46 protein-coding genes and 1 tRNA gene are annotated in these 45,923 nt (G+C 66.7%); 33 read left to right on the top strand and 14 right to left on the bottom strand.

Features of this window, described 5'->3' with window-relative positions; all coding sequences use genetic code 11:
- Positions 1 to 42 precede the first annotated feature (42 nt).
- The 3 genes from ARGLB_RS20190 to ARGLB_RS20180 all read right to left on the bottom strand — a co-directional run bounded on the left by ARGLB_RS20190 (position 43) and on the right by ARGLB_RS20180 (position 2,009).
- On the bottom strand, positions 43 to 450 hold the full coding sequence (locus tag ARGLB_RS20190) for a hypothetical protein (RefSeq protein WP_003805942.1): 408 nt from the start codon (positions 448 to 450) through the stop codon (positions 43 to 45).
- 120 nt (positions 451 to 570) lie between these two features.
- Positions 571 to 750: a hypothetical protein gene (locus tag ARGLB_RS20185; RefSeq protein ID WP_003805941.1), complete on the bottom strand. Its 180-nt coding sequence runs from the start codon at positions 748 to 750 to the stop codon at positions 571 to 573.
- Positions 751 to 788: 38 nt separating this feature from the next.
- The gene (locus ARGLB_RS20180) at positions 789 to 2,009 is read right to left on the bottom strand and encodes a multidrug effflux MFS transporter (RefSeq protein WP_003805939.1); all 1,221 of its coding nucleotides are present in this window, start codon (positions 2,007 to 2,009) and stop codon (positions 789 to 791) included.
- A 180-nt stretch (positions 2,010 to 2,189) separates the two neighbouring features.
- Between ARGLB_RS20180 and ARGLB_RS20175 the strand changes: the two genes are divergently transcribed.
- The 6 genes from ARGLB_RS20175 (at position 2,190) to ARGLB_RS20150 (ending at position 7,513) form a co-directional block, all read left to right on the top strand.
- Positions 2,190 to 3,071 (top strand): phage holin family protein, encoded by an 882-nt coding sequence (locus tag ARGLB_RS20175; RefSeq protein ID WP_003805937.1) that lies wholly within the window; start codon positions 2,190 to 2,192, stop codon positions 3,069 to 3,071.
- A gap of 55 nt (positions 3,072 to 3,126) precedes the next feature.
- Positions 3,127 to 3,750, top strand: coding sequence for a CDP-alcohol phosphatidyltransferase family protein (locus ARGLB_RS20170; protein WP_003805936.1), 624 nt, complete (start codon positions 3,127 to 3,129; stop codon positions 3,748 to 3,750).
- Complete coding sequence (locus ARGLB_RS20165; RefSeq protein WP_003805935.1) at positions 3,750 to 4,658, top strand: DMT family transporter; 909 nt, start codon at positions 3,750 to 3,752, stop codon at positions 4,656 to 4,658. Before ARGLB_RS20170 ends, ARGLB_RS20165 begins: the two co-directional genes overlap by 1 nt.
- 107 nt (positions 4,659 to 4,765) lie before the next feature.
- Complete coding sequence (locus tag ARGLB_RS20160; RefSeq protein ID WP_003805934.1) at positions 4,766 to 5,962, top strand: glycosyltransferase; 1,197 nt, start codon at positions 4,766 to 4,768, stop codon at positions 5,960 to 5,962.
- A 146-nt stretch (positions 5,963 to 6,108) separates the two neighbouring features.
- Positions 6,109 to 6,182, top strand: a tRNA-Ile gene (locus ARGLB_RS20155).
- Between the two features lie 140 nt (positions 6,183 to 6,322).
- The gene (locus tag ARGLB_RS20150) at positions 6,323 to 7,513 is read left to right on the top strand and encodes an acyl-CoA dehydrogenase family protein (protein WP_003805933.1); all 1,191 of its coding nucleotides are present in this window, start codon (positions 6,323 to 6,325) and stop codon (positions 7,511 to 7,513) included.
- A gap of 34 nt (positions 7,514 to 7,547) precedes the next feature.
- Here ARGLB_RS20150 and ARGLB_RS20145 read toward each other — a convergent pair whose 3' ends face one another.
- Positions 7,548 to 8,111 (bottom strand): M23 family metallopeptidase, encoded by a 564-nt coding sequence (locus tag ARGLB_RS20145; RefSeq protein WP_043419982.1) that lies wholly within the window; start codon positions 8,109 to 8,111, stop codon positions 7,548 to 7,550.
- Between the two features lie 422 nt (positions 8,112 to 8,533).
- Here ARGLB_RS20145 and rpsB point away from each other — a divergent pair, with 422 nt between their 5' ends.
- From rpsB to ARGLB_RS20115, 6 genes are all read left to right on the top strand, one after another.
- On the top strand, positions 8,534 to 9,385 hold the full coding sequence (rpsB, locus tag ARGLB_RS20140; RefSeq protein ID WP_003805931.1) for a 30S ribosomal protein S2: 852 nt from the start codon (positions 8,534 to 8,536) through the stop codon (positions 9,383 to 9,385).
- 126 nt (positions 9,386 to 9,511) lie between these two features.
- Positions 9,512 to 10,348 carry a translation elongation factor Ts gene (gene tsf / locus ARGLB_RS20135; protein WP_003805929.1) on the top strand — a complete coding sequence of 279 codons (837 nt, stop codon included), beginning with the start codon at positions 9,512 to 9,514 and terminating at the stop codon, positions 10,346 to 10,348.
- 124 nt (positions 10,349 to 10,472) lie between these two features.
- Complete coding sequence (pyrH, locus tag ARGLB_RS20130; RefSeq protein ID WP_003805928.1) at positions 10,473 to 11,210, top strand: UMP kinase; 738 nt, start codon at positions 10,473 to 10,475, stop codon at positions 11,208 to 11,210.
- Between the two features lie 97 nt (positions 11,211 to 11,307).
- Entirely contained in the window at positions 11,308 to 11,865 is a 558-nt protein-coding gene (gene frr / locus ARGLB_RS20125; RefSeq protein WP_003805927.1) for a ribosome recycling factor, read from the top strand.
- Positions 11,865 to 12,788 (top strand): phosphatidate cytidylyltransferase, encoded by a 924-nt coding sequence (locus ARGLB_RS20120; RefSeq protein ID WP_003805926.1) that lies wholly within the window; start codon positions 11,865 to 11,867, stop codon positions 12,786 to 12,788. Before frr ends, ARGLB_RS20120 begins: the two co-directional genes overlap by 1 nt.
- 118 nt (positions 12,789 to 12,906) lie before the next feature.
- Complete coding sequence (locus ARGLB_RS20115; RefSeq protein ID WP_003805925.1) at positions 12,907 to 13,494, top strand: DivIVA domain-containing protein; 588 nt, start codon at positions 12,907 to 12,909, stop codon at positions 13,492 to 13,494.
- Positions 13,495 to 13,561: 67 nt separating this feature from the next.
- On the opposite strand, the gene ARGLB_RS20110 is transcribed toward ARGLB_RS20115, so the two are convergent.
- From ARGLB_RS20110 to ARGLB_RS20095, 4 genes are all read right to left on the bottom strand, one after another.
- Positions 13,562 to 15,028 carry a sodium/solute symporter gene (locus ARGLB_RS20110; RefSeq protein WP_003805924.1) on the bottom strand — a complete coding sequence of 489 codons (1,467 nt, stop codon included), beginning with the start codon at positions 15,026 to 15,028 and terminating at the stop codon, positions 13,562 to 13,564.
- The gene (locus tag ARGLB_RS20105) at positions 15,025 to 15,387 is read right to left on the bottom strand and encodes a DUF485 domain-containing protein (protein ID WP_003805923.1); all 363 of its coding nucleotides are present in this window, start codon (positions 15,385 to 15,387) and stop codon (positions 15,025 to 15,027) included. Before ARGLB_RS20105 ends, ARGLB_RS20110 begins: the two co-directional genes overlap by 4 nt.
- Positions 15,384 to 16,103, bottom strand: a complete 720-nt coding sequence (locus tag ARGLB_RS20100; RefSeq protein WP_003805922.1) for a LytR/AlgR family response regulator transcription factor — start codon at positions 16,101 to 16,103, stop codon at positions 15,384 to 15,386. Before ARGLB_RS20100 ends, ARGLB_RS20105 begins: the two co-directional genes overlap by 4 nt.
- Positions 16,104 to 16,164: 61 nt before the next feature.
- Positions 16,165 to 17,361 carry a sensor histidine kinase gene (locus ARGLB_RS20095; RefSeq protein WP_043419987.1) on the bottom strand — a complete coding sequence of 399 codons (1,197 nt, stop codon included), beginning with the start codon at positions 17,359 to 17,361 and terminating at the stop codon, positions 16,165 to 16,167.
- A 164-nt stretch (positions 17,362 to 17,525) separates the two neighbouring features.
- Here ARGLB_RS20095 and ARGLB_RS20090 point away from each other — a divergent pair, with 164 nt between their 5' ends.
- Together ARGLB_RS20090 and ARGLB_RS20085 are read left to right on the top strand one after the other, a co-directional pair.
- Positions 17,526 to 17,909, top strand: coding sequence for a DUF485 domain-containing protein (locus tag ARGLB_RS20090; RefSeq protein WP_003805920.1), 384 nt, complete (start codon positions 17,526 to 17,528; stop codon positions 17,907 to 17,909).
- The gene (locus ARGLB_RS20085) at positions 17,906 to 19,522 is read left to right on the top strand and encodes a monocarboxylic acid transporter (protein WP_003805919.1); all 1,617 of its coding nucleotides are present in this window, start codon (positions 17,906 to 17,908) and stop codon (positions 19,520 to 19,522) included. The genes ARGLB_RS20090 and ARGLB_RS20085 overlap by 4 nt, the downstream gene beginning before the upstream one ends.
- Positions 19,523 to 19,702: 180 nt before the next feature.
- Here the strand turns inward: ARGLB_RS20085 and ARGLB_RS20080 are convergent, their stop codons facing one another.
- The 4 genes from ARGLB_RS20080 to ARGLB_RS20065 form a co-directional block, all read right to left on the bottom strand.
- Entirely contained in the window at positions 19,703 to 20,356 is a 654-nt protein-coding gene (locus tag ARGLB_RS20080; protein WP_245531575.1) for a hypothetical protein, read from the bottom strand.
- The gene (locus ARGLB_RS20075) at positions 20,357 to 20,761 is read right to left on the bottom strand and encodes a DUF4383 domain-containing protein (protein ID WP_003805916.1); all 405 of its coding nucleotides are present in this window, start codon (positions 20,759 to 20,761) and stop codon (positions 20,357 to 20,359) included.
- Positions 20,762 to 20,887: 126 nt separating this feature from the next.
- A complete protein-coding gene (locus tag ARGLB_RS20070; RefSeq protein ID WP_139023426.1) occupies positions 20,888 to 21,328 on the bottom strand; it encodes a hypothetical protein in 441 nt (146 codons plus the stop codon).
- 309 nt (positions 21,329 to 21,637) lie between these two features.
- Entirely contained in the window at positions 21,638 to 22,111 is a 474-nt protein-coding gene (locus ARGLB_RS20065) for an Lrp/AsnC family transcriptional regulator (RefSeq protein WP_003805914.1), read from the bottom strand.
- Positions 22,112 to 22,307: 196 nt separating this feature from the next.
- Here ARGLB_RS20065 and pdhA point away from each other — a divergent pair, with 196 nt between their 5' ends.
- From pdhA to ARGLB_RS20050, 3 genes are read left to right on the top strand one after another with little or no spacing between them, the layout of a single operon-like run.
- Entirely contained in the window at positions 22,308 to 23,483 is a 1,176-nt protein-coding gene (gene pdhA, locus ARGLB_RS20060; protein ID WP_003805913.1) for a pyruvate dehydrogenase (acetyl-transferring) E1 component subunit alpha, read from the top strand.
- A complete protein-coding gene (locus ARGLB_RS20055) occupies positions 23,483 to 24,493 on the top strand; it encodes an alpha-ketoacid dehydrogenase subunit beta (RefSeq protein WP_003805911.1) in 1,011 nt (336 codons plus the stop codon). Before pdhA ends, ARGLB_RS20055 begins: the two co-directional genes overlap by 1 nt.
- Complete coding sequence (locus tag ARGLB_RS20050) at positions 24,490 to 25,833, top strand: dihydrolipoamide acetyltransferase family protein (RefSeq protein WP_043419979.1); 1,344 nt, start codon at positions 24,490 to 24,492, stop codon at positions 25,831 to 25,833. Before ARGLB_RS20055 ends, ARGLB_RS20050 begins: the two co-directional genes overlap by 4 nt.
- Before the next feature lie 163 nt (positions 25,834 to 25,996).
- Here ARGLB_RS20050 and ARGLB_RS20045 read toward each other — a convergent pair whose 3' ends face one another.
- Complete coding sequence (locus tag ARGLB_RS20045; RefSeq protein ID WP_003805908.1) at positions 25,997 to 26,671, bottom strand: SACE_7040 family transcriptional regulator; 675 nt, start codon at positions 26,669 to 26,671, stop codon at positions 25,997 to 25,999.
- Positions 26,672 to 26,815: 144 nt separating this feature from the next.
- Between ARGLB_RS20045 and ARGLB_RS20040 the strand changes: the two genes are divergently transcribed.
- Genes ARGLB_RS20040 through ARGLB_RS20010 form a run of 7 tightly spaced genes read left to right on the top strand, consistent with a single transcriptional unit; the run spans position 26,816 to position 34,874 of the window.
- Positions 26,816 to 28,423 (top strand): carboxyl transferase domain-containing protein, encoded by a 1,608-nt coding sequence (locus ARGLB_RS20040; protein ID WP_003805907.1) that lies wholly within the window; start codon positions 26,816 to 26,818, stop codon positions 28,421 to 28,423.
- Between the two features lie 7 nt (positions 28,424 to 28,430).
- On the top strand, positions 28,431 to 30,662 hold the full coding sequence (locus ARGLB_RS20035) for an acetyl/propionyl/methylcrotonyl-CoA carboxylase subunit alpha (RefSeq protein ID WP_003805906.1): 2,232 nt from the start codon (positions 28,431 to 28,433) through the stop codon (positions 30,660 to 30,662).
- Between the two features lie 2 nt (positions 30,663 to 30,664).
- Positions 30,665 to 31,840 carry an acyl-CoA dehydrogenase family protein gene (locus tag ARGLB_RS20030; RefSeq protein ID WP_003805905.1) on the top strand — a complete coding sequence of 392 codons (1,176 nt, stop codon included), beginning with the start codon at positions 30,665 to 30,667 and terminating at the stop codon, positions 31,838 to 31,840.
- 54 nt (positions 31,841 to 31,894) lie between these two features.
- Positions 31,895 to 32,737: a CoA transferase subunit A gene (locus ARGLB_RS20025; protein WP_003805904.1), complete on the top strand. Its 843-nt coding sequence runs from the start codon at positions 31,895 to 31,897 to the stop codon at positions 32,735 to 32,737.
- A gap of 2 nt (positions 32,738 to 32,739) precedes the next feature.
- Positions 32,740 to 33,480, top strand: a complete 741-nt coding sequence (locus ARGLB_RS20020; RefSeq protein WP_003805903.1) for a CoA transferase subunit B — start codon at positions 32,740 to 32,742, stop codon at positions 33,478 to 33,480.
- Complete coding sequence (locus ARGLB_RS20015; RefSeq protein WP_003805902.1) at positions 33,477 to 34,028, top strand: MaoC family dehydratase; 552 nt, start codon at positions 33,477 to 33,479, stop codon at positions 34,026 to 34,028. The genes ARGLB_RS20020 and ARGLB_RS20015 overlap by 4 nt, the downstream gene beginning before the upstream one ends.
- 15 nt (positions 34,029 to 34,043) lie before the next feature.
- Complete coding sequence (locus tag ARGLB_RS20010; RefSeq protein WP_003805901.1) at positions 34,044 to 34,874, top strand: HpcH/HpaI aldolase/citrate lyase family protein; 831 nt, start codon at positions 34,044 to 34,046, stop codon at positions 34,872 to 34,874.
- A 52-nt stretch (positions 34,875 to 34,926) separates the two neighbouring features.
- On the opposite strand, the gene ARGLB_RS20005 is transcribed toward ARGLB_RS20010, so the two are convergent.
- On the bottom strand, positions 34,927 to 36,372 hold the full coding sequence (locus ARGLB_RS20005; protein WP_043419985.1) for a lipase maturation factor family protein: 1,446 nt from the start codon (positions 36,370 to 36,372) through the stop codon (positions 34,927 to 34,929).
- A gap of 258 nt (positions 36,373 to 36,630) precedes the next feature.
- Here ARGLB_RS20005 and dxr point away from each other — a divergent pair, with 258 nt between their 5' ends.
- The 9 genes from dxr (at position 36,631) to ARGLB_RS19960 (ending at position 45,809) form a co-directional block, all read left to right on the top strand.
- Positions 36,631 to 37,845 carry a 1-deoxy-D-xylulose-5-phosphate reductoisomerase gene (gene dxr / locus ARGLB_RS20000; RefSeq protein ID WP_003805899.1) on the top strand — a complete coding sequence of 405 codons (1,215 nt, stop codon included), beginning with the start codon at positions 36,631 to 36,633 and terminating at the stop codon, positions 37,843 to 37,845.
- 19 nt (positions 37,846 to 37,864) lie between these two features.
- Positions 37,865 to 39,196 carry a M50 family metallopeptidase gene (locus ARGLB_RS19995; RefSeq protein WP_003805898.1) on the top strand — a complete coding sequence of 444 codons (1,332 nt, stop codon included), beginning with the start codon at positions 37,865 to 37,867 and terminating at the stop codon, positions 39,194 to 39,196.
- Positions 39,197 to 39,283: 87 nt separating this feature from the next.
- Positions 39,284 to 39,982, top strand: a complete 699-nt coding sequence (locus tag ARGLB_RS19990) for a hypothetical protein (RefSeq protein ID WP_003805897.1) — start codon at positions 39,284 to 39,286, stop codon at positions 39,980 to 39,982.
- Positions 39,979 to 40,521 (top strand): hypothetical protein, encoded by a 543-nt coding sequence (locus ARGLB_RS19985; protein ID WP_003805894.1) that lies wholly within the window; start codon positions 39,979 to 39,981, stop codon positions 40,519 to 40,521. Before ARGLB_RS19990 ends, ARGLB_RS19985 begins: the two co-directional genes overlap by 4 nt.
- A gap of 25 nt (positions 40,522 to 40,546) precedes the next feature.
- On the top strand, positions 40,547 to 40,840 hold the full coding sequence (locus ARGLB_RS19980; RefSeq protein ID WP_003805893.1) for a YciI family protein: 294 nt from the start codon (positions 40,547 to 40,549) through the stop codon (positions 40,838 to 40,840).
- Positions 40,841 to 40,879: 39 nt separating this feature from the next.
- Positions 40,880 to 42,046 (top strand): flavodoxin-dependent (E)-4-hydroxy-3-methylbut-2-enyl-diphosphate synthase, encoded by a 1,167-nt coding sequence (ispG, locus tag ARGLB_RS19975; protein ID WP_003805892.1) that lies wholly within the window; start codon positions 40,880 to 40,882, stop codon positions 42,044 to 42,046.
- Entirely contained in the window at positions 42,009 to 42,896 is an 888-nt protein-coding gene (locus tag ARGLB_RS19970; protein ID WP_083839712.1) for a GNAT family N-acetyltransferase, read from the top strand. The genes ispG and ARGLB_RS19970 overlap by 38 nt, the downstream gene beginning before the upstream one ends.
- 291 nt (positions 42,897 to 43,187) lie before the next feature.
- Positions 43,188 to 44,999 (top strand): proline--tRNA ligase, encoded by a 1,812-nt coding sequence (locus ARGLB_RS19965; RefSeq protein ID WP_003805890.1) that lies wholly within the window; start codon positions 43,188 to 43,190, stop codon positions 44,997 to 44,999.
- Positions 45,000 to 45,014: 15 nt separating this feature from the next.
- The gene (locus ARGLB_RS19960) at positions 45,015 to 45,809 is read left to right on the top strand and encodes a sulfite exporter TauE/SafE family protein (RefSeq protein WP_003805889.1); all 795 of its coding nucleotides are present in this window, start codon (positions 45,015 to 45,017) and stop codon (positions 45,807 to 45,809) included.
- The last annotated feature ends 114 nt before the right edge of the window (positions 45,810 to 45,923 follow it).

Below are 45,923 nucleotides of genomic sequence, written 5' to 3'. Positions count from 1 at the left end.
GCGGTTGGCCCCCAGAGCCGGCCGCGGGACTTTTTTGTGCCGTCAGACGAAATCCATCTCCACCTGGAGGAAACGCTCGGCCTCGGCTACGGCGGCTTCAAACGCCTCCCTCTCCGTGGGGGACTTCCGCGGTTCCCGGGGGTGCCACTCGTGGGGCGAGGAGTGCACGCGCGTGAAGCCGCCGTCGGGCGGGGCGTAGAAGATGCCGAACCGCTGGACGGGCCATTCGGGGGACGTTTCGGGGGCCACCAGCAGGGCAGCGTTGAAAGCCGGGTTGAACCACTGGGCTATGGGCCGGCGCCGGTCCTCAGTGAAAAGTCCCGCCGCATAGAGCGCTGCCGACTGCGCACTGGTCTGGGTGCACAGCCGGTCCCACCACAACGGCAGAATGCCGGAGTCGCACCGCTGCCACGTGGCCGGAAGTGGAGGATGGTCCTGCCAGTGGGGCACGTAACAACTTTATCGCTCAGGTACTCAGGCGAACAGATGGCCCGGCACCGGCCGCCTCCGGTCCGGAATCACGTCTGGAAGCACGTCCGGAGGCACGGCCTGGCCCAGGGGAAGCGGCGGTCAGGGCCTGTTCCAGGGTCCCGGATTGACGCGGTACAGCAGTGCAGAACCGACGACGGTGCCCACCAGGATGCCCAGTGCCGCGTTGCCCATCATCCGGCCGGCGAAGAAACCGGCCACGGCGCCCAGGATGGCTCCGAGGAACAGCCCTCGGCCGTTGCGGTGGGGTTTGCGGGTCATGGTGCCAGCCTACCCGCGGCGGGGAACCGGCCGGGCCGTCAGTGGATGGATGGCACGGTCCGGGGCCGGACCACAAGCCACAGCGCCGCCGCGGCGAGGAAGATGCAGCACGCCTGCACCGCGCCCATGGGAGTGGCGGAATTGCCTCCCAGCCAACCCACGACGGGGGAGATGATGCCCGCCATCAGGAAGGTGGACGCCCCGAGCAGCGACGCCGCCGTGCCAGCCTGCGCCCCGTGGCTGGCCAGCGCCAGGACCTGCACACAGGGGAAGGTGAACCCGGTGCCCAGGATGTAGAACCACAGCGGGACCATGACGCCCCAGAGCCCGAACCCCAGCTGGTCGAACACGACGATCAGCACGGCCATCAGGAACATCCAGGCGGTGGAGCAGGCCAGGATCCACTGCGGCGGGACCCGCTTGATCAGCCGGGAACTTGTCTGGACCCCCGCGACGATACCCAGCGAGTTGATGCCGAAGAGCAGGCCGTACTGCTGGGGTGAGAATCCGAAGACGTCCTGGAACAGGAACGGGGAAGCCGAGAGGTAGGTAAACAGGCCACCGAAGTTCATTCCGCCCAGCATCAGCAGGCCCACGAAGATGCGGTCGGAGAAGAGCACACCGTACCGTTGCCGAGCCGTCAGGCCGGACTGGCCCCGTTTCTCCCGCGGCAGGGTCTCCCGGACCAGTACGACGGCGGCAAGGATTACCGCCGCGCCGTAGCAGGCCAGGAACACGAAGATGCCCGGCCACGGCATGACCAGGAGAAGCTGGGACCCAATGACGGGCGCCAGGATGGGCGCGAGCCCGTTGACCAGCGCCATTCGGGAAAACATCCGGACCATGGCGTACCCACTGAACAGATCCCTGACCATGGCCATCGCCACCACGCCGCCGCCGGCCGCGCCGATGCCCATGAGGACCCGGAACACGCCAAGGGTCGCGATGTCGGTGGAGAGCGCGGCGCCCAGCGAGGCGGCGATGTGCAGCGCGGTGGCCAGGATCAGCGGGAGCCGCCGCCCGAACTTGTCGCTGAAAGGACCCACCACCAGTTGCCCCAGGGCAAAGCCGACAGTGGTGCCGGTCAGGGTGAGCTGGACGGCAGCTTCTGAGACGTTGAGGCTCGCTTCCAGGGCGGGGAAGGCCGGCAGGTAGAGGTCCACCGTGAACGGCCCGAGGGCGGTCAAGGCGCCGAGTAGGAGGATGTAGAGGAATTTCTGCCGGCGGCTGAGCGCATCGCCCGGGTTGGTGGTGGTCACAGAGAACCATCCTAGGGCTGACAGATCAGACTTTTACAGCGTTGGAGGGCTCGCCGGGGCTAATTCCAGAAGTTCCGGCTGACCCTGAATGGTAGTTTTGTCAGCGGGGGCGCGCGGGCTCACCGGAAACCCCCGAAGCAGCGAAGAAACATCGACGACGGAACCAGTTAGGCGGAACCTATGAGCGGGCGTCACAGCGGGCGGACCAACCAAGGACTGCGTATCACTGCGCTGCCAAAAACGTTGAGGCTCGCCATCAAACTGGCGCCGCGCCAGCTCAACGATGAGATCGCGCTGGCCAAGATTGAGGCAAAGCGCAAAGGCAAGCAGCTTGGCGTCGCCGGCGCCTTCTTCGGGGTGGCCGCCGTCTTCCTGGCGCTGCTGGTTACGGGACTCATCGTTGCGGCCATCATGGGGCTGGCCACCATCATGCCGGCCTGGCTGGCGGCCCTGCTCGTCAGCGCGGTCTTCCTGCTCATTGCCCTGATTGGCGGGCTCATCGGCCTCCGGAAGTTCAAGCAGGCCATGCCGCTGATTCCCGAGGACACTGTCCGTGGCCTCAAACACGACCTGGGCATCGCGAAGGAGGGCTCGGACTTCGACGCCGCCGTGCTTGATCCCAACTCGCCCCAGGCCAAGGCCGCCGCGGAAGCAAAGGCCGCCGAGAAGGCCAAGGAGAAGGCCGACAAGGAAGCCAAGAAGGCTGCCGAGGCAGTGGACGTTCCCGTGCCCACCGAGTCTGAACTCCGCCGCCGGCTGAAGCAGCGCCGTGAACACCTGACCGGTGTGCGGGATGAGCTTGGTGAGGAACTGGACGTCAAGACCCAGGCCCAGGCTCTCCTCGGTGTCGCGAGGCACCGCGCGGCGGAAGGCAACGAGAAGCTCCAGGAGACCCGCCAACGCGCGGCTGAACGCTTCGCCGCCATGTCGGCGTCGGCCCGCTCCGGGGCCTCGGAGGCTTCGCTGCCCGGCCAGCTGGAGGCGCGGTGGAAGCCGCTCCTTGCCCTCGCAGCCTCCGCTGCCGTCCTGCTCACCCTGCTGCGGAAACTCTTCAAGAGCTGAGCTTTGCCCTGAACGAAGACTGTACGAGGCCGCCGGCCGTGGAGAGGAAGGCCTGATGAAATTCATCGGCGCTGGTTCCCGTCCCGGCCAGCCGCATGTCGATCGCGATCTGGTCTATACCGTCCCCAATCTCCTCACGGTGCTGCGCTTCATGGGCGTGCCGATCTTCATCTGGCTGGTGCTGGCCCAGAAAGAATACGGACTTGCCGTGCTGGTGCTGGCCATCATGGGCAGCACCGACTGGGTGGACGGCTACATCGCCCGGCGGTTCAACCAGACCTCCAAACTGGGGCGCGTCCTGGATCCCATCGCCGACCGGCTGGCCCTGATAGCCGTCGCGGTCACCCTGGTGATCGCCGGCGTCGTCCAGTGGTGGTATCTGGCGGCGCTCGTGGTTCCCGACGCCGTCCTGCTGGGCATGTCGCTGTTCTACTTCCGCGGACACCCGGACCTGCCCGTAAGTCTCGTAGGCAAGGCCCGCACCGGCCTGCTGCTGCTGGGAACTCCGCTCCTGGTGCTGTCCAAGCTGTCCACTCCATTCGCCGGAGCATGGTTCGTCGCGGCCTGGGTGGTCCTGGGGCTGGGGCTCGTCGGCCACTGGATTGCTGCCTACAACTATTTCTGGGCGATCAAACGCAAAGGAAAAATGCTGACGGCCGACGACGGCGGGAACGGCTGATGGTCTGGGTTGCGGTTTTGCTCGCGGTCATGGGCGCCTTTTGCCTCGCCTTTGGTGCCCAGCGCCAGGGCAGCGCCGTTAAGCGGGACACCGGCGGCCTGGCGCTGAGCTCCAACGGTTTCCTGCGCCTCCTGCGAAACCCGCGGTGGGTCTTTGGCCTCCTCCTGCTTTGCATGGGGATGGCCCTGAACTCCGTAGCACTGGTCACGGCACCCCTCACCGTGGTGCAGCCCATCGGCGCCATCGCCCTGGTGATCACCACCGTGGTCAACAGCAAGGACCAGGGGCTGAGCATCAACCGCGCCACTGTGGTGGCCATCACCGCGTGCGTGACGGGATCGGCGCTGTTCGTCCTGCTTGCAGTGTTTGTCACGCAGGAAAGCCACCACGTCACGCCTGAAGACGAGCTCACTATTGTGCTGCTGCTTGCTCTTGCGGTGGGCATCTTCGGCAGCCTCGCCGCCATGTTCAAGCACCGCATGAGTGCGTTCATATACATCCTGGGCGCCGGCATCCTGTTCGGTTTCGTGGCCGTGCTGACGCGGATCATCGGCAAACACCTGCTTGATCCAAACGGCCTGTTCCTGCTGAACGTGCCGTGGTATTCGGTGGTGGCCATCGCAGCGGCCGGGGGACTGGGGTCCTGGTTCGTCCAGAGTGCGTACTCCACCGGTCCGCCGGACCTGGTGATCGCCGGCCTCACCGTGGTGGACCCCATTGTGGGCATCGCGATCGGCATCACGATCCTTGGCGAGCTGCGCCCCGATGTCCACGCCGTCCTGGCGATTGCCATGGGTACGGCGGCAACCCTTGCTATCGTGGGGGTAATCGCCCTTTCACGACACCATCCCGAGGTCACCAAACGGAAGAAGGACGTTCGGAAGGCCACGGGCAGGGCGTCCCACTAGCCGAGTTTTACTGCGGACCAGGCAAGAATGTGCCGGTGCACGACGTGCCGGCACCGGCCAGTGTGGTCAGCCGCAGCCGACCACCATGACCACCAGGAGCTTTCTACGTGACCATGCCCGACGCCCAGCGCCCACTGACCATCCTCATCGCGGCGGACACCTATCCGCCCCACGTTAACGGAGCCGCCCAGTTCGGCTACCGGCTGGCCAAGGGCATGACGGCGCGCGGACACGACGTCCACGTGCTGGCGTGCCGTCAGGACAAGGGCAAGAGCTTCACGGAGTTCCGCGCCGAAGCCACTGTCCACCGCCTCCGCTCGCACAGCGTGTTCACGCACGAATACTTCAGGGTCTGTTTCCCGTGGGAGATCAAGAAGGAAATCAGCCTGCTGTTCGACAAGGTCCAGCCGGACGTGGTGCACATCCAAAGCCACTACATGATCGGCGAACACGTCCTGTACGAGGCGGTGAAGCGCGGCGTCCGCGTCGTGGCCACCAACCATTTCATGCCGGAGAACCTCAACCCCTTCCTGCCGTTCCCGCAGTGGTTCAAGGACATCATCGGGAAGATCTCCTGGAAGGACATGGGGAAGGTGATGGGACAGGCGGACGTCGTCACCACGCCCACGCCGCTGGCCGCCAAAGCGATGCACCAGCACGCCTTCCTGCGGAAGGTGCTGCCCCTGTCCAACGGCATCGACTCGGCAGCATACGAGCCCAAGCCGGACGAGGTCATTGAACCGCACGAACACCCCACCGTGCTGTTTGCCGGGCGGTTGGCTGAGGAGAAGCACGTTGACGTGCTGATCAAGGCGGTGGCCGACACCCCTGCCGACCTGAACGTCCATCTGGAAATCGTCGGCGGTGGCGAGGTGCGCCCGTCGCTGGAGGCCCTGGTGGAACGGCTCGGACTGCAGAACCGGGTGAAGTTCCTGGGCCTGGCCAGCGATGACGAACTACGGGAGGCCTACATCAGGGCCGACCTGTTCTGCATGCCCGGTACCGCGGAGCTGCAGTCGCTGGTCACGCTGGAGGCCATGTCCGCATCGACGCCCGTCCTCCTGGCGGACGCCATGGCCCTTCCGCACCTGGTGCGCGACGGGGAAAACGGCTACCTGTTCAGGCCGAACGACAGTGCAGACCTCGCGGAGAAAATCACCCGGATTTTCCGCCTGCCGGCCGAGGAACGCAAAGCCATGGGCAACGCCAGCCGGTGCATGGTGGAACCGCACAGCATCCAGGGGACCCTGCAGACATTTGAGGACCTGTACTACGGGGCGAACTACGAGGACAAGGTCGTCTAAGGTCCTGCCCGTCAGCGGGCCAGCGGCGTGTGAAGTGGTCTGAAGCGCTTCGCCGGTTTGCTAGAGTAAGTCTGCCCAGCCGACGACGGGCACCTTCCGGGCCGGCGCTGGCCGGGCGCACCTTGCGGTAAACAGCGCAGGTGCATGGGGCTATAGCTCAGCTGGTTAGAGCGCGGGACTCATAATCCTAAGGTCCTCGGTTCAAGTCCGAGTAGCCCTACCTCCAGAGCCCTGATCTGCGTCTCCGCGGATCAGGGCTCTTTTCATTTTCCGCCGGCCTGGGATATGTTACTGACCAGTAACTATCCCGCCGGCGTCGTGATGTTCCACCACGGACGCTGGCCTGTGCGAAGGAGCGCCATGTCCGCTGCTGCAACTGACATCAACAGCCTGCCCTACGCCGACGGCGACTTCTTCTCGTTCGAACAGCTGCTCAGTTCCAAGGAGCAGGACAGGCTGGCCGAGGTCCGTTCCTTCCTGGCCCGGGAAGTAAAGCCGATCGCGGTGGACTGTTGGAACCGCGGCGAATTTCCCCTGGACCTGGTTCCCAAGCTGGCCGAGCTGGACCTGGTCAGCCCGGTGCGACGGCAGGGCCATTCCAATCTGTTCGCCGGCATCGTGCACGCGGAAGTTACCCGCGCGGACACGTCCATCGCCACCTTCATGGGTGTGCACGACGGCCTTTTCACCGGTTCCATCGAGGCCCTGGCCTCCCGGGAGCAGCAGGATGCCTGGCTACCGGACATCTACTCGCTGCGCAAGATCGGCGCCTTCGGGCTGACGGAACCCCTGGGCGGTTCGGACGTAGCCGGCGGCACGCGCACCACAGCCAGGCGGGACGGCGACCGCTGGATCCTTAACGGCGCCAAGCGCTGGATCGGCAATGCAACCTTTTCCGACTGGGTGGTGGTCTACGCGCGCGATGTGGCCGACAACCAGGTCAAGGCTTTCCTCGTGGATACTGGACTGCCGGGATTCAGCGCAACGAAGATCGAGAACAAGATTTCGCTGCGGACAGTGCAGAACGCCGACATCACCCTCGAAAATGTGGCGGTGCCGGACTTCTTCAAGCTGGCCAACGCCAACAGCTTCCGCGACACCAACAAGGTCCTGAAGGTCACCCGCCTCGCCGTTGCCTGGCAGGCGGTGGGCCAGCAGCTGGCCGCCTTCGACGTGGCCCGGCGTTACGCCGTGGAGCGGCACCAGTTCGGGCGCCCGCTGGCCTCGTTCCAGCTGGTGCAGAGCCAGCTGGTCCAGATCCTGGGGAACGCGGTCAGCTCCATGGGCATGATGGTGCGGCTCTCCCAGCTCGAGGATGCCGGCCAGGCCAAGGATGAGCAGTCAGCCCTCGCCAAGGCGTTCACCACAGCGCGGATGCGGGAGAGCGTGGCCATCGGCCGCAGCCTCCTTGGCGGAAACGGCATTGTGACGGACTTTGAGATGGCAAAGATCTTCGCCGACGCCGAAGCGATCTACTCCTACGAGGGCACCCACGAAGTAAACACGCTGGTGGCCGGCCGGGCCATTACCGGCGTCTCAGCGATCGTCTAACAGGCGCTATCGCCTGGCAGGCGAGATCCCTGCGTCAGTTCAGCGGCAGCAGCACCGAGGGGCGCAGGTCCAGGATGAAGGACAGCGGATTGAGGTACTCCTCCCCGCGGCGGACGCCCCAGTGCACGCACGGCCGGGGACCGCAATGGCCGGCCAGCAGGGTGCCCACCATGGCACCCTTGGCCACGGAAGCGCCCTTCCTGAGTGTGCTCCGCACCGGTTCGAAGCTGCTGCGGAGGCCATTGCCATGATCGATGGTGATGACGGGCCGGTCCACCACCACACCCACAAAACTGACGGTTCCGGACTCCGGGGCGGTGACCGGGCCGCCGTCGGACGCTGATCCGAGGTCCACGCCCCGGTGCCCGCTCAGCCATGGTTTGGCCGGGGGATCGAACGGACGCAGGACCGGCGGCCGCGGCGCAAGTGGCCAGCGCCAGCCCGCCGGCGCCGGCGTGGTGGCCCGGGACGAAACCCCTGCGGGGGAAAAGACCGGGACGCCGGGGTCTGTTCCCGCAGCCGGCGGTGCGGGCGCGGCGGAAGGTGCGGCAGCCGCCGTCGTGAGCAGGAGCACCGCCGCCATCACGTGAGCTTTCATGCCGCCAGCATGGTCGCCCGATCCGCCTGCCGGAACGGGGCCTTCGGCCTATGTGGAAAACGCCGCCTGGTGCGGCCGAACCGGTGCATTTGCCGCGGTCCGCTGTAGTACACTTGGTGGAGCAGTTTGCTGTGCCCTCAACGCATTCCATTTCGTGGCTAGCGTCAGCACGCCCCATTCAGGAGTGCGGGGGAGCAGTAGCTGACTACGCGTATCCAGCCCTCCACAACCGGTAAGCAGTTGCTTGCTGCTGCGGAGGATTGTGCCTCTTGCGGTCAGGTCCGGCAACGGTCCTGATGAGATGTGCAATGGATGCCAGGAGCCTGTGCCCGCCCGGGCAGGGCTAAATAACCGTCAACTATTGGCAGGGTAAGAGCGGCCGCGGCCGCTCTCATGAATGACCTGCCGGAAGGAGCGTCGGCATGCCCGTCGTAACCATGCGCCAGCTGCTTGACAGCGGCGTCCACTTTGGACACCAGACCCGCCGTTGGAACCCGAAGATGAAGCGCTTCATCTTCACCGAGCGCAACGGCATCTACATCATTGACCTCCAGCAGTCGCTGTCCTACATCGACCGTGCCTACGAGTTCGTCAAGGCCACCGTTGCCCACGGCGGCACCGTGCTCTTCGTCGGCACCAAGAAGCAGGCCCAGGAAGCCATTGCCGAGCAGGCCACCCGCGTTGGCCAGCCGTACGTCAACCAGCGTTGGCTCGGCGGCATGCTCACCAACTTCCAGACTGTTGCCAAGCGTATCCAGCGCATGAAGGAACTCGAAGAGATCGACTTCGACGACGTCGCCGGTTCCGCTTACACCAAGAAGGAACTGCTGCTCCTGCGCCGCGAGCTGACCAAGCTCGAGTCCAACCTCGGTGGTATCCGCAACCTGACCAAGGCACCGTCCGTGCTCTGGGTTGTTGACACCAAGAAGGAGCACCTGGCTGTTGACGAGGCCAAGAAGCTCAACATCCCGGTTGTGGCCATCCTGGACACCAACTGCGATCCGGACGAGGTCGACTTCCCGATCCCGGGCAACGACGACGCCATCCGCTCCGTGAACCTCCTGACCCGCGTTGTTGCTGACGCCGTTGCCGAGGGTTTGATCGCCCGCAACCAGCGCGCAACCGGCACCACCGAGACTCCGGAAGAGCCGCTGGCTGAATGGGAGCGCGAGCTCCTCGAAGGCAGCAAGGCCGAGGAAGCTCCGGCTGCCGAGGCTGCTCCCGCCGCTGAGGAAGCCCCGGCTGAGGCCGAGGGCACCGACTCCGCGAAGTAACAACTTCATCGGGATTTCCGGGCGCTGTCCGCAGCGTCCGGGCAACTGACAGGATGGCCGCTCACCCAGTGAGCTGCCGTCCTGTCGGTCCGTACACACAAAAATTTTCTAGACAGAGGGGTTCACATGGCGAACTACACTGCCGCTGATATCAAGGCTCTGCGCGAGCGCACCGGCGCCGGCATGATGGATGTCAAGAAGGCTCTCGACGAAGCCAACGGCGACGCCGAGAAGGCGATCGAGATCATCCGCATCAAGGGCCTGAAGGGCGCCACCAAGCGCGAAGGCCGCTCCACCGCTGAAGGCCTGGTTGCTGCCAAGGTCCAGGGCGGCGTCGGCGTAATGATCGAGGTCAACTGCGAGACCGACTTCGTCGCCAAGGCTGACAAGTTCATCCAGCTGGCTGACAAGGTCCTGGCCATCGCCGTCGAGTCCGGCGCTGCCGACCTCGAGACCCTGCTCGCCACCGATGTCGACGGCAAGCCGCTGTCCGAGGTTGTCGTCGAAGAAGGCGCAATTCTCGGCGAAAAGGTTGTTGTCCGCCGCATCGCCCGCATCGAGGGTGCCACGGTCGACGCTTACCTGCACAAGACCTCCAAGGACCTCCCGGCCCAGGTCGGCGTCCTGTTCGCTGTTGACGGCGAAGGCGAAGCAGCTGCAACCGCAGCCCACGACGTCGCCGTGCACATCGCGGCAATGGCCCCGAACTACCTCTCCCGCGAGGACGTTCCGGCGGACCTGGTCGAGTCCGAGCGCCGCATCGCCGAGGAAACCGCAAAGGCCGAGGGCAAGCCCGAAGCTGCGATGACCAAGATCGTCGAAGGCCGCGTTACCGGCTTCTACAAGGGTGAGGTCCTGGTTGACCAGGCTTTCGCCAAGGACGCCAAGAAGTCTGTGGCGCAGGTCCTCGAAGAGGCCGGCGTCAAGGGAACCGCGTTCACGCGTTTCCGCGTCGGCTCCTAGTCTGACACGCAAGGGGGTGGCCACTTCGGTGGCCGCCCCTTTTGCATGCACCGGCCACATAAGAATGTGAGCGCTGGCCGGATGCGCGATAACCTAGCTCAGAGTTCACCAAACGGAAGGCACCATGGAAGCCGTCAATACTCCCGTCCAGTCAGAGAAGAGCAGGCGCCGGGTTCTCCTGAAGCTGTCCGGTGAAGTCTTCGGCGGCGGCAAGCTGGGCGTCGACCCGGAGACCGTCCGCGCCGTAGCCAAGGAGATCGCCGCAGCCGTACCCGACGTCGAGGTGGCCATCGTGGTTGGCGGTGGCAACTTCTTCCGGGGTGCCGAACTGTCCCAGAGCGGCATGGACCGTTCGCGTGCCGACTACATGGGCATGCTGGGAACCGTCATGAACTGCCTCGCTCTGCAGGACTTCCTGGAGCAGGCCGGCGTTGAGACCCGGGTCCAGACCGCCATCACCATGGGACAGGTGGCCGAGGCCTACATTCCCCGCCGCGCCATCCGCCACATGGAAAAGAACCGTGTGGTCATCTTCGGCGCCGGCGCAGGCCTGCCGTACTTCTCCACGGATACCGTGGCTGCCCAGCGCGCACTCGAGGTGCACGCCGACGTGGTGCTGATGGCCAAGAGCGGCGTGGACGGTGTGTACACCGCCGACCCGAAGAAGGACCCGGCGGCGGAGAAGCTGGAAAACCTCAGCTACGACGACGCCCTGCGCCGCGACATCCGCGTCATGGACCAGACCGCAATGACCATGTGCAAGGACAACAAGCTCTCCATGGTGGTGTTCGGCATGGAAGGCGAAGGCAATGTCACGCGCGCCATCCGCGGCGAAAAGCTGGGAACGCTGGTCACACCCTAGTTACAGCTAGGATATTTCTAGGACGGTTCCGCCCATGGGGCGGGACCAGGATTATGAAATGCCCGGTTGGCCGGGAACCAATTTCTGAGGAGAGATCGTGATCGAAGAAACCTTGCTCGAAGCCGGGGACAAGATGGACAAGGCTGTTGAGGTAGCCAAGGAAGACTTCGCCTCGATCCGCACCGGCCGTGCCACCCCCGGCCTGTACAACAAGGTCATGGTGGAGTACTACGGAACCCCTACACCGCTGCAGCAGTTGGCGTCCTTCGCGGTTCCCGACGCCCGCACCATCCTCATCACGCCCTACGACAAGACCGCCCTGCGCGACATCGAGCGTGCGCTGAGCGATTCCGAGGTCGGCGCCAACCCGTCCAACGACGGCAACGTCATCCGCATCACCATCCCGGAGCTGACGAAGGAACGCCGCAAGGAATACGTCAAGATCGTCAAGTCCAAGGGTGAGGACGCCAAGGTGTCCATCCGCAACATCCGGCGCAAGGCCAAGGAAACCCTTGACCGGCTCGTCAAGGACGGCGAAGCCGGCGAAGACGAGGGCGCCCGCGGCGAAAAGGAACTCGACGTGATCACGAAGCAGCACGTCGACGGCATCGACGAGCTCCTCAAGCGCAAGGAAGCTGAGCTGCTCGAGGTCTGATGGGCCAGGCACAGCAGGCCCCCGGTGCGCGGGCCCGAACCCGGACCCGCCAGCCAAGACCCAACCCCACCCCCGGGGCGGGGCGCAACCTGCCGGCGGCTATCGCCGTGGGCCTGGCCATGCTCCTTGCGGTGCTCGGCGGGCTGCTCTTCCTGCCGCTCGGCTTTGTTGCCGTCGTCACCACCTTCGCGGCCTTCGGCGTGTGGGAGATTTTCCGTGCGCTCGAAGCGAACGGCACACGCCTGCCCATCGTGCCGGTCATGGTGGGCACGCTGGCGATGCCCGTCTCGGCCTACTTCGGCGGTCTGGAAAGCCTGCTGTTCGCGATGCTTGCCAGCAGCGTGGCGGCGCTGCTCTGGCGGTCGGTGGAAAGTGCAACGGGTTCGGCCCGCAGCATTTTCGCCGGGGTGTTCACCCTCGCCTGGGTGCCCTTCCTGATCAGCTTCGCCGCGCTGCCGCTGCACGTCGAAGGCGGCGCCTCCCCGGTGGGACCGTGGCCCGGCGGAACTGTGCCGGAGGGCGCCTGGCAGATTGTCATCCTGCTGCTCCTGGTGGTTTCCAACGACACGTTCGGTTACCTCGTGGGCGCCCGGTTGGGTAAGCACCCCATGGCGCCAAAGATCAGCCCGAAGAAGTCCTGGGAGGGATTCGCCGGATCCATCGCGGGAGCCATGCTCGTCGGTATCCTGGCCAGCATCTTCCTGCTGGACAAGCCCTGGTGGGTGGGGGTTGTGCTGGCAATCGGCATGGTCGCTTCCGCCACTGCCGGCGACCTCGCCGAATCGATGGTCAAACGCGAACTCGGCGTCAAGGACATGAGCAGCATCCTGCCAGGACACGGCGGGGTGATGGACCGGCTGGACTCGATCGTGTTCGCCTCGCCGGTGGCCTTTATGCTGTTCGTCCTGTTCTCCGGGGCCTGAGTGGTTCCCGGCCAGAGTTTACCGGCCCGGGTTTTCCGGCAGGGGCTCTGGCATCCGGCCCTCCGCAACGCCCTAGAATAATGCGGTTACGACCCGCCGAAGAAGTATCGAAGGAAACATGGTGAGAGTGGACAGCAAGCGTCAGATTCCCGCGTCGTTCGAACGCGTCGCGCGGACCGACTACGGCTACAACGCCAAGCAGGTGGACCAGTTCCTCCAGCAGGCCCGCGTATCACTGGAGACGCCCGAGGCTGCCGCCCGCCTCATCAAGAGCGCTGATGTCCGGTCCGTGTCCTTCGACCCCGTGAAGGGCGGGTACTCGGCCATCGCCGTGGACGCCGCGCTGGACCGGCTTGAAGACGCCTTCGCCCGCCGGGAACGGGACGACCTCATCGCCGAACGGGGCGAGGATGCCTGGCTTCGCCAGATCGGACAGCTTTCCGGGACGCTCCGCGGCCGCCTTCACCGGCCCGACGGCGAGAGGTTCCGCCGCCCGGCCAAGAAAAAGGCGCGCAGCTACAACACCAAAGACGTGGACACCCTGTGCCGGGACCTGATCGGTTACCTGGAGCAGGACAAGCCCCTCAGCGTCGATAACGTGCGCCGGGCCGTCTTCCGGCCCGCCGTTGGCACGGACGGCTACGAGGAGACCCAGGTGGACGCCTTCCTCGACCGGGTGGTCGAGCTGATGGCCGCCATCGATTGACGGCCTGACTGACTGGCGGCCCGGCAGCTCACTGACGGCACGGCAGCCCGGCGACCCCCCCGGCCGCTCAGCGTTCCGTGGCCAGCGGCCGCTCGGGTGTGTGCAGCCTGGTCATCACCCGCGTGATGGTCCGCGGCACCCGGGAACTGGTGGCACGCGATGTCAGGACCATTACGGTGAAGGCAGCCGGCACCGTCCAGGCCGCGGGCTGCGCCAGCCACGGCGGCGTTCCCGCCACACCGAGCACCGTCCCCGCCACCATGGCGCCGCCACAGAGGAGGCCGCCGGTCACCATGCCGGCGATGGCGCCGGCGTCGGTCAGGCCCCGCCACCAGATGCCGAGCAGCAGGACCGGGCAGATGGTTGACGCCGTGAAGGCGAAGACCAGGCCCACGCTGCCGGCGAGTGCCAGCGAGTCCGTCATGAGCGCCAGGCCCAGCGGAACGGTAATCGAGACCAGCGCCGCCACCCTGAAGCCGCGCACACTGCCACCCAGGACGTCCTGGCTGATCACGCCGGCCAGTGACACGACGAGCCCCGACGTTGTGGACAGGAACGCCGCGAAGGCCCCCGCCACGACGAGGGCAGACAACAATTCGCCCGCCGGGCCCCCGACGAGGCGGCCCGGAAGCAGCAGCACCAGGGCATCCGCCTGCCCCGTCCTGGCCAGATCCGGGGCGAACAGCCTGCCGGCCAGGCCGTACGCCGTGGGAAAGAGATAGAACACGGACAACAGGCCCAGTACGATCAGCGTGGTCCGCCGCGCCGAGTGCCCGTCAGGGTTGGTGTAGAAACGGACCAAAACGTGCGGCAGGCCCAGCGTGCCGAACAGCAGGGCAACAAGGAGCGAGATGCTCTGGTAGGGGCTGGCCGGACCCGCTCCGCCCGGATTCGTGGCCGCAGCCTCCAGCGCCGGGGAGCCGTCGTCTGCCAGCACCAGCAGGATGAAAATCAGGGGCACGGCCAGCGCCGTGAGCTTCAGCCAATACTGGAAGGCCTGGACGAAGGTGATCGAACGCATGCCGCCGGCCACCACGGTGAGGCACACCACCACCACGACGGCGGTTGAACCGGTCCAGGCCGGAAGGCCGGTAGTGGTCCGGATCGTCAGGGCAGCGCCATGCAGTTGCGGGACGATGTAGAGCCAGCCCACAATGACCACAGCCACGCTGGTGACACGGCGCACGGCCCGCGACTCGAGCCTGGCCTCGGTGAAATCGGGGATTGTGTAGGCCCCGGAACGCCGCAGCGGCGCGGCCACGAACAACAGCAGCATCAGGTAGCCGGCGGTGTAGCCCACCGGATACCACAGGGCATCCGTGCCGGACAGCAGGATCAAGCCAGCCACGCCCAGGAAGCTGGCGGCGGACAGGTACTCGCCGCCGATTGCCGACGCGTTCCACCACGGCGGCACGGTCCGGGAGGCGACATAGAAGTCGCCGGTGGTGCGGGAGATCCGCAGGCCGAAGAAGCCGATCACCGCCGTCGCCACGGAAACGGCCGCCACCGCCGCGATGCCCACTGCCGGGTTCACCGGAGCATCACTTTGTCCCCGGCGAGGTCGCGGTAGCGGGCTTCGTTCCGTGCGGCGCTGCGGATGTACAGCCAGGCGCTGATTCCGGTCACAGGGTAGATCCCGGCGCCCAGGAGGATCCAGTCGAACGGAATGCCGGCAAACCGGGTCTGCGCCAGTCCAGGTATCGCGCCAAGCAGCAGCGGAAAGGCACCGAGGATCAGCAGGAACCCGCCGGCCACCACCAGGGCAAGCCTGAGCTGGGAGCGGATCAGCGAGCGGACGAACACCTGGCCGACGGCCGACTCCTCGGCGGAGTCCCGCGGTTCAGCCGTCGGCCGCGCCGCTGAACGGGGTGCCGTGACCCTGACGCGCGTCATGCCTGCGGCCGGATCCTGGTGGCCTCAAGCTTCTCGCGGACGGCCGGCAGGTGCCGGCGGCTGATCGGCAGTTCAGCGTCCTCGACTGACACGCTGGGGCGTCCGGCGGCGAGCTTGAGGTGGGAGACGTGGGCGAGTGACACCAGGTAGGAGCGGTGGGTGCGGATGAAGCCGGCGTCCGCCCACTGCTGTTCCAGGTCGGCCAGGGGAACCCGGATCAGGTAGCTGGCATCGGCGGTGTGGAGCCGGGCGTAGTCACCCTGCGCCTGGACGTACGTGACGTCGTCGCGCCGGATCATCCTGGTGGTGCCGCCCTGGTCCACCGTGATCATCTCGGGCGCGGCACCGCCGTCGCGGATCAGTTCACTGATCCGGCCCACGGAGCGGGCCAGCCGCTCGGCCCGAACGGGCTTCAGCAGGTAGTCCACGGCCGCGAGCTCGAACGCCTCCAGGGCACAGTCCTCATCCGCTGTCACGAAGACGACGGCGGGCGGCCGGCTGCTGCGGGATATGGCCCGTGCGATGTCCAGGCCGGATACCGCCGGCATGTGGATGTCGAGGAAGACGGCGTCCACCGCCTCGGCTTCGAGGACACGAAGCGCCTCGGCACCGGATGAGGCGCGGAGGATCGTGCCGATCCTCTCGTCACTGCCCAGGAGGAAGGCGAGCTCCTCAATCGCGGGCAGCTCGTCGTCGGCGACGAGAACGTTAATCATGCTCCTAGGGTATCTTTCGGCTCCGCAGCTTCGGGCCCGGGAACGTCCGGTGCCGGCAATTTCATGCGTCGTGGTCCGGCTGGGACTTGGGGACGCGCATGGTGATGAGTGTGCCTTCTCCGGGAGCCGTCTCGATCACCAGGCCGTGCTCGTCGCCGTACACCTGCCGGAGCCGGGCATCGACGTTCCGCAGGCCCACGTGCTCACCGTCCAGGTGGCCGGCCAGCATGGACTGCAGCTGAACCGGGTCCATTCCCACGCCGTCGTCCTCGATCGTGACCTCGGCGAACGCGCCTGAATCGTTGGCGGAGATGGTGATGTGGCCCGGCCCCTCCTTCGCCTCCAGGCCGTGCCGGACCGCATTCTCCACGAGCGGCTGCAGGCTCAGGAAGGGGATCACCGTGCTCAGCACCTCCGGCGCAATCCGCAGGCTGACCTGCACCCGCTCGCCGAACCTGGCCCGCTCTAGCAGCAGGTACCTGTCGATGCAGCGCAGCTCCTCGGCCAGCGTGGTGAAGTCCCCGTGCCGCCGGAACGAGTAGCGGGTGAAGTCCGCAAACTCCACCACCAGTTCCCGCGCCCGGGCCGGATCGGTGTTGATGAAGGAGGCAATCGCGTTCAGCGAGTTGTAGATGAAGTGCGGGCTGATCTGGGCGCGGAGGGCCCGCACCTCCGCCTCCATCAGGAGCGTCCGGGAGGCATCCAGCTCGGCCAGCTCCACCTGCGCGGCCACCCAGTCGGCCACTTCGGTGGTGGCCCGCACCAGTCCTGCCCCCGCCTGCGGGGCGAAGGCGGCAATCGCTCCTACCACGCGAGAGCCGGCCCGGACGGGAGCCACGACGGCGGCCGCGACTGATCCGGACTTGGGGGACCGTAGCTGGAGGTCGGCGGCGTTGAAAACCTGTGTCCTGCCGTTGGAGAGCACATCCGCGGCGAGCTCCATGAGCCCGGGACGCAGTTCCTCCGCGGTACCGTCCCAGGCCAGCACGCCGGAAACATCCAGGATGGCCAGCGCGTCACAGCCAAGCAGGGTGCGCAGCTGGCGGCTGGCCTTGGCGGCGCCCGCGGGGTTCAGGCCGGTCCGCAGGTGCCGTCCCGCTTTCGATGCGGCGTGGAGGGTGTTGTAGGTGGCCCGCTCGGCATCGGTGCCCAGCTCGCGGAAGGAGCGCAGCACCTTGAGCCCGACGGCGACGACGACGGCCACCGCGAGCGCGATGACGGCCACGGCGGCTGCGGAATAGAGAGGGGAATCCGGCATGCTGCCCAGCGTAGCGCGTGCCGTTTGGCGCAGCATCGCCGCCGTTGGCCGACCGGCTGCGCGCAACCACTGGCTTATCATTCCGGCCGCGACGCACAGTGATGGCAGTCACATTGGCTGGTGGGGTGCGGCCGTGTGGAAACCAGTCTCGATGAGGAGGAATGATGGGTAACGATGCCCGAACCCAGGACGCGGCGGCGTCCGTGGACTTCGAGGAAGTCCAGGCCACGCAGCAGTTCAAGGACCTGCGCAAGCGCCACCGCAGCTTTGTGTTCCCGATGGCCATCGGGTTTCTGCTCTGGTACTTCGCGTACGTCATCCTTGCCGCCTACGCCGTGGACTTCATGTCCACCAAGGTGTGGGGCAACATCAACGTGGGCATCATCATGGGGCTGCTGCAGTTCGTGACCACGTTCGCCATCACCGGCTGGTACGTCAGCTACTCGAACCGGCGCCTGGACCCGATCGCCGCGGAGATCCGGCACGGCATAGAAGGCCACGATTACGACAAATCCGGCAACAGCGCATTGGGCGGCGGTGCAAAGTGATCACCATTCCCGCAGCGGTTGACGTCGCCGCACTCAAAGACACCACTCTGCTCAACATGGGCATCTTTGCCCTGTTCGTCGCCGTCACCATGGTCATCGTGCTCCGGGCCAGCCGGAACAACAAGACGGCCGCCGACTACTACGCCGCCGGCCGTTCCTTCACCGGCTCGCAGAACGGCACCGCCATCGCGGGCGACTACCTGTCCGCGGCCTCCTTCCTGGGCATCACCGGCGCCATCGCCGTCAACGGCTACGACGGTTTCATGTACTCCATCGGCTTCCTGGTCGCCTGGCTGGTGGCGCTCCTGCTGGTGGCGGAACTGCTCCGGAACACCGGCAAGTTCACCATGGCCGACGTCCTTTCGTTCCGTCTTCGGCAGCGTCCGGTGCGCATCGCAGCCGCCATCTCCACGCTGGCCGTCTGCTTCTTCTACCTTCTGGCCCAGATGGCCGGCGCCGGAAGCCTGATCTCGCTCCTGCTCGGCATCAGCGACTGGGGCGGGCAGGCACTGGTGATTATCGTCGTCGGGGCGCTGATGATCATGTACGTCCTGATCGGCGGCATGAAGGGCACAACCTGGGTTCAGATCATCAAGGCCATCCTGCTCATCGCCGGTGCCGCCGTCATGACGCTCTGGGTTTTGGCCATCTACGGGTTCAACCTGTCCAGCCTTCTGGGCGGGGCGGTTGACGCGGCCAACAACCCGGCTGTGCTCAACCCCGGCCTGCAGTACGGAAAGACCGAAACTTCCAAGCTGGACTTCATGTCCCTGGGCCTTGCCCTGGTGCTGGGCACGGCCGCACTGCCGCACGTGCTGATGCGCTTTTACACGGTGCCCACCGCCAAGGAAGCCCGCAAATCGGTTGTGTGGTCCATCTGGCTGATCGGGCTGTTCTACATCTTCACGCTAGTCCTCGGCTACGGCGCCGCCGCCCTGGTGGGGGCGGACACCATCAAGGGTGCCCCGGGCGGCGTCAACTCCGCGGCGCCGCTGCTGGCCTTCCACCTGGGCGGCCCGCTGCTCCTGGGCTTCATCTCGGCGGTGGCTTTCGCCACGATCCTTGCCGTGGTGGCCGGCCTCACGATCACTGCCGCCGCCTCGTTCGCCCATGACATCTATGCCAACGTCATCGCGAAGGGAAGGGCCGACGCCGACACGGAAGTTAAGGTGGCACGCCGCACTGTTGTTGTGATTGGCATCCTCGCCATCCTGGGCGGGATCCTGGCCAACGGCCAGAACGTGGCGTTCCTGGTGGCCCTGGCGTTCGCCGTGGCGGCCTCCGCCAACCTGCCCACCATCATCTACTCCCTGTTCTGGCGCCGGTTCACCACGCAGGGCGCCACATGGAGCATGTACGGCGGGCTCGCGTCGGCCGTCATCCTGATCGCGCTCTCCCCGGTGGTGTCGGGTACTGCGACCTCCATGATCAAGGGCGCCAACTTCGCGGTCTTCCCGCTCAGCAACCCTGGCATCGTGTCCATCCCGCTGGCCTTCCTGCTGGGCTGGCTCGGCACGGTGCTGGACAAGAGGCAGGAGGACCGGGGCAAGCAGGCCGAAATGGAGGTCCGGTCACTGACCGGTGTCGGCGCCGAGAAGGCGGTGGAGCACTGACCGCTTCCGGTTCGCGCAACCTCCGTCCCCGGGTAAGAAACGTCCCCTTAGTGACCCCGGCTTAGCAAGCCCGACGAATGCAGCCAGGAGCCCCCGCACACCGTGCGGGGGCTCCTGGCGTGTTTGCCGCCGCCGGACTGGCGGCCGAGGGACCGGCCGCCGCCGGGGTAAGCCTGCGACTCAAGGCGAGTGGTGCCCGCCGATGTGTTCACCGTGCGGCACAGCGAACTGGCCCGCCGTCGATGCGGCGAGACCCGGCGTCGTGATGGCGGCAACCAGCAGCGCTCCGGTGAAGGCGGCGGCGAGCAGCGTTCCGGCGCCCATGCGGCCCGATGCGTTCTGGTCCGATCCGTTCTGGCCCGATCGGCCGGGAAGACTGGGGGATCTGTGGCCGAGCGAGAACGTGGCAGCGAGGGTCATGAGGGTCAGCAGCAGGGCGGCGAGGTGGCTGATGCCCAGGCCCGCCATGCCGCTCCTTGCGCCCAGCACAATGGCCGCCATGTGCACCGCGGCGGCGGCGGGCAGCAGGAGGGCGGAGGTCCGCGGAAGCGGGAAGCGGTTCCTGCTCAGTCCGGCAATTGTCCACCCCAGCAGGGCCGTTCCCCAGAGCAGGGCGGCCGCGCCGCCGGCTGCCCTCGCTGGGAGGACAGGGCCGGCGGCGGCAAACAGGCTGGAGGCGACGGCGAGGTTGACCGCTGCGGCGCCGAGGCCGGCAAAGCCGGCGAAGAGCCGCACTGCGTCGGAACGGAACGTTGCCTGCGATGCCGGGGTTTCCTGGGTTCTCTGGGTTGCCACGGTGGCCCGGCCGGCCATCGTCTTTGGGCGCGGGGTCATCTAGGCACGGGCCGTGGCGGGGACCTTGTCCAGGGACAGGCCGACGCCGAGCAGAAGGACGGCGCTCGCCAGGTGGAGAACGTTGTCCGCGCCGTTGAGGGCAATGATGTTGAGCGGCGAGCTGAGCAGGAACAGCCCGAGGATACCGACCAGAAGGTATACCGCGCCCACCGCCGTGTTGACGGTGCGTGCAAGCTGGATGTCCTTGACCCCCGCGTAGAGCAGTGCGGCGCCGATGGCCAGGTGGATCACGTTGTGCAGCGGGTTGACCTCGAAGATGATCAGGTTGGCGCCTTCGGTGGAGAAGAAGCTGACGCCCGAAGTCACGGCGAAGCCGACGAGGCCCACCAAGAGGTAGACGGCTCCGAAGACCGTGGCGATAAGACGGTTCGGTGAGTTGCGCATGGCCCAAATTCCTTCCGGTTGCTGGCCGGGTCAGACGCCCTGGCCAGATTTTCGGAGCCCCGGTCGGGACTCTCGGAAGCAATTCGGGTCCGATGTGCGCTTGGATGGGTGACGGTCAGATAAGAGTCAGGCCTTTGGCCGGAGCCGGATGGTGACCATCTTGAGCTCGTCCTTGCCGGCGAAGCGGTACACGAGTTCTATGTCCTTGCCCGGGCATTTGATGAGCCCGGCGATATCCGCGATGTTGTTGTCGCCCTCGTTGCTGACTTTGAGGTCGTCATAAGCCGTGGTGCAGGAGGGATCCAGTTGGAGGCTCTTGACGCCTGAGTCGAACTCCTCCCGTGACAGTTGCTCCTTCAGGCTCGGGTCCATGTAGTCGTTGTACGCCTTGTTCGTGTCACCGGCGATGACCAGCTGGGTGAAGCTGTCCGCGAGGTCCCCGGCCTGCCGCGTGGCTCCGCCGACAAGGTTGACCAGGAGCAGCACTCCGACGGCCACCAGCAGCAGCACGCCTGCCACAATGCCCACGACGATCCAGAGGCCCTTGCGGCTATTGGCCGGAGGCATGCCGGGCAAGCCGAACGGGGCAGGCGGAAGCCGCCGCCGGCCAAGGGGCTGCTGCGGACCTGCCGGGTAGGGGCCGGGCTGCTGCGCGCCTGCTTGCTGCGGACCTGCCGGGTGGGGGCCGGGCTGCTGCGCGCCTGGTTGCTGCGGGGGGAGCGGGGGATTGCTCAAGGGTGGGCCTTTCCTGCACCGCACCAGCGGCGCTCCAACAAACGGGGCACAGCCGGCGCCCGGTCACTTTTGTGGAATAGCCTATAGCGCCGGCGGCCCGGAACAGCGATGTTGTCCCGTGGTTACGGCCGGCTGTTGCGGTCAGGCTTCCGCTGAGTTGCGCTCAAGCAATGGCTGGATCCGGAAAGGTATCAGTTCACCCATGGCCAGGGCAGTATCGGTTCTCTCGACGCCGTCGCAGGCCAGGATCTTCCCGTTGATCCGGAAGAGGTCTTCGGCGTCCAGTGCCACCACGCGCAGCAGCAGGTCGGCCGAGCCGGTCAGGCCGTAGCCCTCGAGGATTTCCGGCACGGCTGCCAGTTCCTCGGCAAGGGAGCCGAGCTTTTGCTGCTGGACATGCACCGAGATGAAAGCCATCAGCGGATAGCCCAGTGACACTGGATTGATCCGCCGCTCGAACGACAGGAAGGCGTGCTTCTTCTCGAGCTGGGCCATCCGTGCCTGGACGGTGTTGCGGGAGAGGCCGAGCTTCTGGGCGAGGGCCACCACAGTGCGGCGCGGGTCCTGTGCCAGGGCGGAGAGCAGCCGGGTGTCTGTGCCATCCAAAGCTTGCATAATGCGCAAGGCTAGCACGGTCCCACGCCACCAAACAGTGCATTGTGCTCAGTTTTAACCGCAGTGGTTGTACCACCTGAACATTGTGAGTATGGTCACAATTAACCGGGGCAAAGGCGCCCGGGAAGCCGGAATGCGGCGGTATCACGAGTCCTGCCGCGGGATGGTTACACGACGTCAGAAGGTTGCGGCAACAGTGGTGACAGACGATGCGGGCCAGGGCGGAACAGCCGCCGGCCGGGACAACAAGACAGGGCACCAGGGTGGCGCAGGCCACAGCATGGTCCAGCTGATCACCCCCGCGGGGGAACGCGTCAGCCATCCGGAGTACGACCCCTGGCTCAAGGACGTATCAGACGAGCAGCTGTGCTCGCTCTACGAGGACCTGGTGGTGATCCGGCGGATCGACAAAGAGGCAACCGCGCTGCAGCGCCAGGGTGAACTTGGCCTTTGGCCGCCTCTGCTGGGCCAGGAAGCCTCACAGGTGGGATCCGTGCGGGCGCTGCGGGATGACGACTTCATTTTTCCCAGCTACCGCGAGAACGGCGTCGCCTACTGCCGCGGGGTGGACCTGGCGGACATCCTGCGTGTCTGGCGCGGAGCTGCTTCCGGCGGCTGGGACCCGTACACGGTCAACATGGCCATTCCGCAGATCGTCATCGGCGCGCAGACGCTGCATGCCACCGGGTACGCCATGGGAATCCAGAACGACGGTGCCGACTCCGCAGCGATTGTGTACTTCGGCGACGGCGCCACCAGCGAGGGCGATGTCAACGAAGCAATGGTCTTTGCCGCCAGCTTCCAGGTGCCGCTGGTGTTCTTCTGCCAAAACAACCACTGGGCCATCTCCGAGCCGGTGCGGGTCCAGTCCCATACCCAGCTCGTGGACCGCGGGACAGGCTTTGGCATCCCCAGCATGCGCGTCGACGGCAACGACGTGCTGGCTGTCATGGCAGCCACCCGGGTCGCCCTCGACCGTGCCCGACGGGGCGGCGGTCCCACCTTCATCGAGGCCGTCACCTACCGGATGGGCCCGCATACGACGGCGGATGATCCCACCCGGTACCGCGACGCCAATGAGCTGGAGGACTGGGCGGCCAAGGATCCGATCGGCCGGGTCCACGCGCTGCTTGACCGCAAGGGCCTGTTCACCGAGGAGTTCGAAACCGGCGTGCGGACCAAGGCAGACGCCGTTGCCCGTGAACTGCGTGCGGGCTGCATTGGCATGCCGGACCCCGAACCGCTCGACGTCTTCAAGCACGTCTACAGCACCCCCAATTCCTGGCTGGACCGCCAGCAGGACCACTACTCCCGTTACCTTGCCACCTTCGGCGATCCCGAAGTGGCAACACAAGAAGAAGGTGCACGCTGATGACGCAGATGACCTTTGCGCGGGCAATCAACTCCGGCCTCCGCAGATCCCTCGACAACGATCCCAAAGTGGTCCTCATGGGCGAGGACATCGGCGCCCTGGGCGGCGTCTTCCGCGTGACCGACGGGCTGCAGAAAGACTTCGGCAAGCACCGCGTCGTGGACACGCCCCTGGCGGAGTCCGGCATTGTGGGCACGGCTGTTGGCCTGGCTTACCGCGGCTACCGGCCGGTGGTGGAAATCCAGTTCGACGGCTTCGTCTATCCCGCGTTCGACCAGATCGTGTCCCAGGTGGCGAAGATGCACTACCGTAGCCGCGGCACCGTGAAAATGCCCATCACCATCCGCATCCCGTTCGGCGGCGGCATCGGGTCGCCGGAGCACCACTCCGAGTCGCCGGAGGCCTACTTCGCCCACACGGCAGGCCTGCGGGTGGTCACCCCGGCCAGCCCGCAGGACGCCCACACCATGATCCAGCAGGCTATTTCATGCGATGACCCCGTGGTGTTCTTCGAGCCCAAGCGCCGCTACCACGACAAAGGCGAGGTGGACGAGTCGCTGGATCCCAACTCAGCCCCGCCGATGGGCCGGGCCAGCGTGGTGACGGACGGCAGCGACGTCACGCTCGTGGCATACGGGCCACTGGTGAAGACGGCCCGCGATGCCGCCACGGCGGCCGCGGACGAGGGCGTCTCGGTTGAGGTCATTGACCTGCGGTCGTTGGCTCCGGTGGACTTCGCCACCGTTGAAGCCTCGGTCCGCAAGACGGGCAGGCTTGTGATCACCCATGAGGCCGGGCAGTCGAACGGGCTCGGCGCGGAGGTTGCGGCCAGCATCACGGAGCGCTGCTTCTACCATCTGGAGGCGGCACCGGTCCGCGTCACCGGGTTTGACGTGCCGTACCCCTATTCGAAGGTGGAGATGCACCACCTTCCGAATCTTGACCGGATCCTCGACGGCGTCGATCGCGCGCTGGGCCGGCCGAATTCGCTGAGCGGGCTGGAAGGATGACCGCCACCATGATCAAGGAATTCCGGCTCCCGGATCTCGGCGAAGGACTGACCGAATCCGAAATCGTCAGCTGGAAGGTGGGGGTTGGGGATACCGTCAGCCTGAACCAAATCATCGCCGAGGTGGAGACCGCCAAAGCAGTGGTGGAGCTGCCCTCGCCTTTCGCGGGCGTGATCACGGCCCTGCATGAACAGCCGGGAACCGTGGTGGAGGTGGGCAAACCGATTGTCTCGTTCGAGGTAAAGGACGACGCCGGTATCCAGCCCGGCCCTGCCGCCCCGGCTGAGGCGCCGCTCCCCAAGAGGGAACCCAACTTGGTCGGGTACGGCGCCGTCGTCGAAAGCACCGGCCGGCCCGTCCGCCGGCAGCGCACGCTCCTCACGCCAGCCGAAACCAAGGCCCCGGTGGTTGAGCCTGTCGACACCAAGCCTGCCGGCACCAACCCCGCCGAGCGGCCCCGTTCCACGCCGCCTGTCCGGAAGCTGGCCAGGGACCTCGGCGTAGATCTGGAGAAGGTGGCGGGAACCGGCCCCGGCGGGCTGATTTCCCGTGACGATGTGCGCAATTTCGTGGGCGGCGGGGATCTTCCCGCGGCCGCCCAGGAGCTGGCGGCACCGCAGTCCGCGGCGGCCCGGGGAGACCGTGAGGTGCGTACGCCTATCAAGGGTGTCCGCAAATTCACGGCCGCCGCCATGGTCAGCAGTGCCTTCACGGCGCCGCACGTGACGGAGTTCCTGACGGTCGATGTCACTCCGGCCATGGAACTGCTGGCAAGGCTCAAGGAAAGCAAGCCCTTTGCCGGCCACAAGCTCACGCCTCTGACCCTCGTGGCCAAGGCCGTCCTGATCGCGCTGCGGCGCAATCCCGGCCTGAATGCCAGGTGGGATGAGGCCAACCAGGAGATCGTGCAGTTCAACTACGTGAACCTCGGCATCGCGGCCGCAACCCCGCGCGGCCTCACCGTTCCCAACATCAAGGACGCCGACCGCCTGACGCTCGTCGACTTGTCCGCGGCGCTCGCGGATCTGACGGACACCGCCAGGGCCGGCAAGAGCAGCCCGGAGGATTTCTCCGGCGGCACCATCTCCATCACTAACATCGGTGTCTTCGGGATTGACGCCGGCACGCCCATCCTCAACCCGGGGGAGGCGGCGATCCTGGCCATGGGCGCCGTCCGCAAGGCCCCGTGGGAGTACCAGGACCAGGTAGCGCTGAGGCAGGTCATGACGCTGAGCCTGTCCTTCGACCACCGGCTGGTGGACGGCGAGCAGGGATCCAGGTTCCTGGCCGACGTCGGCGCCCTCCTCGCGGATCCCGCCATGGCCTTCGCGATGGCCTAGCCGCAGGCCGCCTGCCGCTCGGGCTCGTGCGGCAGGCAGGCCCTGCACCCAAAACGGGGCACTTTGAAGCCGAAACAGGGCACATATCGCCCAAACTCCGGCGTGTCCGTGTCAAAGTGCCCCGTTTTGGCGCGGACCTCGGCGCAGGAACTGGCCGGCAGGGTTAGTCGGCCAGCGGGCTGGATGTCACCAGCAGGGCCGCCAGCGCCATGTTCTCCAGGAGCGGCCGCGCCGACTTGACGGCCATCCGCCGGCCGTGGTTCCGGACTGAGTGCGGCGTGGAGTTGATCAGGCCGAACGTCGCGTGGGCGCGCATGCGGAGGTCCGCCGTATCCGTTGTGCCGTGGATGCCAGCCAGCACGTCCACCCACACTTCCACGTAGCTGCGCTGCAGGGCCCGCACCTGGGACTGGTCCTCGCCGGTCAGGTTGCTGAAATCCCTGTCCTGCACCCGGATCACGTCGGGGTTGCTGAGGGCAAAGTCCACGTGGAACTGCACCAGCCGGGCCAGTGCAGCGGCGGGGTCGGCGGCGGCGGCCACCACGTGGCGGCCGCCGTCGAGCAGGTCCTGGCTGACGGTGAGCAGCAGCGCGCCCAGCACGGCCTGTTTTCCGGGGAAATGGCGGTACACGGCGGGTCCGCTCACACCTGCTGCGGCGCCGAGGTCCTCAAGGGAGACCCGGTTGAACCCGTTGACGGCGAAGAGCGTCGCCGCTGCGGACAGGAGCGCCTGCCGGCGGGACTCCTTCGCCCGGCTGCGCTGCGTGGGGCCGGATGCCTCATGGCCGGCTGTGGTCTGGCCGGCAGCGGTGAGGTCTCCGTGATCTGTGGTGGGCACTTTTCCTCCTCGGAACCCAAGAACTCTACCAACATCCTGTGTTGGACATCACAGTTACTAGAGACTAACCTAAACTCAGTTACGAGGCACTAACCGAAATGCGGCAGGACTGCCGCCGGGAGTGCCCGGGAATGGAAGCGGTCAATGGAGACACTCGCCAGCCGGCTGGATACCGCCGGCAGCGCATTCGAGGTCAACAGCCTTGCGCAGCGCGCGCTCGCCGAAGAGCTGCGGAAACGGCTTGCGACGGCCGCCGTGGGCGGGCCGGAGAAATCCCGCCAGCGGCACATGGCCCGCGGCAAGCTGCTTCCCCGGGAGCGGATCGACCGCCTTCTCGACGACGGCAGCCCCTTCCTCGAGATCGCCCCGCTGGCCGCGAACGGCATGTACAACGACGATTCACCCGGCGCCGGCATCATTGCGGGCATCGGACTGGTGCACGGCCGCCACGTCCTGGTGATTTCCAACGACGCCACCGTCAAGGGCGGCACCTACTATCCCATGACGGTGAAGAAGCACCTCCGTGCCCAGGAGATCGCGATTGAGAACCGGCTCCCGTGCATCTATCTCGTGGATTCCGGCGGCGCCTTCCTCCCCAAGCAGGACGAGGTCTTTCCGGACCGGGACCACTTCGGCCGGATCTTCTACAACCAGGCCCGGATGTCCGCTGCCGGCATTCCCCAGATCGCTTCCGTCATGGGCTCCTGCACGGCAGGCGGCGCCTATGTACCCGCGATGAGCGATGAAACGGTGATCGTCCGCAACCAGGGCACCATCTTCCTGGGCGGCCCGCCCCTCGTGAAGGCCGCCATCGGCGAGATCGTCAGCGCGGAGGAGCTCGGTGGCGGCGACGTCCACTCCAGGATCTCCGGCGTTACGGACCATCTCGCCGAAAACGACGAACACGCCCTGCAGATCGTCCGCGACATCGTTGCCACGCTGCCCCGGCCCGCCGGGCCGGCCTGGGATGTGGACACCGCCATCGATCCTGTTGCCGAGCCCGGCCAGCTCTACGGTGCCGTTCCCACGGACGTCAACGCGCAGTACGACGTCCGCGAAGTGATCGCCCGGCTGGTGGACGGCAGCCGCTTCCACGAGTTCAAGAAGAACTACGGTGCCACCCTCGTGACGGGATTCGCCAGGCTTCACGGACACCCGGTCGGCATCGTGGCCAACAACGGCGTGCTGTTCAGCGAATCGGCACTCAAGGGCGCCCACTTCATTGAACTGTGCGACCAGCGAGGCATTCCGCTGCTCTTCCTGCAGAACATCTCCGGCTTCATGGTGGGGAAGGACTACGAGCAGGGCGGCATTGCCAAGAACGGCGCCAAGATGGTCACCGCCGTGGCCACCACGCGCGTCCCCAAGCTGACAGTGGTGATCGGCGGGTCCTTCGGTGCCGGCAACTACTCGATGTGCGGGCGGGCATATTCACCGCGCTTCCTGTGGATGTGGCCCGCCAGCCGGATCTCCGTCATGGGCGGCAACCAGGCCTCCAGCGTCCTGGCGACCGTCAAGCGCGACCAGTTCGAGGCGGCCGGGCAGGAGTGGTCCGCAGCGGACGAGGAAGCCTTCAAGGCACCTATCCGGCAGCAGTATGAGGACCAAGGCAGCCCCTACTACTCAACGGCCCGCCTGTGGGACGACGGCGTGATCGACCCCGCGGACACCCGCACCGTTCTGGGCCTGGCGCTCGACGTCGTGTCCCGCGTTCCGCTGCCGGAGACCTCCTTCGGCCTCTTCCGAATGTGAGCCCGGGATGACTACCGACAACATGTTCCGCACGGTCCTGGTGGCCAACCGCGGCGAGATTGCCTGCAGGGTGATCAGGACCCTGCGCGCCATGGGCATCCGTTCGGTTGCGGTCTACAGCGATGCCGACGCCGGTGCCCGCCACGTGCGCGAAGCCGACACCGCCGTCCGGATCGGCCCCGCTGCGGCGGCCCAGAGTTACCTCAGCATCGAGGCGATCATCAGGGCCTGCCAGGACACCGGCGCCCAGGCGGTGCACCCCGGCTACGGATTCCTCAGCGAGAATGCGGACTTCGCCCGGGCACTGGACGCCGCCGGCATCGCCTTCATCGGCCCCGGGGCCGAAGCCCTGGATGTCATGGGGGACAAGATCCGATCGAAAAACCACGTGGCAGGGTACGGCGTTCCGGTGGTCCCGGGCATCGCCGAGCCCGGCATGACCGATGACGAACTCATCGCCGCCGCCCCGGCCGTGGGTTTTCCCCTGCTGATCAAGCCCTCGGCGGGCGGCGGCGGCAAGGGAATGCAAGCTGTCGAGCGGCCGGAGGACCTGCCGGCCGCCCTGGCAACCGCACGGCGCGTGGCGGCGAGCGCGTTTGGAGACGGCACCCTCTTCCTGGAACGCCTGGTGAGGTCCCCGCGGCACATCGAAGTGCAGGTCCTGGCCGACGCGCACGGCAACGTGATCCATCTCGGAGAGCGCGAATGCTCCCTGCAGCGGCGGCACCAGAAGGTCATCGAGGAGGCCCCGTCACCGCTGCTGGAATCTCTGTCCGACGGCGAGGCAGTCCGTGCGAAGATCGGCGAGGCCGCCTGCCAGGCTGCGCGCAGCGTCCTCTACACCGGCGCCGGCACGGTGGAGTTCCTCGTCTCGGACGACTCCCCGGAGGAGTTCTTCTTCATGGAAATGAACACCCGGCTCCAGGTGGAACATCCGGTGACGGAAATGGTCACCGGCATCGACCTCGTCGAATGGCAGGTGCGCATCGCCGCCGGTGAGCTGCTCACCGTCGGACAGGACGACGTCGTACTTAATGGCCACGCCGCGGAGGCCCGCATCTACGCCGAGACCCCGCACCGGAACTTCCTGCCGTCCTCGGGCGAGGTGGTGCTCCTTGACGAAGACGGCGGCCTCTTCACACCCGTGGGGCAGCCCGGCCCCCAAAGGACTGCGGTTTCCGGCGGTGGTTTCCAAAGCCAGGACGTCCGGATCGACTCATCGCTGCTGCCGGGGCTGGAAATCTCCAGCGATTACGACCCCATGCTGTCCAAGGTCATCGCCTGGGGAACGGACCGCAAGGCTGCCCTGGACAAACTGGACGCGGCGCTGGAGCGGTACACCGTCCTCGGCATCGACACCAATGTGGAGTATCTGCGGCTCCTGATTAATGACGACGACGTCCGTGCCGGCCGCCTCGACACCACGCTGATCGACCGCAAAATGCCGGAGCTGGCCTTCCGGGACATCGGAGACACGGAGCTCATGGCGGCCGCCCTGCGGTTCTGGCCTGGCGACGCCGAACCTGCGGAAACCGGCGGGGAACAGGGCGGGGGACAGACAGGTCCCCGGTCCCCGTGGGACAACGCCCGGGGCTGGCGCCTCGGAGCGCCGGCGCCATGGCGGGTGAGCTTCGGCCTTCCCGGCGGTGCCATGGCCACAGTGGCCATCACCCGGCAGGGCGAGGCCGGCCACGCCCTGGTCCGCATCGACGACGGGCCGGAGCACGAGGTGCGGGTCCTGGATAGCGGGACCGACGGCACCCGCCCCGACGTCATCAGATTCGAAGTGGGGGACCAGCAGCACACCTTCGCCACTGGTCTGTCACGGCCAGCACATGCCGGCGGCGGCCGTCACAGGGCAATGCGGGCGGGGCATGTCTACGTGGGCAGCGGCGGCTGGTCCTGCGGGCTCGAAGTCCTCACCCGCGAATCCCGCCTGGAACGGGTGCTGGCCGCCGTCGAACGCGAAGAGGGCGCCGCCGATCCGGAGGTCCGGTCACCCATGCCCGGGACCGTCGTCTCCGTTGCGGTGCGCGACCGCGACCCGGTGACAGCGGGCCAAGTGCTGCTGTCCGTGGAGGCCATGAAGATGGAACACCAGCTCGTGGCCGAAGTCTCCGGCACCGTCCACATCACCGTCGCCACCGGTGACCTGGTCAAGGCCGACCAGGTCGTAGCCACCATTCACGCGGCCGGCACCGCAGCACAGGATCCAGCAGAAGAACGTAAGGAGGCCTAGCCATGGCCGATTTTGACCTCAGCGAGGAATACCAGGACCTCAGCAAGACTGTCCGCGAATTCGCCGACGAGGTGGTGGCCCCCGTCTCCACCAAGCACGACGAGGAACACAGCTTCCCCTACGAAGTGGTGTCGCAAATGGCGGATATGGGGCTGTTCGGCCTGCCGTTCCCGGAGGAGTACGGCGGCATGGGCGGCGACTACTTCGCGCTGGCCCTCGCACTGGAACAGCTGGGGCGGGTGGATCAGTCCGTCGCCATCACGCTGGAGGCAGGGGTGTCCCTTGGCGCCATGCCCGTATACCGTTTCGGCACCGAGGCCCAGAAACAGGAATGGCTTCCGCTGCTCGCCTCCGGAAAGGCGCTCGCCGGCTTCGGTCTGACCGAGCCGGAGGCCGGCTCGGACGCAGGTGGCACGAAGACCACGGCCCGGCTCGAAGGCGGCGAAGACGCAAAACACTGGGTCATCAACGGCAACAAGGAGTTCATCACCAACTCGGGAACCGACATCAGCAAACTGGTGACCGTCACCGCCGTCACAGGCCAGCATGAGCGCAAGGACGGCAGCATCAAGAAAGAAATCTCCACCATCCTGGTGCCCACCGACACGCCCGGCTTCAAAGCGGAAAAGGCCTACAACAAGGTGGGCTGGAACGCCTCGGACACGCACCCCCTGACGCTGCGTGACGTCAAGGTCCCCGAGGCGAACCTGCTGGGGGAGCGCGGCCGCGGCTACGCCAACTTCCTGTCCATCCTGGACGAGGGCAGGATCGCCATCGCCGCCCTGGCCACCGGCGCGGCGCAGGGCTGCGTGGACCTGTCCGTGAAATACGCCAAGGACCGCAGGGCCTTCGGGACCAACATCGGCAAGCACCAGGCGATCTCCTTCAAGATCGCCCGCATGCAGGCACGCGCCCACACGGCCCGTCTTGCGTACTACGATGCGGCCGCCCGGATGCTCGCCGGCAAGCCGTTCAAGACCCAGGCGGCCATAGCTAAGATGGTCGCAGGCGAGGCGGCCATGGACAATGCGCGGGATGCCACCCAGGTATTCGGCGGCTATGGCTTCATCAACGAGTTCACCGTGGCGCGGCACTACCGGGACTCCAAGATTCTGGAGGTCGGCGAGGGCACCACGGAGGTCCAGCTGATGCTGATCGCCCGGGAACTCGGGCTGTAGCAGGCCCGGTGGCCGTGTCTGTCGAAGTCTGTGGAGACGCCGAAAGGATCAACGATGATTGACAAGGTTGTTGCCAGCGCTGACGAAGCGGTCGCCGACATTCCCGACGGCGCGTCGCTCGCCGTCGGGGGTTTTGGACTGTGCGGGATCCCGGTGGCGCTCATCGATGCCCTTCACCGCCATGGCACCAAGGACCTGGAGACCGTCAGCAACAACTGCGGCGTGGACGACTGGGGCCTGGGAATCCTCCTCAGGGACGGCAGGATCCGCCGGACTGTCAGCTCTTACGTGGGGGAGAACAAGGAATTCGCCCGGCAGTACCTCGCCGGCGAACTGGAGGTGGTCCTGACCCCGCAGGGCACCCTGGCCGAGAAGCTGCGCGCCGGCGGCGCCGGCATACCCGCCTTCTACACCAAGGCGGGGGTGGGGACCCAGGTGTCCGACGGCGGCCTGCCCCAGAAATACGACGCCAACGGAGGCATCGCCATCGCGTCACCGCCCAAGGAGGTGCGGAGCTTCGACGGCGTCGACTACGTGCTGGAGGAGTCGCTGACCCCCGACTACGGCCTGGTCCATGCCTGGAAGGGCGACCGCCACGGGAACCTTGTCTTCCACGCCACCGCCATGAACTTCAACCCCCTTTGCGCCATGGCGGGGCGGATCACCATCGCGGAGGTGGAAGAACTCGTGGAGCCGGGCGAGCTGGATCCCGAACACGTCCACCTGCCCGGTATCTTCGTGCAGCGGGTGGTCGTGGTGCCCGAGTCCGAGAAACGGATCGAGAAGCGGACCGTCGCACTGTCAGCCGCGTCGGCGGGCCAGCCGGGCACTGCCGGCACCGCAGGAACCACAGCCGCGGCGGGAACCACCGGCACCACCGAACAGGCAGGAGCGTAGCCATGGATCTCAACAGCGCACAGGGGGAGCCGCCCCGCCCCGAGGCCGTCCGTCACGAGTACCGCCGGGCCGCATCCTCCCACCCCGAGGGGAAGGGCTGGACCCGCAATGAGCTCGCCGCCCGGGTGGCCCAGGAGCTCAGCAACGGCCAGTACGTCAACCTCGGCATCGGCATGCCCACCCTGATCCCCAACTACATCCCGGCCGGCGTCGAGGTGGTCCTGCACTCCGAGAACGGCATCCTCGGCGTCGGGCCCTACCCAGGCGAGGACGAGGTGGATCCGGACCTGATCAACGCCGGCAAGGAGACCGTCACCGTCAACAAGGGCGCGGCGTTCTTCGACTCCGCGCAGTCTTTCGGCATGATCCGCGGCGGCCATGTGGACGTGGCCGTGCTCGGCGCCATGGAGGTGGCCGCCAACGGCGACCTCGCCAACTGGATGATCCCCGGAAAGATGGTCAAGGGGATGGGCGGCGCCATGGACCTGGTGTTCGGCGCCAAAAAAGTAATTGTCATGATGGAGCACGTGGACCGCAGCGGGAAACCGAAGATCGTGGACCGCTGCTCGCTGCCGCTGACGGGCAAGGCCTGTGTGGACCGGATCATCACCGACCTCGCCGTCCTCGACGTGACCCCTGACGGCCTGGTCCTGCGCGAACTCGCCCCCAATGTCTCGGCGGAGGATGTTGCCGCGGCCACCGGCGCGGAACTGTACGAGGAAGACCAGGAACTCACCGTATGACGCAGAACCCTGAGCAGAGTGCAACCGGGGTTTCGAGAGGCTCAGCCACCGGTGGCGCCCGCGTCGTCGAGCAGCGGGGACTCTACTTTGAGGAACTCGAGGAAGGCGTCGTTTACGCCCACCGTCCAGGCCGGACCGTCACGGAAACGGACAATGTCCTGTTCACCACCATGACCATGAACACGCAGGGGCTGCACCTGGACGCGGCATGGAGCGCCGGCCAGCCCTTTGGCCAGCGGCTGGTCAACTCCATGTTCACGCTGGCGACGGTGGTGGGTCAGTCCGTCGGCCAGCTGACCCAAGGCACCATCGTCGCGCAGCTGGGGCTGACCGACGTCTTTTTCCCTCACCCGCTCTATCACGGTGACACGCTCTATACGGAGACCGTTATCACCGGCAAACGGCTGTCCGGGTCACGGCCGGGGCAGGGCGTCGTCACCATGCAGCACACCGGCCGCAACCAGGACGGAACCGTGGTGGCACTGGCCACGCGCAGCTGCCTGATGTGGACGCGCGAGGCGCATATAGAGGCGCAGCGGGGCAAATAATCGGACAATGGCTGTATGACTTTTGTGATGGGCCCCGCCCTGCTGTTCTGCCCTGCCGACCGCCCCGAACGCTTCCAAAAGGCCGCCGAGCGTGCCGACGCCGTCATCCTTGACCTTGAGGATGCCGTGGCGGCACCGGACAAACAGCGGGCACGGGGCGCCATCCTGGCCCAGCTCGGCAGCTCCGGCGAGGGGCCGGAGCTAGACCCCAGCCGGACCATCATCAGAATCAACCCGGCCGGCACCGAGGACTTCGAGAAGGACCTGCACTGCCTGGCCCATACGCCCTACCGCACCGTCATGCTCGCCAAGGCGGAGAGTGCGAACCAGCTCCGGGCCCTGCCGGACTTCCACGTGGTTGCCCTGTGCGAAACGGCCGCGGGCGTGGTCCACGCGCCCGCCATCGCCGCCGAACCCAACGTGGTGGCCATGATGTGGGGGGCGGAGGACCTGCTTGCCTCCCTCGGCGGCACCTCCAGCAGGAACGACGACGGCGGCTACCGCGCTGTTGCCCTGCATGCCCGCTCCTCCGTGCTCCTGGCAGCGGGTGCGGCCGGCAAGCAGGCCATCGACGCCGTCTACGTGAACATCCCCGACCTTGACGGGCTCGCAGTCGAGGCGCGGGACGCCGCCGCGTCCGGGTTCGGCTCCAAGGCCTGCATCCACCCCAGCCAGGTGGCCGCCGTCCGGGCCGCCTACGCGCCGTCCAACGCGGACGTGGCCGCTGCCACGCAGCTGCTGGAGGCAGCCAAGGAAGCCGGAACCGGCGTGTTCCAATACCAGGGCCGGATGATCGACGGTCCCATCCTTCGGCACGCAGAGTCGGTGCTCCGCAGGGCCCGGTAGGTTCCGCAGAGCCCGGCAGCCCGCCGTCGGCCCCGCTAAATTCCGGACGCCATCATTTCCCTGCCCGCAGGGAAATGGGCGGGATCGCCTCGTAGAGAGGCGTCCGGATCCAGCGCTGGCCGGTCTCCCGGAACTCCGCCCGGGTGGCGAAACGGTACAGATAGGTGCGGGCGCGCACCCAACGGGGGCGTTCGCCGTCGAACGGGTCATGGCGCAGCAGCCGCAGCATGGCTGAGTCCGCCTCGAGCAGCTTACCGAGGAAGGCGTAGAACCATTCCTCGTGGACCGTGCGCAGGGGCAGGAACCACATGAGCCAGTCCAGCCGCAGGTGATAGGGAGCCCACTGGCGGGGGAGCCGGTGCACCTCGCCGGGTTTTCCCTTGAATCCGTACTCGCGCCAGTCGGCCGCCTCGTCCGGCTCCTCGTCCAGGGTGCCCTCCACCGCCACCTCGATGCGCTGCTTCGTTACGGTGCCGAACGCGCCGTAGGTGTTCACCAGCTGCCAGCGGTTGAAGCTGGCGTTCATCAGCTGGTACTGGGAGAACAGGTTGAGGATGGGCCAGTAGCTAAGGACCACCAGGAGCAGGGATGCGGCCAGCGTGATGATGAGCCACCACAGCGGCGTCTGCCCGGTGGTGTGCCAGTCCAACGGAATGACCGGCAGCACCGCGTGCGCCACGGGATCGCTGACGCCGGCGAAGGCCAGCACGATCGCTATCCAGTTCAGCCACGCAAAGTTGCCGCTGGCGACCAGCCACAGCTGGGTAAAGATGATGATGCCCGCCGCGATGCTGCCCAGCGGCTGGGGTGCGAAAAGGAAGAACGGCACCACCAGCTGGGCGAAGTGGTTGCCCACCACCTCCAGCCGGTGGAAGGGCTTCGGCAACAGATGCGCCTGCCGGCTTAGGGGGCCCGGCATGGGCTGGGTCTCGTGGTGGTAGTACAGGGCGGTCAGGTCGCGCCACTCCCGGCCGCCGCGGATCTTGATCATGCCGGCCCCGAATTCCAGCCGGAACACCAGCCAGGCCACGAGGATCAGGACGGTCCGGGGCGGATCGGTCTGGTCGGATCCCAGGAAGGCCACGGTGAAGCCCGCCTCCAGGAGCAGCATTTCCCAGCCGAACCCGTAGAACGTCTGCCCAACATTGACCACCGACATGTACAGCAGCCACAGCGCCAGGAACGCGACCAGCGGCAGCCAGGGCGGACCCAGTTGGGGAAGGCCGAGGACCAGGACTCCGGAGATGACCAGACCCGCAGCGCAGACAGCCCGGAACAGCCGGTCCGAATAGCGCCAGCGGAACAGCGTGGGACGGCGCATCCGGCTGAAGGACTTCAGGTAATCCGGAACCGGCAGGAGTCCGCGCTCGCCGAGAAGGGCGGGGAACTGGTTGAGGGAGGAGAGGAACGCAACCAGGTAGAGTGCGGCAACACCGCGCTGCAGCACCTGCCGGGCGAATTCATAGTCCGGCGCATCGAACCATGCGGCCCAGTCCACGGGCACCACGTTACCCCGGCGCGGAAGCGCGTCAAGGTGCGCGCAAAAGCGCCCTTAGACGGTATTCTCATGCTCCCGCCGCGGGTGGTGTGCGCCCGGACGCCGTTCATCCAATTGCCAAAAGTGGCCGCTCAACGAATCCCTCAAGCGGCCGTTTGTGGCAACAGGATGAACACCCCAGCTCAGCGGGCCGCGGCAGCCCGCCCGCGCCGATCCCCGCAAGTCCGTCGGCCACCGGCGGTGCGGGATACTTAAGCCATGCAGACTTCCGGCTCCAGCCGTCCAGCCAGCCAGCCGCGCACCATCGTCATCCTCGGATCCACCGGTTCCATCGGCACCCAGGCGATTGACGTCGTCGACGGCGCCCCCCATCTTTTTGAGGTTGTGGCGCTGAGCGCCGGCGGCGGCAACCTCGAACTCCTCGCCCGGCAGGCCGTGCACACCCGGGCCGCGGCCGTCGGCATCGCCGAAGGCGATCCCGGGCGACTCCGGGACCTGATCAACGACGCCGCCCGCGAGGCAGGGCTCGGGCAGTACCGACCCGAGATCATCGCCGGCCCCGACGCCTCAACCACGATCGCCGCCGTGAAGGCGGACGTGGTGCTCAACGGCATCACGGGCTCGATCGGGCTGGCGCCTACGCTCGCCGCGCTGGAATCCGGCGCCACCCTGGCGCTCGCCAACAAGGAATCCCTGATCGTTGGCGGTTCGCTGGTCAAATCCGCCGCCGCGGACGGACAGATCGTGCCGGTTGACTCCGAGCACTCCGCCATCGCCCAGTGCCTGCGCTCGGGTACCGCAGCGGAGGTGGACAAGCTCATTCTGACGGCCTCGGGAGGGCCCTTCCGCGGCCGTACCCGGGAAGAGCTCTTCGCCGTGACGCCGGAGGAGGCGCTGGCCCACCCCACCTGGGACATGGGCCTGATGGTCACCACCAACTCAGCCAGCCTCGTGAACAAGGGCCTTGAAGTCATTGAGGCGCACCTGCTGTTCGACATCCCGCTGGACCGGATCGACGTGGTGGTCCACCCGCAGTCCGTGATCCACTCGATGGTGCAGTTCGTGGACGGTTCCACCATCGCCCAGGCGTCGCCGCCGGACATGCGCCTGCCGATTGCGCTTGGACTTGGCTGGCCGGACCGGGTGCCCGGCGCCGCAACCCCCTGCGACTGGACCCGCGCCGCCAGCTGGACGTTCGAGCCGCTGGACTCCGCCGCGTTCCCCGCCGTCCGGCTGGCCAAGGACGCGGCGAGGCAGGGAAGCACCTACCCCGCGGTGTTTAACGCCGCCAATGAAGAAGCCGTGATGGCTTTCCACGCCGGACATATCCGGTTCACGAGCATCGTGGACACCATCGAAGCCGTCCTCAGCGAACACTCGGGTTCCTCCGGGCTAACGGTCGGATCCGTACTCGATGCTGAGAAATGGGCACGTGCGCGCACCCACGAACGTTTAGCAGTGAGCAGTCTCTAGGAAGCAGCAGATCTGAAGCATGAGTCCCGTCATCCTTTTTATTCTTGGTGTCGTCTTTGTGGCGGTCGGCATCGCGGTATCGATTGCGCTGCATGAGGTGGGCCACCTGGTGCCCGCCAAGCTGTTCAAGGTGCGCGTCACCAAGTACATGATCGGCTTCGGCCCCACCCTCTGGTCGACCAAAAAGGGTGAGACCGAGTACGGCTTCAAGGCGTTGCCCCTTGGCGGCTATGTGTCGATGATCGGCATGTACCCGCCCAACAAGGACGACGGCTCGGTGCGCCCGTCCAGTACCGGCATGTTCCAGACGCTGGCCAGCGAGGCCCGCTCCATGGCCCACGAAGATGTGGGTCCCGGCGACGAGAACCGCGTGTTCTACCGGCTCCCGGTCTGGAAGAAGATCATCGTCATGCTCGGCGGGCCGGCAATGAACCTGCTGATCGGCCTCGTCCTCACAGCGGTGCTGCTCATGGGCTTCGGCATCTCCGAGCCCACCACCACCATCGCCGACGTCTCCAAGTGCCAGGTGAAGGCGGGGGAGACCGTCGACCCGGACTCCGCCGACTGCAAGCCGACACCGGCAGCTGCAGCCCAACTCAAGCCCAACGACGTCATCACCTCCTTCGACGGAAAGCCCGTCACCAGCTGGGACCAGCTCACGGGCTGGATCCGCGCTTCCGCCGGCAAGGAAGTGTCCATCACCGTGGAGCGCAACGGCTCACCGGTGACCAGCACCGTCACCCCCGTCCTGTCCGCACGCCCTGTGGTCGGAGCCGACGGACGCCAGGCAAAGGACGACGCCGGAAAGCTCCTGTACCAGGACGTCGGCTTCCTGGGCATCGGTGCGCAGACCGCCCTGGTTCCCCAGCCGGCGTCGTCCGTCCTGCCCATGGCAGGGGAGAACATCAAGCAGGTGGCCGGAGTGGTGCTTAATCTGCCGGCCAGGGTTGCCGGCGTCGCCAAGGCGGCGTTCAGCGAAGAACCCCGCGACCCCAACGGCCCCATCAGTGTGGTGGGCGTTGGCCGCGTGGCCGGCGAGGTGGCCGCCATGGAGGAAGTGCCTGTCCAGGCCCGGCTTGCCGCCTTGGTGGGACTCCTCGCCGGACTGAACTTTGCCCTGGCCGTTTTCAACCTGATCCCGCTGCTCCCGCTCGACGGCGGCCACGTCGCCGGTGCACTCTACGAGGCGGTGCGGCGGCGGGTGGCTAAGCTGCTCGGCAAACCTGACCCGGGCGCCTTCGACATCGCGAAGCTGCTGCCTGTGACTTACGTTGTGGCCGCGCTGCTCATGGGAATGGGCGCGCTGCTGATCTATGCCGACATCGTGAAGCCGGTGAATCTCTTCGGCTGATCTTTGAATCTCACCCCCGATCGGCTGATTCCGAGAAATCAGCCCTAAATGATTGATTCGGAGATATAAGCCGGATACGGTTTAGCCATGTACGTTCTGACCATCGACCAGCGCGGCAGCACCAATGACGCGGACCGCGTGCCCGAGCTCCTTGGAGCACTCGGCGGCCATTCTGGTGTCCGCTTTGAACGCTCCGTCGGCGACGAAGTGCAGGGGGTTCTGCAGGACCCTGACCTCGTGGTCGAAGTGGCGCTGCATGCGCTGCGAAGCGGGCACTGGTACGTGGGAATAGGCATCGGCCCGGGGGAGTTGGCGCCGGACGCCAGCCCCCGCGAAGGGTCCGGGCCTGCCTTTGTTGCCGCGCGCCGGGCGGTGGAGCGGGCCAAGTCAGCGGCGAGCCATGTCCCCGCGGCCGTGGTGGCGGGGACACGCGAGCACGAGGCCGTCGTGGCGTGCGCCAACGCGGAAGCGGTGCTGCGCCTGGTCGGAAGGCTGGTGCAGGACCGGACCGAGGCCCAGTGGCGCGTGGTGGATGCCCTCCGCGCGAAAAGCGGAGCCACGCGGGAGCAGGGCCCCGGACGCCACGGGCTCCAGAAACAGGTTGCCCGTGACTTGGGAATCAGCGAACAGTCGGTGAGCCGGACCGTCCTCCGGTCGGGCTGGCAGGAAGAATGGGCCGCAAGGCCGGCAGTGGAAATGCTGCTGGCGACCGCCCACCGCCTCGTCCTGAAGAACCTCGCCCCCGGGGCCCAGGGCGGCGGCGACAACAACCGAGGAGAACCGTGAACGCTGTCTGGATCGCAGCCGCCCTGCTGGCGGCCGGATTCGTGGGCTGGCCTGTCACGGCCCTGGTTTTCCGGCTGGCCCGTACCATCGACGACAAAGCCGATGCCGCCGCCGCTGGCGCCGGCCGGGACAGCGCCGACGATCCTTCGGCGGATGTGACGGTGGACAACCCTGCAACGGCGGACAGCCCGGCCCCGGGGGACCGGGCCGCAGGGGACGGAGCCAATACAGTCAACGGCGACATTACGGTGGGCGCCGGCACGGCTGCCGCGCCGGCATCTGGCGGCGACGCCCCGGCCACACGGATTCTCCGGGGCGGGGCCATCATCGGCGTGCTCGAGCGGCTGGCCGTCTGCCTTGCCATCCTGGCCGGGCAGCCCGTGGCCATCGCCTACGTGGTGGCCATCAAGGGCCTGGGCCGGTTTGCGGAACTCAAGGAAACGCCCGTGGCGGCGGAGCGGTTCATCATCGGCACCCTGGCCTCCATGCTGTGGGCAGCGGGAGTCGCAGCCTTCACGAAGGTCGTGCTCCTCGGCTAGCCCGGCCGCGGGATAGGGTATCTCTATGACTGTTTTTGCTGTTGAGTACGTATACGACGCCGAGTCCTCCGAAACGCGCGCGGCCACCCGCCCCGCCCACCGTGAATGGACTGCAGGACTCGCGCAGGACGGCACGCTTCTTGCCAGCGGACCCTACGGCGACGGTGCGGGCGCCCTGCTCATTTTCAAGGCGGCCGACGAAGCTGCACTCAACGAGGTCCTGCGGCAGGATCCCTTCGCTGCTGCGGGCGTCATTTCCGGCACCCGAACCACCGAATGGGCACCCGTGACCGGCCTCCTGGCTGAGCACGCAGCCTAGCCGCCCCGCATCACCGATTTTCGAATTCAAGGAGTCCACGTGACCTCGGTCAGCCTGGGAATGCCATCCGCACCGCCGCCCGTCCTTGCCCCCCGCCGCAAGACGCGCCAGATCAAAGTGGGCTCTGTCGGCGTCGGTTCCGATTTCCCCATCAGCGTGCAGTCGATGACCACCACGCCCACCACGGACATCAACGCCACACTGCAGCAGATCGCCGAGCTGACCGCCTCCGGCTGCGACATCGTCCGAGTGGCGTGCCCGTCGGCCGATGACGCTGAAGCGCTGCCGATCATCGCCCGGAAGTCGCAGATCCCGGTCATCGCTGACATCCACTTCCAGCCGAAATACGTCTTCGCGGCCATCGAGGCCGGCTGCGCGGCAGTGCGCGTCAACCCGGGCAACATCCGCAAGTTCGACGACCAGGTCAAGGAGATCGCCAAGGCGGCCAAGGACCACGGCACGTCCATCCGCATTGGCGTGAACGCCGGATCGCTGGAACCGGGCATCCTGAAGAAGTACGGCAAGGCCACCCCGGAGGCCCTGGTCGAATCGGCAGTCTGGGAAGCCTCGCTGTTCGAGGAGCACGGCTTCCACGACTTCAAGATCTCCGTCAAGCACAATGACCCGGTGGTCATGGTGGCTGCCTACGAAATGCTCGCCGAGAAGGGCGACTGGCCCTTGCACCTCGGCGTAACCGAGGCCGGTCCCGCCTTCCAGGGAACCATCAAGTCGGCCACGGCCTTCGGCGCCCTCCTCTCGCGCGGCATCGGGGACACCATCCGCGTGTCCCTCTCCGCCCCTCCCGTCGAGGAGATCAAGGTGGGCAACCAGATCCTGCAGTCGCTGAACCTGCGGCCCCGCAAGCTGGAAATCGTCTCGTGCCCCTCGTGCGGGCGCGCCCAGGTGGACGTCTACACCCTCGCCGAGCAGGTCACCGCCGGGCTCGAGGGAATGGAGATCCCGCTGCGCGTCGCCGTCATGGGCTGCGTCGTCAACGGTCCGGGCGAAGCACGGGAAGCGGACCTCGGCGTCGCCTCAGGCAACGGCAAGGGCCAGATATTTGTGAAGGGCGAGGTCATCAAGACTGTCCCCGAGAGCCAGATTGTTGAGACACTGATCGAAGAGGCCATGCGTATCGCGGAAGAGATGGGGGAGGCCGATGGCGAAGATGCTGTCAAGGGTAGCCCCGTGGTTAGCGTCTCATAAGGACGGCCCCGCGCCGGACGGTGCCACCGTCCGGGTACTTGGTGTTGCGGACACCCGTCAACTGCGCGAACTGGCAGAGAACGATCCCGTAGCCAACGTGTTCATTTTGGCGCACCTGGAGTCCACGGACTCCGCCGCGCCCACCCCGGGCGGAGCCAACGTCCTGGGCGTATTCGACGACGACGTGCTGGTTGGCGCCTGCTGGGCGGGCGCCAACCTGGTCCCCGTCCAGCTCGACCCCGAGCTGGCCGGACCGGTTGCTGCTGCGGCCCACCGCTCCGGGCGCCGGTACGCGTCGATCTTCGGACCGGCCGCCACGGTCCTTGCCCTCCACCGCCACCTGGAGGAGCTGGGCCACCTGGCGCACGAGGTGCGGGCCGACCAGCCGCTCATGACCATCACCGGGCCTCCCGCCGTCGAGCCGAACTGGCAGCTGGGATTTGGGCAGTACGCAGACTTTGACGCCATTCTCCCGGCCTGCGCGGCGATGTTCGAGGAGGAGGTTGGCTACTCGCCCTACCTCGGCGGCCGCGACTTCTACAGCCGCCGGGTGGCAGGCCTCATCCGCCAGGGCCACTCCCTTGTCCACCTGAAGGACGGCGAAGTCGTGTTCAAAGCTGAACTCGGCGCTGTCACGGCCGAGGTCACCCAGGTGCAGGGGGTATGGATGAATCCCACCCACCGGGGGCTCGGGCTGAGCGCCGGCTACATGGCGGCCGTGGTGCTGCTGGCCCAGAAGATGGCACCCGTCACCAGCCTCTACGTCAATGACTACAACTCCCGGGCGCGGGCAACGTACGAACGCGTTGGCTTCCGCCAGGTGGGGACCTTCGCTACAGTTCTCTTCTAGCCTGCGGCCCAACCTCGGCCCGCCAAAGCGGATTTGGAATCGGTGACGGCTATCACATAGGTTCTTTGTAACCGCGTTTACGGACTCGGGTGGTCTCAGAGAATTAGCGGCATGACCGGCCGCGAAGCCACGCCACCGCAGGGATGACCAGCCGGAAACGGCCAGGGGCTTCTCCTGTGGGGCGTGGCTTTCCTGTTCGGCTACCACAGGACCCGGAATCCTGTACTGCTGCCCAGCCGGTAGATTAGTACCCAGACAATCAGCACTTCCCCCAGAAACGGACACCTACCCGTGGTTCTTCGACTCTCCAAGCTTTTCCTGCGCACACTGCGTGAAGACCCCGCCGACGCCGAGGTGGCCAGCCACCGCCTGCTCGTGCGCGCGGGATACATCCGCCGCGCGGCTCCGGGCATCTACACCTGGCTGCCGCTGGGACTGAGCGTCCTGCGCAAGGTGGAACAGATCATCCGGGAAGAGATGGCCGCCATCGGCGCCCAGGAAGTTCACTTCCCCGCGCTGCTCCCGAAGGAGCCCTACGAGGCGACCAACCGCTGGACCGAGTATGGCGAAGGGCTGTTCCGGCTGAAGGACCGCAAGGGCGGCGACTACCTGCTGGCCCCCACGCATGAGGAGATGTTCACCCTCCTGGTGAAGGACCTGTACTCCTCGTACAAGGACCTGCCGCTGAGCATCTACCAGATCCAGAACAAGTACCGCGACGAGGCGCGTCCCCGCGCCGGACTCCTCCGGGGCCGCGAATTCATCATGAAGGACTCCTACTCGTTCGACGTCGACGACGCCGGGTTGGACGCCAGCTACTCCGCCCACCGGGCGGCTTACCTGAAGATCTTCGAGCGGCTGGGCCTGGAAGTCATTCCCGTGACGGCCACGGCCGGCGCCATGGGCGGCTCCAGGAGCGAGGAATTCCTGCACCCCACCGACGTCGGCGAGGACACCTTTGTGCGCTCGGCCGGCGGCTACGCCGCCAACGTCGAAGCCGTGACCACTGTGGTTCCCGCCGAGATCGACTTCACCAACGCTCCGGCCGCGCAGATCCGGGACACCCCGAACACTCCCACGATCGACACGCTCGTGGCTGCCTCCAACGATCTCGCGCCGCGCAGCGAGGCCGACGGCGGCCCCTGGACTGCCGCTGACACCCTCAAGAACGTTGTCCTCGCCGTCACCCTGCCCACCGGGGAACGCCAGATCGTGGTCCTCGGCGTCCCCGGAGACCGGGGCGTGGACCTCAAGCGCGTCGAGGCCAACATCGGTGCCTACCTCCCGGTGGCCGGCGAGATCGCCGTGGAAGCCGCGGGCGAGGAGGACCTGGCCCGCAACCCGCTCATCGTGCGTGGTTACCTCGGCCCGGGCATGTCGCTGGACGCACCCCTCCTTGGCCTGGAGGGTGCGGCCAAGCTCCTCTACCTGGTGGATCCGCGCGTCGTCAGCGGCACGGCATGGATCACCGGTGCCAACATGGCCGGCAAGCACGTCTACGGGCTCGTCGCGGGACGCGACTTCACGTGGGACGGCGTCATTGAATGCACCGAAGTGCGCGCCGGCGATGAAGCCCCTGACGGGTCCGGACCGCTCGAAACGGCCCGCGGCATCGAGATGGGGCACATCTTCGCGCTGGGTCGCAAGTACGCCGAAGCGCTGGAACTGAAGGTCCTGGACCAGAACGGCAAGCAGGTCGTGGTCACCATGGGTTCCTACGGCGTGGGTGTCACCCGTGCCGTGGCCGCCCTGGCGGAATCCAACCACGACGCCAAGGGCCTCGTCTGGCCCCGCTCCGTGGCTCCGGCTGATGTGCATGTGGTGGCGGTCGGCCGCGGCGAGGAGATCTTCGCTGCCGCGGAGCAGCTCGCCCTCGAGCTGGAAAACGCGGGCCTGGAGGTCATCTACGATGACCGGCCCAAGGTTTCCCCCGGCGTCAAGTTCGGCGACGCCGAGCTTGTTGGCGTACCCACCATCCTTGCCGTCGGCCGCGGACTGGCGGACGGCGTCGTCGAAATCAAGGACCGCCGCAGCGGCGAGGCTGAAAACGTGGCCGTGGACAAGGCAGTTGACTACGTGGTCAACGCCGTCCGCAGCAACTGACCGCCGATCCACTAAGTGGTTTCAGGGTTCGAGTCGATCCAGCTCGCCACTATTGTCCTGATAGTGGTGGCTGGCTTCTCCGCCGGCTGGGTGGACGCCGTCGTGGGCGGCGGCGGCCTGCTGCAGCTGCCGGCGCTGCTGCTCGTGCCGGGGATCACCCCGGTGCAGGCACTGGCCACCAACAAGATGGGCTCTATCTTCGGCACCACCACCAGCGCCGTGACCTACTACGGCCGTGTCCGGCCAGATCTGGGGACGGCCGTACCCATGGCCGCGATCGCGCTGGCGGGCAGCTTCGGCGGGGCGCTGCTGGCCACCCGGCTGCCGGCAGAGGTGTTCAAGCCGATCATCGTGGTGGCGCTGGTCGCCGTCGCGCTGTTCACCGCCCTTAAGCCCGACGCCGGACACCTCACCGAGCTCAGGCACGACGGCCGAACACACTACGTGGTGGCCTGCGCCATCGGGGCCGTGATCGGGTTCTATGACGGCCTGATCGGGCCCGGCACCGGATCATTCCTGGTCATCGCACTGGTTTCGGCGATGGGGTACGCCTTCCTGGAGGCCAGCGCCAAGGCGAAGATCGTCAACATGGCGACGAACGCCGGGGCACTCATATTTTTCCTCCCGCACGGGTCCCTGCTCTGGGGAGTCGGCCTGCTGCTGGGCGCCGCGAACATGGCCGGGGGCTATCTCGGCGCGCGCACCGCCGTAAAGCAGGGGAGCAAGTTCGTGCGTGTGGTGTTCCTCGTGGTGGTTTCCGCCCTGATCGTCAAACTCGCCTTCGACGTATGGCAGGAGAACTTCGCCTGAGCCTGGCTCCCGGGCGGGGCTGCCGTCCGCCACGCCATGCGCTGGCTAGAAGCTAGCCCAGTCGGCGGGTAGGTCCGCAACAGGCATGAGGCAGTTCTAATATGCCCGCCAGAC

The sequence above is a fragment of the Arthrobacter globiformis NBRC 12137 genome (assembly GCF_000238915.1).
GTDB classification, from domain to species: domain Bacteria; phylum Actinomycetota; class Actinomycetes; order Actinomycetales; family Micrococcaceae; genus Arthrobacter; species Arthrobacter globiformis.
This window is presented reverse-complemented; position numbering and strand designations above follow the sequence as displayed.

Excerpts from the sequence above, each read along its gene's own strand:
- ARGLB_RS20095 (WP_043419987.1), bottom strand. The coding sequence starts at position 17,361 with ATGCCGGATTCCCCTCTCTATTCCGCAGCCGCCGTGGCCGTCATCGCG.
- dxr (WP_003805899.1), top strand. The coding sequence starts at position 36,631 with ATGCAGACTTCCGGCTCCAGCCGTCCAGCCAGCCAGCCGCGCACCATC.
- ARGLB_RS20175 (WP_003805937.1), top strand. The coding sequence starts at position 2,190 with ATGAGCGGGCGTCACAGCGGGCGGACCAACCAAGGACTGCGTATCACT.
- ARGLB_RS20170 (WP_003805936.1), top strand. The coding sequence starts at position 3,127 with ATGAAATTCATCGGCGCTGGTTCCCGTCCCGGCCAGCCGCATGTCGAT.
- ARGLB_RS20065 (WP_003805914.1), bottom strand. The coding sequence starts at position 22,111 with ATGCAAGCTTTGGATGGCACAGACACCCGGCTGCTCTCCGCCCTGGCA.
- ARGLB_RS20145 (WP_043419982.1), bottom strand. The coding sequence starts at position 8,111 with ATGAAAGCTCACGTGATGGCGGCGGTGCTCCTGCTCACGACGGCGGCT.
- ARGLB_RS20165 (WP_003805935.1), top strand. The coding sequence starts at position 3,750 with ATGGTCTGGGTTGCGGTTTTGCTCGCGGTCATGGGCGCCTTTTGCCTC.
- pyrH (WP_003805928.1), top strand. The coding sequence starts at position 10,473 with ATGGAAGCCGTCAATACTCCCGTCCAGTCAGAGAAGAGCAGGCGCCGG.
- ARGLB_RS20050 (WP_043419979.1), top strand. The coding sequence starts at position 24,490 with ATGACCGCCACCATGATCAAGGAATTCCGGCTCCCGGATCTCGGCGAA.
- ARGLB_RS20075 (WP_003805916.1), bottom strand. The coding sequence starts at position 20,761 with ATGCGCAACTCACCGAACCGTCTTATCGCCACGGTCTTCGGAGCCGTC.
- ARGLB_RS20015 (WP_003805902.1), top strand. The coding sequence starts at position 33,477 with ATGACGCAGAACCCTGAGCAGAGTGCAACCGGGGTTTCGAGAGGCTCA.
- ARGLB_RS20185 (WP_003805941.1), bottom strand. The coding sequence starts at position 750 with ATGACCCGCAAACCCCACCGCAACGGCCGAGGGCTGTTCCTCGGAGCC.
- ARGLB_RS20070 (WP_139023426.1), bottom strand. The coding sequence starts at position 21,328 with ATGCCTCCGGCCAATAGCCGCAAGGGCCTCTGGATCGTCGTGGGCATT.
- ARGLB_RS20025 (WP_003805904.1), top strand. The coding sequence starts at position 31,895 with ATGATTGACAAGGTTGTTGCCAGCGCTGACGAAGCGGTCGCCGACATT.
- ARGLB_RS20120 (WP_003805926.1), top strand. The coding sequence starts at position 11,865 with ATGGGCCAGGCACAGCAGGCCCCCGGTGCGCGGGCCCGAACCCGGACC.
- ARGLB_RS20115 (WP_003805925.1), top strand. The coding sequence starts at position 12,907 with ATGGTGAGAGTGGACAGCAAGCGTCAGATTCCCGCGTCGTTCGAACGC.
- ARGLB_RS19990 (WP_003805897.1), top strand. The coding sequence starts at position 39,284 with ATGTACGTTCTGACCATCGACCAGCGCGGCAGCACCAATGACGCGGAC.
- ARGLB_RS19970 (WP_083839712.1), top strand. The coding sequence starts at position 42,009 with ATGCTGTCAAGGGTAGCCCCGTGGTTAGCGTCTCATAAGGACGGCCCC.
- ARGLB_RS19980 (WP_003805893.1), top strand. The coding sequence starts at position 40,547 with ATGACTGTTTTTGCTGTTGAGTACGTATACGACGCCGAGTCCTCCGAA.
- ARGLB_RS20035 (WP_003805906.1), top strand. The coding sequence starts at position 28,431 with ATGACTACCGACAACATGTTCCGCACGGTCCTGGTGGCCAACCGCGGC.
- ARGLB_RS20040 (WP_003805907.1), top strand. The coding sequence starts at position 26,816 with ATGGAGACACTCGCCAGCCGGCTGGATACCGCCGGCAGCGCATTCGAG.
- ARGLB_RS20055 (WP_003805911.1), top strand. The coding sequence starts at position 23,483 with ATGACGCAGATGACCTTTGCGCGGGCAATCAACTCCGGCCTCCGCAGA.
- ARGLB_RS20020 (WP_003805903.1), top strand. The coding sequence starts at position 32,740 with ATGGATCTCAACAGCGCACAGGGGGAGCCGCCCCGCCCCGAGGCCGTC.
- rpsB (WP_003805931.1), top strand. The coding sequence starts at position 8,534 with ATGCCCGTCGTAACCATGCGCCAGCTGCTTGACAGCGGCGTCCACTTT.
- ARGLB_RS20150 (WP_003805933.1), top strand. The coding sequence starts at position 6,323 with ATGTCCGCTGCTGCAACTGACATCAACAGCCTGCCCTACGCCGACGGC.
- ARGLB_RS20030 (WP_003805905.1), top strand. The coding sequence starts at position 30,665 with ATGGCCGATTTTGACCTCAGCGAGGAATACCAGGACCTCAGCAAGACT.
- ARGLB_RS20105 (WP_003805923.1), bottom strand. The coding sequence starts at position 15,387 with ATGACGCGCGTCAGGGTCACGGCACCCCGTTCAGCGGCGCGGCCGACG.
- ARGLB_RS20010 (WP_003805901.1), top strand. The coding sequence starts at position 34,044 with ATGACTTTTGTGATGGGCCCCGCCCTGCTGTTCTGCCCTGCCGACCGC.
- ARGLB_RS19995 (WP_003805898.1), top strand. The coding sequence starts at position 37,865 with ATGAGTCCCGTCATCCTTTTTATTCTTGGTGTCGTCTTTGTGGCGGTC.
- ARGLB_RS20100 (WP_003805922.1), bottom strand. The coding sequence starts at position 16,103 with ATGATTAACGTTCTCGTCGCCGACGACGAGCTGCCCGCGATTGAGGAG.
- ARGLB_RS20080 (WP_245531575.1), bottom strand. The coding sequence starts at position 20,356 with ATGACCCCGCGCCCAAAGACGATGGCCGGCCGGGCCACCGTGGCAACC.
- tsf (WP_003805929.1), top strand. The coding sequence starts at position 9,512 with ATGGCGAACTACACTGCCGCTGATATCAAGGCTCTGCGCGAGCGCACC.
- ARGLB_RS20090 (WP_003805920.1), top strand. The coding sequence starts at position 17,526 with ATGGGTAACGATGCCCGAACCCAGGACGCGGCGGCGTCCGTGGACTTC.